The following is a 47,368-nucleotide window of genomic DNA, read 5'->3' on the forward strand; positions in this document are numbered from 1 at the left end:
TCTGTTGTAAACTGATTCATAGGGAAGACCTCTTTTCTAGGATTGGTTGTGGTGACTTAATTCTACCAAGAGAAGGTCTTCCTTTTTACATGGAAATTTTCATTTACACAAAATATTTTATACTCTCTTTTTAAGATATAGAAATCTGCTTTCATTTACTGATTAGGATTATAATTATTATTTGTGTTTTTATCTATATGGTTGCTCGAGAAAAATTAATTACAGAAAAGGAAGAGATTTGATAATGAAGATTACCTACAGTATTCTAAGAGAGCTTCACAAGGGTATCGATTTACCAAAACCAAAAGACTATTGTTTAAAACAGCGGGAATTTGAAAATTTTATCTTTTTTTTAGAAAAGGAAGGATATATTGAAAGAGTACTTAGAATCGATACCTTTTTCTCACTAAAGCCAGCTAGACTAACGAAAAAAGGATATAAATTTTTAGAAAGCCACCAATACTTAGAGGATTCTTATCCGGATAAACAAGATATGATGAAATGGCTCCAAGCGGAAAAGGAAATGTACTCTAATGGAGCTGATGAGGAGGATTAATAATTTAACAAAGGAGCTCCAAGACTTTATTGCAATCTAATTTCATCAAGGAGCTGGCAACTACATTTACTTTTTCCACTACCATTTTTTTCATATCGAATTAGTATTTACTTTACTATTAGTCATATTACCCTTAACCTGCTTCAAGGTTGCCACAATAAGAAAGCTAACAATCACCAATAACAGCCATGAGCTCACCTTTCCCAGATGAACGAGACTCCAGGCATCTCTTTGGTTTGGATATTCCCATGCACTGAAATATGTAGCAATGTTTTCTGCTATCCAAATAAAAAATCCAATCAATAAAAAGGAGAGGGCTAGTGGCATACGATATCTAATACCATTTACCTTGTATAATACCCAGGACTTCCAAAACACGATTAGTACCAATCCAGATAAATACCAACGAATGTCCAGCCAATAATGATGGGTAAAAAAGTTCAAATAAATGGCTGTACTAAGAGGAACAACAACTAAAAATGGTGGCCAATTTACTAGCTCTACCTCTAATCGCCTCCATGCCTGACAGAGAAAACTCGCTACACTTGCGTACATAAAGCCGCTATATAATGGGACGCCATATATTTTTGTATAGCCGTCTTCAGGATAAGACCAGGAATCCATATGTACTTTAAAAAGCTCCAGCGCAAGTCCGATTAAATGGAAAACGGTTATCACCTTTAACTCATCCATCGTTTCAAGACCGGTGCGTACCATTAGCCACTGCATCAAAAGGCAGATAAGTAGCAGCCAATCGTATCTTGGTATCAAGGGAAGTTCTATCATTTTAGTGAGTGCCAAAGAAACAAAAATAACGACAGGAAATATACAAGATAATGCTTGTTCCCAACCAAAATAGATAAGCTGCTTTAGACCTTTCATCATTAGATTTCTCCATCATTTCTATATTCCAAAATATCACCAGGTTGGCAATCCAACGCTTCACAAATTGCATCCAGTGTGGATATCCGGATTGCTTTTGCCTTGCCATTTTTCAAGATAGAAAGATTCGCCATTGTAATTCCAACCTTTTCCGATAGTTCAGTCACACTCATTTTCCTTTTTGCTAACATCACATCAATATTGATTATAATTGCCATTTATATCACCTCAAACGATTAAGTCATTTTCTGATTTTATATCAATTGCCTCTTTTAATAGCTTTTGAAGTACGGCAGCAAAAACGGCAATCACCATCGAAGCAAAAATCAGAATCAGTCCCATTAAAATGATCCCAGGGGCATCATCCACTTCTGCTATAAGGTAAAATAACGGCAAACCCAACACAAAAATAGCACTAATGGAGATGGCACAGTTTTTTATTTTCTTTAATGCATTTACCGATAAATCCGAGAATGCGTCATTCCTATCAATATAGTTTAACAGTTTAAATGCTTGATACAATGCAAAGTAGAAAGGAATAGCTGCAGCATAAAAATCAAGCATTATTAGATATTTTATATAAGCATTATTTGGATACAATTCAGCAGCAAATTTTCCGATTTCCGGTACTAAAAAAATGCATAATGCAAGAATGGGTACTCCAATAAGAATAACAGCAATCTTTAAAAAGAGCGTTGAAACCTGTTTCATCAAAAACACCTCACTTATTTATTTCTATTTGAATTTACCATATCATTTATCGTTTTACAATAAATTATTATCGTTTTATACACTTTTTTTATTGTTTTTTTTAAAAAGCAAAATAAAAAGCATTTCTTAGCAAGAGAAATACTTAAAAATTAGATTTATTATCTATATTATTTTTCAATGGGTAGCTATCCTGTTACAAACATAAAGTCTTGGACAAATACTGAAACGGCCTTTAAATCAACCCGGGTGACTTTTATACAATGCTTTTGCCTTCTTTAATTCTCTTTTCATTTGAGGTGAAATTTCTTCTGCTTCTTTTAACGAAAGATCCCCAATTAACAGATCAATCGCTATTTTTCTTATGTTTTCTTCACGAGACTGATGCAAAATGTAGGAAATACAACTAATTTGGTCCATCCATACACCTCTCTAAACATATTTTTATGTATTATTCTATGTTTAGACAGAATACTCCTTCTTTATATGCCATTCGTAAATCAGGGCAATTCAAATCTGTCTTTTACAAACAATTTGAATTAGGTTCCCATCGAATTCTTGCACCCACCTTGCGCGTAAATCTTTTAAAAAATCATGTGGGACAGATAACATGGTAGCGCCATTTTCTATTACATATTGAATAGCGATTTGTATCTTTTGTCCATAACACGATTTCTTATTAGGCATTTTATAGCTCTTTATTACGCTTTTTCTTTCAGTATAAAAAGGAGGTTGTACTTCTTTCGTGTGAAATCAGTACAATCCTCCCATTGAAGTCATTCATTTCTTGCCAACAAACTTATGCGAGCCATCACAATTGGGCATTTTTTGAGATAATCCACAAATACAGTCATTTAAACCCTTGCCATTTAGAATTCTTTCCATTGCTTTTTCAATCCTTGCAACTCTAGTTTTGGATTGCTTTGGTTGAGAAAAATGAAGAATGTATGCTCTTTGTCGTCCTGGCGTCAATGCTTCAAAGGCAGTTTTCAATTCTGGAATTTCTTCAAATTTCGTTTCAAGTTCTTCTGGAATGATGTATTCTTTGTGCTCTTTTATCGTTACTTCCAAACCGGATTTTTCCACTTCAATTGCTTCATGAATATATTCTTTTATGACAGATTCCAATTTCACTATATCCTGTAAGCTAGTAAATCGAATTTGCCTTGCTGCTTGTACATTCTCCGTTTGTTGGATTAGAATTCCTTGAGGATCTTTTAACAGAGCACCTTTATGAAATAAAAGGGCACAATATTCTTTGAATCCATGTATTAATACAATATTTTTATTCTTTATTGTGTAACAAGGATGCATCCATTTAAATTCTTCCACAAGCTCTTCACACTCAAGAACAATTTGTCTTAACTTCACATATTCTTCCTTCCACGGACTATCTTTACTTAAAAATTCCTCTACTTTAGGATTTAGTTTCCTATTTGCCATCCAATAAACCCCTTCTACATTTTACTCTTTTCTCCAAAATGTCATGCAATCTGCTTTATCAGTAATATTAAAATCGATCATTTTCTCAAGTAAGGAGAAATCAACCGGACTTTCCCACTTAATTCGTACCAACTGCTTGGTATGATCATAACCAGCTTGTACAATTGCATCAGAAAATTGGATGATTCCAGCTCTTTCAGGTGCGACTGCCAAATGATGTTTTGCAACGCTAAAGCCAATTATGTATGTATCATGATCTGTGAACATCGGCTGATTCCAGGCAATTCTCGTTACTAAACTAGGGAAATTATTTGTTACCCACTCCAAAACCTCTTTTGTTCTAGCACGATGCGCTGGATTAGCAATGCGTTCTAAATATTCTGCAAAAACTTCCATAATCAGCCTCCAAAAAATCAATCTTGCCTTTTTTGATTCTAGTCTACCATATCTTTCATTCATTTGGTATTCTGATTACAAAGAAGGTGAGAGTCGCGATTTAGTAAAATTTAAGTGAAAATACTAAATGCAGAGCATCCTAGCTTCTATCCCATAATATCAATAAACAATTATCTGGAGGTATGCATGGACGAGAAAAATTGTGACATAATACACCCTAATGGCGTAAAAGAAAAGAAACTGGATCTAATAGTTGAGGATACGATTAAGTATCATGCTAACGGAATAACAATTTGGTCAAAAGGAAAGATTATTGATGATACACCTGATGGCTATTGGGAATGGTATCGTATAGATGGGACAATAAAGCGTTCAGGCTACTTTAACATGGGCGATCCTGTTGGGGAGTGGATCACCTATGACGGCAAAGGCCAAAAATACAAAACCACCAACCGGGATAAAAAATAGGCTTAACAAGTGTTTAAGCCTATTTTACATAAAATGACTGCACTTTAATGTTTTTTATTTGTTAATGTAGTTATCGAATGCAAAGTATATCTTTCTAAATTCGTAGTTCATTTGTCGCATAATTGCTCTTAATACATCTTCATACCTTCTGACTCCCTATTTGCATTATGTAAGGTTATTCCTAAGAACATAGATATGGAGAGTAGATGTAGGAAACGAATTTCTGCAACAGTTAGAACAGCGAAAGCATTATTTAATTCCCAATATTATTTTATGAACTCCCTGATTGTAGTCATGCCTATTTCCTAGTTCAAATTTGGCACTTGCTGAATTCGGATACTTTATAACTATATCAAAAATATAATCTAAAAGTTCGATCTCGTTCTTTTTATATAACCAACCGTTTTCTACAAGCATATCAAAATCCCCACTCTTTTTTAAACATACTCTAAACGCTAAGCTGAGAAATATACTGCACTTATACCAACGTAAATTAATACTGAAACGATGATAAATGCTGAAAGAAGATCCACTTACTCAAGCTAGTCCAATTATTCATCCATCCCCACCTTTTTTTATTCACATCAAACCAGAAACAATCGATGAGAACAGTCAAATCGATAATGATAATCACGATAATCGGATTCATTCTTATCCCCTCCTTTATTATCAGTATATGAAAAGTCATTCCTTTTAATCTTATCTAAAAATTATTTGGCCATTTAGTTGAAATCGAATCTTTTTTCCTCCTAATTTTGTTATATTAAGTAATATAAATAAAATTCAGTATTATTATTATGCATAAGGAGAAACATTTCATATGAAGGAAATTATATTTGTCACAACCAACAAAGGGAAAATTGCATCGGCAGAAAAGGAATTGAAAAATATTAAAGTAACGCCGATACAGGAAGAGTTAAGCGAGCCACGAACAGATGATATTAAAGAAATCGCTAGACAAAAAGTATTGCAAGCATATGAAATCGTTAAGCAGCCTTGCATCGCTTTAGATTCCGGCTTTTTTATCGAAGAATTAAATGGTTTTCCAAGGGCTTATGTAAACCATATGCTAGATACGATAGGTATTACTGGCATATTGAAATTACTAAGAGAAGAAAATAATCGTGCTTGTGAATTTAGGTCTTGTTTAGCTTACTTTGATGGAGAACAAATAACATTCTTTGAGAGTAAATCACCAGGAACTATTTCTGAAGATATAAGAGGATTAGATAATGATAAGAAATGGTCTGATCTTTGGTATATATTTATTCCAAAGAATTTTGATAAAACACTTGCCGAATTTACAGAAGATGATTTTCATAGATATGAAGAAAAGAAAGAAGAATCTTGTATTAGTAAATTTGGTAAATGGTTTGAAGGATTATGATGAATATGGTCAGACCATTTTTTAAGGAACCCAATATTTTTTGGGTTCCTTTTCTCTTCTAAATAGTGTTTACATATAAGATTATTTTAACGGAACTTCAATTTCTAAATCTTTCAATATTTCAGGAGCTTCTTCCTGCATATATTCAATCGTTAGTTCTTTTTTAGAAATATTCATAAATGCTTCTTCGACAATATAATGATCCTTCTTTTTAAAGGTTATGGATGTTTTAGCACCATAATATACTTTTCCCAAATGATCCTTTAACGTAAAATAGTTTGAATGCAGAAATGGAAATTGGCTATTTAATTCATAGGTTAACGTCATTACATTGCCCGTATATTTAACCCCAATAATGTTGATTTTGCCCAATTCTCCCAAATCTAATTTAGTATCTTTTTCTCTAAATGGTTTTTCAATTGGATTATAAGTCCAAATATTTTGGACTATCATTGGTTGAATCGTCACCGAATCTGTATTTTTTTCATCCAACCCTTCAAATGATTCCTGAATAGAATCCATTACTTCCATATTATCCTTTATTGTGATTCCACCATAGCCATGTGTATTATAAATCCAACTCCTCTAGCTCTCTTAATAATAATGTTCTAGTCTTTTAGAAATCACGTCATCCCCCCTTACAGATTCGCTAGTTAGACGATATGGATTTACTATAGGATTCACTTTTTATCGTTAATAATTATCTTCCGTAATTATAGCACCCTTATTTCCCTCATCATGCGATAGTCGGAAAACAAATAAGCTGAATTCTTCCATGAATTCAGCAATTATTTGGAACTTTGAGATTAAATAGACAAAATTGTTCATGTTAGGAATGACCACTCTCTAAAACACTAATAATAGGTAAAATAAAAACTTCACAAATGTCGGAAGCGCTTCGAATATCATATACATTCTCCTAACCTATTCGATTATCTAATATATAATATATGAAGCGGCTATCGATATGTAAACGCCATCTTGTTACCTAATATTAAAATTCCCACAAAAAAACTCTCAAACAGAGAGTTTCCTTAACTTACTTTATAAAATTTATCGATTTTGCCAGCTAAAATTCTTAGAAAGTTATTAATTGTCATATTTTCTATTTTTTTAGAATACCATGACAATTTATTTCCCATATCTTCCCCATCATAATTAACATTTAATGGGACATATCCTTTTGATTTGGACGATAAAGTATGATCGAAGGCAATAATTAATACTTTCCCCTCAGGTGTTTCTAATTTGACCTTGTACCTTGGAAATTTGTATTCAGAACTATACTTAACACCTTTAATCTTAGCCTTAGTTTTCATACATTCTCCTTTTCAAGTGTGTCTATTTACTATTATAGCTTAAATAAATATAATTAGACATCTTTAACCTTTGAAAATCGAAATAATATAAATTTGTCTACACAATTATACAAATAATGTCTTGTTATATTTGGATTGATCTTTCTTTACCTATTATTCTGCATTTGCTATTACCTCAACAGTTCCGTCTTCTGCATAATGCATAATATTCACAATTTTATAATGAGCTTTTTCTATTACAATTGTTTCTCCAATGGAGGGAGCAATTTGATATATCACTTGTTTTGATTGCCAGCCCTTCACTTTATGCTGATATAAGGTATTTAGTCTCACCATGCACAATCTCCTCTTTCTATTGATATTCCAAAGGATTTTGCCCTATATGAATATGTATGCTATTCTACATTTGTCCTTTCCCTTTTAATAAATAAAACTTATTTCAGTTAATGACTTAAGTAAAGAATAGATGTAATCTGACAATCTGTTCAGAACATTTATGAAAGTATTTTCTCTATCCAATGACTTGGTTTTTCCAAATAGTTTGGTATCTTAGTATCAGCATCCCCATTAGCTGAATTAATTTGCGATTGTGTAAGAAATAGAGCACCACCCAAGTTTGCTCCTTTTAAGTTAGCGTCTCGTAGATCTGCTCCAATAAAATCAGCTCTTCTCAAATCACAATTGCTTAAATTCGCAGCAATCATTAATTTTCCTCGAAAATCTTCCCCTTGTAAATTTAATCCCTTTAAATTAGCACCGATATAATTTGATTTTTTCTTTCGTCCTTTTTTTCCTTTATTCGTACTATTCTCTCTATACTTTATGCTTGAAGCAATTAAAAGCTCATTAACTTTATTTCGGTGGGAAATAAGATCGAGTATTAAAATCTCTTTTGGTGTTCTTTCCGTTAGTTCTACTATTGCTTCGTAAATCCGTTGAAGTTTATTATGAAAAGAAGAAGTTTCCTCTAAAGTAAGAGCTTGCCTTAAATAAAAGAGCATTTCATGTAGTTGTTGAACAATTGGAAAGACACGGAACATTTCATCTGCATGTTCTCCCTTCCGCCAGTCCTTTCCATGGTAAATCTTTTGTGATACATGCTGTCCCGCCCCGAAACATTCATAGGATACACAACCGCGGAACCCTGTTTCCCACAATTTGTCATGGATCGAGCATGCGTTGTTTGAACATAAGTTTCTACATGATACCCCACTATCTTTATCAAAAGGAAAATCTGCAGATTCTCCATATGGCAATGCTACACAACATAACCCAAAACAATTATTGCAATCTGACTTTAATGCATTATCCATATTCAAAACTCCCAGTAATTATTCACAAGCTTCTCGGCGAATCAGGCATACTATTTACTAAAATAATGTAAATAAGAATAGAAACGGGCATAGTTAAAAGAAAAATCAATCGAATACCTAAAGGTGTAATACCAAAATATTCACCTATTCCCCCACAAACACCATAAATAGATTTATCATTCTTTGATTTCATCATTTTACGATTCATTCTGATTCTCCTCTTCATCTAACAAGCTATTTGAAATTCCAATGCTTAATAGACTATTGTTTATCTTTTAATTCCCTTCATTTCCGATACTCCATCAGCCAACAATCTTGATACTCCCCTTCATGTAGTTCTCGTTTGGCAAGAATTTTAACTTTTTTCAATCCACATTTTTCATAGCATTTAATCGCCCTTACATTCCTTGTTTGTGGATCCATCACTACTCGATCGGCTTTTTGATTCTCGATTAAGAAATGAATCATCGAACTTACAAGCATTTCCCCAATTCCTTTATTCCAATATGCCACTTCTCCAATAAATTGATCTGTTCCGTATATTAATTCCTTACTATATGTACTATATCCATATAACTTTTTCGCTTCACTATCTAGTGGATAAAATTGTATATACCCTATTGCTCTATTTGAATATTCGACAATGCCTTTTACTTCTTCCTTATCATTAGGCGGATAGAACACCCTATTCACTTTATCTAAATCAAAGGGATTATCTCTTCCTTCATAATACTCAAGGACAGATGGATCTGAAAGCCATTTTGCTAAATATTTATTATCTTTTTTTTCCAATTTACGAACTTTTAAAAGCCCGCTTTCAAATAGTTTCATCTACAAATCTCCATTTTCTATCATTTTCTTGCAATGATTGTAAATTCCCATGGGATATTTTCCATTTTCCAACCACGATGTTCTTCAAAACGCTCTAGTCTTAACCCAGCAGCTATCAATGAATTAATAATTTCGCTAAGTGTATAAAAGCGGATAGAAACATCTGGAAAATCATCCTGTTCTTCTTCAGGAAAAAACTGTTTATAGGCAATATCTCCTGTTTGTAATTCTGTATCAAAATAGGCTAGTTTCACATTAAAATCATCATTCAAGCATTTTAACAAAGGATGGAAGTCACTTAAAATCAATGTTCCATCATTCTTTAAAAGAGAAAACAGAAGTGACATGAAATGATCTATATCCTGAAAATAATGTAGAATCCCACCTTCGAGATAGAGAATATCAAATGCTTCTCCATAAGTCTGTAAATCGATTTCGTAAATATCTCCTACAATATAATTTATAGATGTATTAGCATGATAAGCTAATTCCCGAGCATATCGTTCATTCTCCTTGGATATATCAAAGATTGTTACTTCAGCTCCTAACAGTGCTAATGGAACTGCCTTTCTTCCATTTGATCACAAAGATTGGCAATCTTTTTTCCTTCTACATTCTCAAAAAACGTTTGATGCTTTTTTAAACTTGTTCGAGGATCTTTCAATATTTCTTTCGCCTTTTCCTTTGGGTGCCCATCACGCTTCATCCAAAATTCATAAGCACGGTATTCCCAAGCCACTTTATTAGTCGTACTTTGCTCATTCATAAGGAAATGCTCTCCTTTATAATTTTTCAACTCACTCCCACAGTCTTTTCACTTCTACTAATTCATTTCTCAAAAATTTCATTCGGTAAATATCCGGCTTTGTTGTATGGAGTAAATAATCTAAATCAAACCGCTTGTCATAATAGCCCATCATTAGCGTCATTACTGCACCATGGGTTCCAATTACTATCTTTTTTCCTGCATAGGTATTTAGTAACTGTTTTAATACCGTTATCGCTCGTTTTTGACATACATTGTTAGATTCAGCCCCTGTTAGAGCATAATCAGGATTCAAATATGACCTACTAAGACAAGATTGTAATTCATGATCAGAAAGAGGAGTATCTCCTTGACTAAACACTCTTTCTTTTAAATCCTCAAAAACGAACACCTCTTTGCCCAAATCTGTAGCTAAATCCTTTATTGTTAAAATGGCACGTTGATAAGGGCTCGAAACAAATAGATCTATTTCTTCCTTATGAAGAATTTTGCCGATACGTTCAGAATCTTGTTTCCCTTTTTCCGTTAGCCCTCTTGTTCTTTCTGTGCCTTCTGTTTTTGGCGATTCCCCGTGTCTTACCATGTATATATAGGTTATCACCTTACTCCCCTACTTTCATGCTTCCAATTTGGAGCCACTCTGTAATGGTATTTTTTATAAAATGCTTCTCTATAAAGGTAAGAACTTCCTCGTTTCCCGGTAATGTGACTAATTGCCTTGCTTCATCAAAAGACAGCCACTTGTACTCACTATGCTCCTCATTTAATTCTACAACTTGGTTTTCCTCTACAAAACCAACAAAAACTGGGGCAATATATATGTAATTTTCTAATGGTGAATATAATTGATCAAATGTATTCGAGCTATAGAGATTTACGTTTGTAATTCCTGTTTCTTCCCTTACTTCTCTTAAAGCGGCTTCCCAAGCTTTCTCCCCTTGTTCTAGGCTCCCACCTATATAACACCACATATCTTTCAATATCTGGGTCGCACGTTTCATTAACAAAACATGATATCTTCCCTTTATTTTTTTTAGCAAAACAACAGCAATCCCATTACTATGAATGGGAGTTTCTATTTTGATGTTCACCAATGAACTCTCCCTCCATTCCATCATTCTACCTAATAATTTTTAAAATTTAGATAATATTTATTATAAACTTTCAACCCTTAATATGGAAATATTTTTCCATTTTTACTTTAATGAAGTGAATTAGTGGACGATGCATAATTCCTATCATTATAAGAGTAAAATGAAACTATACTAACAATCCACAACAAAAAAAGCATTCATTTGCGAATGCTTTTTTGGCAATATTTCCTTTTATCTTACACCTTACATCATATTAGCCACTAATTGAAGCGCACTTAAGAACAGACCGATAATAAAACCACATACTGCACCGTTTACACGAATCCATTGCAGATCTTTACCGACGTTATTCTCAATCATATCGACTAGTGTTTCGTTATCTAGCTTATCAAGATTTTCTTTTACTAAATTGCCAATTTGATCATGGTTTTTCTCGATAAAATTAGAAATTTGCTGAATAATCCACGGATCCATCTTTTCGCCATTTTCTTCGATTTTTTCCATTAGTTGAAGAATAAATGGAATTGCTTTTGTTTCCATGAACTCCTCATTTTCAAGAAGCTCGATTGCTTTTTCTTGTGCTTGTTGAAGGCTAGCTAAAATCGTATGATTGGATTCTAGGGAGTCTAGTACCTTATCCTTCCATGTATTGATTCCTTCTAATACTTTATCATTTTCTGGAAGGCTTTCGATTTCCTTGCGAATATAGAGAATAAGCGCTTCACGGTTTTGCTCCCCTTCTCTTTGAAGACTTCGCATTCCACTCAAGCAAAGATTTTGGACAATTTGCCCTAACTTATCTTCCGTTAAAATATTCTGCAATGTTTTTAAAGCAAATTGAAGCATGCCATTTGCCTCTACATTATTTAATACATTCATGGAAACAGAGCCAAGTTTTCGAGCCGTCTCTTCTTTTCTGAGCCACGTTTCTGTTTTTACAAGAACATGATCTAATGCTTTCTTATCAACTTCTTCTGAAATTAATTGATTGGTAAGCAGCTTTAAAATATTACTAATTTGCACATCAGATAAAGCCGCTGACATTTGCTTACGCACAAATGGAGTGATTTTTTCTACATCAATATTGCTAATTGCTTGCTGTGTAGCTTTAATCATCGCTTTCTTTACTGGTTCTGTTTCTATTCTTGTTTTAATGGTTGCTGTGATTTTTTCGGTAAAAGGAATATTCTTCACTTTATCTTGAATACTTTCCTTTGATAACCAATCCTTTTTCAATACATTCACTAATCCATTTACCATTCTATCCCTATTTTTAGGTAATAAAGCGGTATGTGGTATCGGTAAGCCTAAAGGATGCCTAAATAGTGCTGTTACTGCAAACCAGTCTGCTAATCCCCCGACAAGTCCAGCTTCAAAGCCCCCATGAACTAAATGTATCCAAATATTATCTTGAAAAGGGAATGTTAGAATAAATCCCAATCCCATGATAAGAAGTGAATACCTTGCAAGTTTTCTTGATGATTTTTTTTCCACGCAATGTCCCTCATTTTACTTTTAAAATCGTTTTTACATCTTTTTAGGATGTAGAACCTCTATCCTGTAGTATACCAATAATCTCCTAAAAACAGAAAGATAAAGTAGATAATTACGGAATTTTTTCTTATTGCATAGCAAAAGCCAAAAGGTCTGTTCCTCCTTTCGGCTTTCTTTCATCTATATTACTTGTCTAATTGGGACAAGAATTCATTCATGACCTTTCTATATTGTTCTGGTTCTTCAATATAGGCCATATGGGCACTTTCTTCAAATACATGAAAAGCTGCATTTGGCGTTTTGCTACTAAAATATTCCGTTGATGCTGGTGTTGCTTCATCATATCGCCCACAAGTATACAATGTTGGTATAGATATTTCAGATAACCGATCCATACAATCAAATGATTTTAAGTTCCCTTGCACAGTAAATTCGGAAGGTCCCCACATTACTTGATATACATGTGGATTTCTAAAATGCTTCCCCTTTTTTAAATGTTCTGGGTAAGGCTTTAATCTACATACAAAATGGTCATTAAACACTTCAATTGCTTTTTGAAAGGCAGGTGTATCTGTCTTTCCGTTTTCTTCACAGTTTTTGATGGTTTCTTGAACCTCTAGTGGTAGTAAAGTTAAATTTTTCTTTTGATCTTTTTCCCATAATGGTGCGCTTAAACAAGGGCTTGAGAAAATAATACTGCTAATCCCTTCTGGTTCACCAAAATAATATGCAGCTGCAAGGGTTGTGCCCCAAGAATGGCCAAGTATATGTACTTTATTCAGCCCTAATCCTTTTTGAACTAGCCCAACTTCTTCCACAAACCTGTCTAAAGTCCAAAGGGAATCATCATCTGGCCGATCTGATTTGCCACAGCCTAGCTGATCATATAAAACGACCGGGCGATCAATTGCCAAATCTTTTAATCCTTGTAAAGAGTAGGAGCTAGAACCTGGTCCTCCATGTAAAACAAGCAGTGGGATTTTATTAGCTGTCTCATTATGTATAACATACGAAACTTTTCCACCTGTTACTTCTATAAATCCTTCTTTCATCCGTTTTCTCCTTTACGTATTTTACTTACTAGTTTAGCACACTAGCTAATTTCTCTCGTAAGTAATTAGGCTATTTTTGAATCTTTTTTTCGATAATCTCTATACGATTGCCGAATGGATCACGAAATTCAAATCGTTCATAGCCTTCAATCGGAATAAAATCTGCTATTTCTATTCCAAGGTTGTTAAGTTTGTTTTTCCATTTATTCATATTATCTACTTGATAAGCTACATGAGCTTTTGTTGAAAAACGATCAAAGCCATCCTCTGTGCCAACATGTACATCTATGTTTCCAAGTGATAGCCAAAATCCACCTCGCCCTTGTAAAGAAATCGGCTTCTTCATTTCGTTTAAACCTAATACTCCACAGTAAAAATCCTTTGCTTGTTGTTCCAAGCCTTTTGGAATCGTTATTTGAGCATGATGCACGCCAATAATAGTCATCTAATCTATTCCTCCTCAAAAATCATTCTATATTTAGAGTACATTATGGACGCCTAGAGAAACATAATAACATTCTAATCACTTATGATAAGAAAAAATAATGAAGGATAAATTGATGATAAGTCATTCGTTTCTTTGCAAATCAATCTACTTTTCGATATAATAAAATCAAGATACTGAATATTAAATCTTTTTCTCTAAGGAGGAAATCATGGAATTTCTATTTGGTTTATTAATTGCTTCTGCTCCAATAACTTTCCACCATATGGTTTTAATACATTTTCCGTAATTTCAATAATTTTTTCCTTTTCCCCAGTCCGATAAAAGGTATCAAACGCCTCAATAAATTCCTCCGTAAATTTGGGATCATATTGTCGTAAAGACCGAACCATCCATTTCGATGTGCCAACCCATTGTTTATTTACTCTTAAAACAAATTCATGGAGAAGAAAGCTTAGCGTGCTGGCGATGAAAATCACTTCTTGTTTGTTGTCTGATCCAATAAAATCGTCCAGTACGTCTGTTATAAAATAACGCTTTGTACGGATAGTTTCCTCCGACCATTCTTTCGGACCCTCTTTTAGCATTTTTTCTGCTTCTTGTTTGATAGCTTGCAAAACTCCGTCATCTTTTAAAACCATTCCTTCTGTAATCATTCGTTGCATAGAGGGTTTGGCTAAATTATAATCCATTAAGAAAAAATCTTTATATGTAGCTAAATTATGTACAAATATCTCGATTGGCCAACCAAATTCCATCATGGATTCTCTATAAGAAGAAACGACCTTTTCATCAAAAATGACAATATCAAGATCGGAAGTAGCTGTCGCTTGTCCTCTCACCACACTTCCTGCCAGAATAGCCGCATTACAACTAGTAAAATAGGTATCTATAAAAAGTCGAGCTGCTTCCATTGGCTCTAATCTTTCCATGTAATTTCCCTCCTTTTCTATTTTCTCCAATCATTCGATCATTACTTTTAATTCCTTTACAAATACAGCAGTACCATTTATTTGTATATCTAATTGACCTTTCCTTTCAGAAACGAGAACCGTTACTCTCCCATCACGACCTATCTCCTGTCCTTGTTCAATGATAATAGGCTCATTGTTCCATAATTCATTCACATAGGTAACATAATATGCTCCCATCACTCCAGAAGCTGTTCCAGTAACAGGATCTTCTATTGTACCTGAATAGGGGGAAGAAAAATGCCTTCCATGCATCGTTGCATTTACATCATATGTTTCAAGGCAAAATGGATGAATGGATGCATGTGGAAATTCCTTTAAAATAGATGGAAACAGTTCATTATTTACATTCATTTTCGAAAATGCGTGCAGTTCCTTAATAGGAACAAGTAATGTCCAAAGCCCTGTATTTCCATATAGAATCGGATGCTTTTCATCTATATCAGATTCTTTAATACCAATCGCATCTGCTAATTCATGGCGCGAACCTTTAAATTCTTTAAATTGTGGTGTTACTTGCTTCATAGTGATGGAAAAAGAAGACTGTTTATTTTGATTAATTCGTATAGGTAGCACACCTGCTTTGGTTTCAATTGAAAAAATCTCTTTTTCAGGTAGATGCCCTTTTGTTTTTAATGCAAATACAGTAGCAATGGTCGCATGTCCACACAGATTCACTTCATGACCTGGGGTAAAATAACGAATTTGTAGATCCGCACAATGAGATGGTAAAACAAATCCCGTTTCATTAAAGCCCACCTCTTTGGCTATTTTTTGCATTTCTTCCTCCGTGTATTTCTCCCCCTCTAATACGACTCCCGCGGGATTTCCCTTATTCGGTATTTCGGTAAAAGCATCATAATGCAAAACAGAAATTTTTTTCATCTCTATTCTCCTCCGATTTCTATATATCTATCATACTCCATCCGCCTGGCTGTTTCCCTTCCCACTTCTTTGCCACATAATTTCTCCACTATATGAAAGGACATATCGATTCCAGCAGATATTCCGCCTGAAGTAAGTATTTGTCCTTCCTCTACAAATTTTACATTTCTTATAAGCTGAACCTTTGGGAATTCTCTTTCCATCCGATCAATATCCATCCAATGCGTAGTTGCCCTCCGTTCATCCAACAAACCGGCTTTCGCAAGTAAAAATGCACCTGTACAGACAGAAGTCATATATTCTACTTGACTTGATTGCTCTTTAATCCAATTTATGACAACAGAATTATTCATTTCAATTTCTTCTGCTCCATAACCACCAGGAACTACAAGAATATCAAAATCAGGGTGTTTTTCAAATGAAAAATCCGCTTCTATTTTCAGCCCATTTCTTGCTAAAATAGTACCTCCTTTTTCTGAAATAGTGTGGACATGGAAAAATTTATTCTCCCCTCCAGCTAAAGAGAAAACTTCAAATGGACCAGCAATATCCAATACTTCTACTTCATTAAAAATGAATATGCCAACATGACGTACTTTCATATTGCCTCCTAAAATAGTAATTCGTGTTTAAAAGTTGAATGTAGAAATCCCAACTAACAACTCTAGTCTTTTACATCCTACCATGAGTTTTGAATTTTTAAATAATATTTTAACTAAAATTCTTAAAAATAAATGGTATAATATTTGTTCGAATGATTTAGCTGGGAGGAAGGTATGATACAAGCAATTGGCGTCGCTGATTTTCATTACAAACCAATGAGAACAACGAAATATAAAGAGAATGTAACAAAGAAAATAAATGCAAAAACAAATAAATTTGATGATTCCTTTGAAGTCATTACAATTTCAGAACCATATGATATGGATGGAGACATTTATGTCCGGGTATCCTGTTCGTTTACGATATATATGTATGAAAAAGCGTATATTCGTAATCCTGATGAATATGTTGGCTCCGTCTTTCCAACTTTAAAAGAAAGAATAACACCAAATATAATAGCAACAAAAGTTTATAGTTTAACAAAAAGAAGATAAATATTTTCCAAAGATAAAAGGATTGTGCACATTTTTAGCGAATAAAAGGAAAAACAGTCTTTTTAGGAGGAGAAAAATGCAGCATCAATTATCATTAAAACAGGAAAACCTGCATGGTTCCTTTAGCAATAGCTATAAACCAATATTAACAGTGACCTCAGGCGACTCGATTACACTGCAAACACTAGATATTGAATGGGGCTATTCAGCCTCTAAAGAGGAAGCTTATCGTAAATACTCCTCAAGAGAACAAGAAGATAAACCACAGCATCCGATGATTGGTCCGATTGCTATTAAAGGAGCTAAGCCTGGGATGGTGTTAGAAGTAAAATTAAATGATATTGTTCCAGGTTGGTATGGACGCAATTGGGCTGGTGGAATGGCAAATTGGCAAAATAGTGCGATTGGAATCTCTCAATCGGACAGAATTCAATTAGATTGGGAATTAGATACGGAGAAAATGATTGGCTCGACCTCCATACATTCTCGACCATTTCATGTAGCCTTGCAGCCGTTTATGGGCGTTCTTGGTGTTGCACCAAAAGAAGCAGGTGTCCATTCTACCTCTCCACCAAGATATTGTGGTGGTAATATTGATTGTAAGGAAATCGTAAAAGGCAGCAGTTTATTTTTACCAATCTCTGTTGAAGATGCTCTTTTCTCAATTGGAGACGGCCACGCACTCCAAGGAGACGGAGAAATCTCAGGAACAGCAATTGAATGTCCAATGGACCATGTAAACATTACATTAATTGTAAGAGAGGATATGGATTTAACTTATCCAAGAGCGAAAACGCCAAATGGCTGGATTACATTTGGATTCGATGAAGATTTAAATAAGGCCACAGAAATTGCCTTATCTGATATGATCTCTTTAATGGAGCAATTCTACTCTATCTCACGTACAGAAGCGACTGCATTAGCAAGTGTTTCTGTTGATTTACACATTACGCAAATTGTTAATGGTGTAAAAGGTGTTCATGCCATTTTGCCCCATGGTGTTATCCGCTAATTAGGAGGATTTCTTTTTTTAAAAAACATATGCTCGTTTTTTAAAATGTCATTAAATTTATGACAAGCAGAGAGAGGTGGGAGGATTAATCCCGCCTCTCTTTTTTTATTCCATATTGAGTGAATTGGCTTATCAATAAAATATTTATGTAACTTGTATCCTTTACCAGGTCAGAAATAATCAAATGCTTATTATAACTACTGTTTACTATTTCATAAACTTTTTTCACCAATCGATAAACTGTTTTAGAGGAAACATATAACTCTTCAGATAAGTGTTTAGCAGAAACAAAGTCTCAAAATTCAAAATATTTATTAAAATATAAATAAAATATCAAATTGATTTCTTATTAAAAAATCAATTTGATATTTTATTGACGGTTCCTAAGCACTGTTATACACTTAATATAACAGTTATGAAATAGGTTGAAAGGGGAAAATCGAATGAATTCTATCTATTTAGGAGTATCTCTACAATTATTCCTTGCTGTAATTGTGCCTGTTCTTTTAATGATATATTTACAAAGAAAAAAGATGATGTCATGGAGATCCTTGCTTGTTGGAGTACTTATCTTCATAGTTTTTTCACAAATTCTAGAAAAGATCGTTCATTTCCTCGCACTCGCTCCAAATGGAACTGAATTAAGATGGAGCACAAACCCATATATCTTTGCCTTGTATGGAGGGCTTGCGGCCGGAATATTTGAAGAAATGGGTCGATATTTTGCTTTTAAAGTATTCTTAAAAAATAATCATCATTTTAATGATGGGCTATCTTACGGTTTAGGTCATGGAGGAATAGAAGCAATACTTATAGGTGGAATGTCAGCACTAAATTCTCTCCTTATCTCCGCAATGATTAAAACTGGGAACTTAGAAACTATTCTTGGAGCTGCTGCTACACCTGAAGAAATTACGAGCATTAAGGAGCAATTTGAGGAAGCAAACACTTGGGTTTTTGCCACAGGCGGATTAGAAAGAATTTTTGCTCTTGCTTTACATCTCGCTCTTTCTATCCTTGTTCTGTATGCTATTAGACAAAACAAATTCACCTATGTTCTTTACGCTATTATCATCCATGCAGCAATTAATTTCTTGCCAGCTCTTTATCAAGCAGGCACTTTGACAAATCTTCTTGTCATCGAGATATTCTTAGGATTCATTGCTATTCTGTCATTCGTATTTATTGTAAAAATGAAACCAAAATTTGAGAGGTAGATTTTATCTCTCTCCTTTTTTATCGAAGAACATTTTATTTACCACTGTTCCCCATCCCATTCATCCAAAATAGATACATATTCCGTTTTCGCACCTGAACTTGTGGAACTGCTATTTTCGTAGTAGTTATATGGTTCTACATAATTATTTTCCCTATCATAACCTTTAACGCCAAAATGCAGCCCTTCTTCATTATTAAAAGTAAATAAATCTTCTTCCTGTTCCTCAACCTTTATCTGAGTAGCCTTCCATATCCTCTCCCATTCATCGGTGACTTTGTGTATCCCATATGGCTTATCGCCTAAAGAAACAACTTCCTCTATTTGGATTGCAGGTTCATAAAATTCAACACCCCATCCACTTCTAAAATTCCGATGCTTATTCATAAAAAAAGTAAGATGATCTATTTTATATTTTGTTTCAAGGTTCCATATAAAATATGATTCAGACTTATTTCCACCTGTAATTTTCCACAAAAGCGGTTGTCCTGATGATGTTACATAGGTTACTTCCCATTTATTCTTTTTCCATTCTAATAAACTATAGCCATATTGATTATCACTAGAAAGGTGGGGCATAAAAATATGATTATCGTCGATAGCCATTTGTTCGAAAATAGACTTAATGTTTACATCGCCTGTTTCCAAAATCATTTTCTTTAATTGATTTTCATTTGGAAGAGAAGAAGGAGTACGTTGCTCTTCATTTAAAGGAAGAAAAATAAGTAAACATATAGCAATTATTAATACGACCACTAAACTCCATATCCATTTATATCTCACTTATTCTTTCCTTCCTTCTATGATGGATTTAGACGATTGAAAATAGAACTGCTCTTTTTCTGTTGAAATAAGCATGCCTTTTCCATCTTTTTCAATATAAATAGTAGATTCATAGCCACTCCCCCACTTTGGACTTGCTCCTAAAAGAATATAGGGAAAGCGTTCCGTTGTCTGATATGGCGCCTGTTCATCCTCTTCCCATTCTTCCTCATCTATTTCTGGATATGATTCATCATACCAAAGCATCGAGTCCATTTTGCTTAACTCCCATGATGATAGACTTTCTATAAACACCTCATTATTAAGATCTGCTTGTTTACCAGAAGGATGGATTAATAGAATGCCAGGATCATCTAATTCAGCTAAAAAAGTTTCTACTTTTTCTATTGGATACAAAATATTCTGTAATGGAGAAATAAGTAAAGTAGTTATAAGAAAAATATAATTCCCAAAGAACCCAAACCAGGCATATGGTCGATATATCTTCCATCGTTCTTTCTTCTTTCCAAAAACCAATATTAGTATCCATACACCAAGTGGTAATATTGCTATTTTCACTGGTGTTTCACCAATGGCGAACTGAAAGTTAAAACAAAATAAACCTATGTAGACAACAATTACCATTTTCCATATAACAGGTTTTTCCGTTTGTCTTCTATATAAATAACAAACAGCACAAATAAGTATGCCCCAACCAAATATGTTCATCAAATTTGTGCTTAAATGATTTGCTTGCCAAAAATCAAGCATAGATAATCTCCAATCTATAATAGCTTTTATATTTATCCTTATTTTAGCATATTTCCCAAATTGCAACACTCTTTATTAAGAAAGCATGAATGTTATATAACTTGTAGAAATAGAATTATAATAGAAGAATCCTAAACCCTATGATAAGATACGGATAGGCAAAATAGAATATCTAAATGCATAATAGTGATAATCATTTAAGGAGTGCAGTAAATGGAAAATTGGATTATGGAAATAATGGAAAACTTCGGATATATCGGAATCCTTTTGTTAATTATGCTTGAAAATATCTTTCCCCCGATTCCATCGGAAGTGATATTAACATTCGGGGGGGCGATGACGGCAAAAACAGAGATGACTATAACAGGGGTTGTTCTCGTTTCTACGATTGGGTCGGTTCTAGGAGCAATCATTCTTTATTTTATTGGTTCCTTATTAGAAATCAAGAAGTTAGAAAAAATAGTAGATAAATGGGGTAGAATTCTCCGATTGAAAAGAGAAGATTTATATAAGGCAGATCGCTGGTTTGATAAATACGGTTATTGGACCGTCTTCTTCTGCCGCTTTATTCCGCTAATTCGAAGCTTAATTTCACTTCCCGCTGGTATGGCAAAAATGAATTTTGGTATCTTTTTATTTTTAACAACAATTGGTACGTTCGTGTGGAACTTTGTCCTTATTCGAATTGGAGCAGCAGTAGGCGACTCTTGGGAAGATATCGTCCACTATATGGACATGTACTCCAATGTTGCATATACGCTTATTGCTATCATAGGAATTGCTTTTATCGGAAGATATATTTATAAACGAATGATTAAACAAGATTAATTGATACTGCTCCTCATCTCATGGACTTTTTCCATGAGATGTTTTTCTTTAGCTTTTTTTCCGAATTTGATAAAAAGAATAAAATAATATTCCAATAATTATTATTACAAAAATAATGCTCATCCTCATTGGATAAATGACGATAATTCTTGCATGCTTTATAAAATCAATAAAAAAATAAGCAAAAATTCCGAGGAAAAAAATCTTCATTAATAAACCTTTATTCTTCATTTTTGCCCCCACATCTCTGTAAAGTTTTATCCATATACCATCTTATGAAGCATTAAGAATATTTAGTTATGAATTATTAAAAAGGATTTTAATTGTATAAAGAAAGAAACCATATTAAGAAACTGCATTTCCAATTTTACAAGTAAATAATTCATCTAATTTAATCTGCTTATTTAAAAAAGCACGGTAGAAAAAAGCCTGCCTTATCCTTTTTTTCAAGACAGACCGGAATAGTTAAACAATGAACATTTGTAGAATAACAGTCGCTCCACAAATAGGAACATCCTCTGTTTTTAGACAAATCATTCCCTTTTTCACTTCGTAATTTTCCTTTGGTTGCAAGACAGCATTAATAAATAAATTCATATAGGATACCTTCGATGGATCTAGAATTTTTTGATTTCCTAATTCCTTTACACCATCTTTCTCTGTAAAAATATTCGTTATTCCATCAGCGATAGCAAAATACTCTATAACCATCATTTTCTTAGGGATGTGCACATAAATCTCTGTAGAAGGAACGTCAGGAAGTATCAAATAAGGCTTAGGCAATCGTTGTTTTTTTTCCATTTCCCCCACCTTTTTTGCCATAATATTTATTTTATAAATAGAATGTCAGATGGTGCACATATTGTGATTAATTCCATTACGTCTAGTCGTTTTCGTTCTATTTTCATATCATAAAGTATAAATGGATTAAGGTGGTGATACTATGCCTTTGCAAATCATGAAGCTTGCCGTGAGTGCAGCGCTTGATATTGATACGGTTCCAACTGTTGATCGTTTTTTTAATATCGTTACCGAGCCAGTAACTGGAGCAGGAACACTTACAATTGCAGCAGATGATTTTATGACAGATACTGGTGCCGATGGCGCAACGTTACCAGAACTTACTGCTGATAACAGTTATTTAAATGTGTATGTAAATGGAGTACTCCAAATGGATGATCTTATTGCTTATACACCTGGAGGTACTGGTGTTGGACAATTAATTATTACCGTTCCTGCAGATTCTACCGTTATTGCTGATACTCCTGTTGTATTAGAAATTACCAACTTTGCACCAACCTCAGAAGCAACCATTACAACGTAAGAATACGACAGGCAGAAAAACTATCCATTTCTCTGCCTGTTTTTTTCTTGTACATAAAATATCTAACCTAATTTATAGCCACTACATACTTCTATCGAGCAATTTAATGAAGTTGTAGGTGCAAATGGTTAATAGAAAGCATATTACGATTCCATTAAAAAAAGGTAACCTATATTGAATTTCCTCTAATCATTTGGATTAATAATCGCCAAAATCTGATGATCTTTCCACTGTCCATTTATTTTCACATTACTTTTTGCTATTCCTTCTTTATGAAACCCCGCTTTCTCTAATACGCGAATCGATCCTATGTTATGTGGCATGACTCCTGCTTCTAGACGATGTAATTTCAGGGTGTTAAATGCATAATCAACTAACTGTTTCACTGCCATTGTCATATATCCTTGGCCATTTTGCTCTTTATCCAGTACATAGCCTACAATTGCGTTATGAGCAGGTTCTCTTCTTACCATATATAGATTGACACTTCCAATCAAAACATCCGTTTCCTTTAAAAATATCCCGAAATGATAATCAATATCCTTTTTCTCATTTTCTTTCCATGTTGTAATAAGCTCACGTTGGAATTCTAATGTATAAAATAGTTCTTTCCTTGCAATTGAATATTTTTCAAAAAACTTTCGATTCCTTACCTCTAATTGCCAAAGACTTTCTGCATCTTTTTCTTCAAATAACCTTATGTATATTTGTTCAGTCGTTTGTACCATTTAAACGCTCCTCTCTCTTCATAATTTTAACCCCCTTCCTTTATAAAAAACAACAGATTTTTCTGACAACAAGGGATATAAATTTTAGAAGCAAAACGGAGCTACAAGAAATTTTCTCATAGCTCCAACTTATCCTTATTTTGTAATATCAATGGTAAAGGCTTGATCAAAATAATACGTATTTGGACTAAAAATCGTATAGTCATCGTCCATAAGATTGCCATCCATCACTGCAATTGCATCAGAGTTTACAGTAGAAGGTACATTTTTTTCATAAATACGGTAGTAATCCTTCCCTTCTTTATCCCGAATAATAAATGGCATATACTCATACACTGGTACATCTGCATGATAAGAAAGATAGGTTTTACCATCTTTTTCTTCCACGTTTGTAATCGTAATATAATTCCCTTTACCAATTGGTAGATTTGTTTTGCCACTAGCATTAAATTTTGTAGAGTTCTCTGCAGTTATTTGTGGTTCTTTATGATATTCAAACGGTACAATGGTTAATGATTTCATTAATGGATTATTATTCTCATAATTACTTAATAATCTATCAGGACCATTATCATTCACATAAACAGATCCCCCTAAATTAGTTTTTGTTTCTCCACTATCATCTTTTATCACATAATCTAAGTTACTACTATTCTTTTCCTCTTGAAGTCCTTGTAAATATATTCGAATAGGTGTTATAACCAATTTTTCAACCTGCACATTATTTCCTAATTCCGGGATATTTTTGTTTAAGTCAATGACTTTACTGTTTTCCATTGCTTTTACCGTTTCTATTGGCAAGTCAAATTCCCAGTTCCCTTTTATTTTATTATTTTCACTTTCATTTTCTAAGCCTAAACCGAGCTCTTCCAGATTGAATTGTAAATGAAATGTTTTAGGTAAATTAAAAATATCTAGTTTATTTTCTTCAATAAACTTTTCTTCTGAATCTATTTCATGATTAAAATCAAACGAGCCATTATTTAATGGAAAAACCGTCACACCATTGTAAACTGTATTATTTTTATCTTCAAAATCACCATATTCATTTGATACCGATACAAAAGACTCTTTATCTCCTGCTACAATTTTTGCATTTTGCGGAAATAAGATTGGCTTATGTTTAAATGGGTCTTTCTGTTCTGCTTTATATGACACCAGTAGATAATACCCATCAAAAATGGTATTAGTAATCGTTAATTTAACTCCTTGACTTTCTTGTACTTCACTTGTTTGGAGAGACACTTTTTCATAGTCATTTCCTAATGAAAGAAATTTCTCTAAATAGGTAGGAATGCCAATATTTTGTGCTAATGATGGGTTCATTCGAAATGTTACCATGGATAAGACAAGAATTGCGGCCGCCGCTGTTGAAATAATCATTCGTTTTTTCTTACCATGCATTTTATGACTTGGTAAATTGGCTAGTGTTTCATTTATTTTGTTTTCTAGTTGCTCAGAAATCATATAATCATCTTTTACCATTTCTTTTACCTTTTTATCAAAGTGATCAGTCATTGTTATTCTCCTTCCTTCTCTTGTATATTAAGCTTTTTTTGAAGCTTTAATCTTGCTTTGGAAAGCCTTGAGCGAACGGTTCCTTCTGGAAGAGCCAGTACATTAGCAATTTCTTTTGTTGATAAATCTTCGTAGTAAAAAAGAATCGTAACAATTCTTAATTTTTCTCTTAAAGAATGAACTGCATGATACAAATCTACATTTGTATATGTATCTTCTGTAGTAGCTAGGTCATTAATGTTATTTTCCATTGGAACAACTTTTTTTTGACCTCTTAAAACTGTTGTACATTCATTAATTAGAATTCGTGTAATCCATGTTTTGAAATACTCTGACACCTTTAGTTTTCTAATATTCTCATATGCTTTTAAAATTGTAATTTGAATGACATCCTCTACGTCTGCTTCATTTTGCAATATTCCCTTGGCTACTCGATACAAACTTATTTTATTTTCTTGAATTAAATGCACAAATGCTTCTTTATCTCCTTGTTTTGCTAGTATTACTAAATTATTCATTTTCTCCACTTCAAAACTTTTCAATGCAATAATTTTCAACCTTTTCCCCTCCTTTCTAACTATTTGATAAGCTATCAGCTTAAAATGTTCCCTTTTTCGCAAAAAAATCTTACATTGCAATATGCAACATAAGATTTTTTGAAAGCTATGTACCTATTAGCAATTTTCCCATGATTATATGGAATGAAAGTTTTTTGCTTAATGCCTATTATTCCTGCTGAAAATTATTCCTTAATTACCGTTGAAATAGGAGTCTCTACAATTAATTCTTCATAATGCTCTGTATATTCGCCGCCGATGAGATGACGATGCCCGAACTATTGTGAAGTAGTTCGCTTGCCTCATCTGCCAAAACAGTTGGTTAAGGTTATATAGTGAAATTCTTTTATCCCCCGTTCTGTCAGTGCTAATGTATATCTAGGGCATATACATTTGCCAATTTGCTCTTTCTAAAATAAATAAAGATATTTTCCCACTGCGTGTAGAAACCAATTCTGCAAATTCCTTCACCAATCTACTCGTAAATGGAGGCCACCACCAAATAAGAAGAGATGTCTATCCATTATGATCTTCCCATATTCTTTGCACAGCCTGTAACTGTTGACCTTCAAAGGTTAGTTTATAAATATCAGGCATCTGTAAATTTCTCCAAAAATAAAAATCATATTCCTTAGAAAAGTATTTCATTATTAAGACCATGATATTTCCATGCGTACCAATAACAATGTTTTTATTTTCATATTGTTTTAGTAAATGAAAAAGTGCTCGTACTCCTCTTTTTTGGGCAATGATATTCGATTCCCCGCCGTCCCATGCAAAAGTTTCCTCTGTCCACACCTTTTCGATTGCCGTATTAAAATCACTCACTTCTCCTGATGCTAAGACACGTTCTTTTAATTCTTCGATGGCTTCAATCTCAACTTGAAAATATCCAGCAATACCCTCAACAGTCTGAATCGCTCTCTTATAAGGACTTGAGACAACAATATTGACTGACTCTTTTTCCATTCTCTTTGCTACTCTTTTAGCATCTGCAAGACCTTTCTTTGATAATGGCCTGCCTAATTCATCTGTGGAATACTCCGAGTGAGCATGTCTTACAAAATATACCGTTGTTAAAGAACCCACTTTTTTCCTTCTCTCTTTTACTAAATGTCTTTTATTATTGCATATACATTTGCATCATAAGTTCGACCATTTTGTACAAAATATGATTTGAGAATGCCCTCATGGTGAAATCCGAGCTTTTTAACAAGATTATTAGATGCAGCATTTTCTAAATAAACCAAAGCCCCTAAGCGGTTTAAATGAAGCTCTTCTAATGCATAGGAGACAACTCTTTCTACCGCTTCTGACGTGTATCCATTTCTCCAATAATCGGGATGTATTTCATATCCGATTTCAGCTCGTTTATGTGTGAGGACAAAATTATTTAAACCAAGCGTGCCAATTAGGCGCTTGCTTCCTTTCCTTTGAATTCCCCAACGAATTCCCTTATTATTTCGATAGCTATCTGAAAAGTGGCGGATTAATGTTACCGCTTGATCCATGTTTGAAAAAGCTTCTTGGCCATAATAGCGCATTACTTCTGGTTTAGAAAAGGAAGAAAATAAGTCTGCTGCATCTTCTTTTACTAGTTCTCTTAATATTAATCTTTCAGTCTCTAATGTTGGAAACATTTTAATCCCCTTTTCTCTGTTTATCCATCTAAAAAATTACCATTTTTTCCTATTATAATCAATTTCCGCTTATTATCCTAGGGTAATTAAAAGCTGTGTACTAATTTCCTACTATATCTAGAAAAAGGAAATGGCTAACAAAACGAAAGGCTGTGTTCGGAAAGCTTTTTGCTATGACCTCCGTTATCTTTAGTCTATAATTTACATATTGTAAAATACAAAGAGCTTTCATTATTAGTTAATTTTGCATAATAAACGGTAGAAATGCCCGTAAAGAAAATGATCTCATTCCTTATTATAATTCTTTAAAATAGATGCTCCATGGTATAATAATAGTCATATAGTGTCAAAAGGAGGAGTTACTTTGACAACGATCTTTTATAGCTTCCTGTCTGCCATTATCTTATTAGTAGTTCTTTCCCTATTATACTTTTGGTGGCGGACAGATAAATATGTAGAAAATCTCCAAGCAATTCGCAAGTCGTATTATGTGTTATTCTTTCTTCTTATCTGCTTGGTTTTTTTTTCTAATCAGCTGCAAATAGTCGACTGGAAAACAATATTGTCTTTTGTTTGTGCTGCCGTCTTTCTTGATATTGCCGTTTTCCAAACTCCTGATATTCTGAAGATTTGGAACACTGAATTTCAGCACAGCAATTATATCCGAAAAACAATCCGCAAAAATGAGGAAGTTTTAGGGTATAATGCAAAAAAAGTTCAAAACTTTACAGAAGTTATTTCCAAAACAGCTGAACATTTTATAGATCGTAATCCTCCTCAGCATTGGAGGCAATATCGAGAAGAATTACGTACATATTTAAATCTTTATGCCGACACATTTCAATTTCATATCGCCATTTTTCCATTTGCGATTAGCACAAATGGAGAAGAATTAAAAGAAAATGTGAATATAGCTTTTAATAGTGTAGAAATTTGTTATAATATTAGCTTTCTAGATAACGAAAGTAGAACCAGCATTATTCAAGAGCTTCTCGAAGGAAAGAGTATTCCATTAAAGGGTCCAGGTACTGATTCAACAGTAGAGGAATTAACGAAAAATGTTTTTATCGTTGCATATTATGGGGAAAGTTACAATATGCTGATTGGTATCAGCTCTCATTTCGTAGAAGTTGACGGAATCGACGCTTCCCATATACTGAACCTCGCACAAATTTTCGATTGGTACATGGTTTAAGGCTCCATTTTACATATTCTGTAGTATAATAATATATAGATAAAGCATGAGCATTTCTAACAAACGAAAGTTTGCTAGTTTCCTTGCTTAATAGCTTGTGTCTTGTTCATTCAAACACTTTTCTTTAAGGAGGAATTGATATGGCAAGCAAAAAGAAAACGACAGCTGCTTCAAATCCTACTCCATTCAACAAACCAAATAAACAGTCGAAAAAGTCAATGAATCCGAATAGGAGAAAAATGACAGTAGCAGTATCAGAAACATTTGAAGATATTCATGACATGAATAAAAAAGCATTAAACTTACTAGCAAAACGTGCTTAATTAGTTATAGTCTCAAAAAAGGAGAAGAATTCTTTCCATCAAGAATTCTAACTCTTTTTCCGAGACTCTTTTTTTACGTTTTAAAGGCTTGTATAAGAATATTGAAAAGATGGAAAACCTATAGATAAAAAGTTATCAAGAGGCTTATTTCTATGACAATAAAAAGAAAACAAAATCGCAATCCTAATCGTCGACATATGTGTGTACCATCTATGCATTTTTCTGCTTCTATTTACAATAAGAATGCAATAGAATTATTAGAATCCCTAGAAAAAAGAACGAAATTCAGTAACTGGTTTTGATCTCAAAATAACTCGTTAACCGTTGATTCTCTATTTTATTTTAGGTTCCTTGTCGTTATGATGGGAATCCTGTTCTAAATACTTATCAATATAGGAATAAAACTTTTCCATCGTATCCTGTTCTTTTAGAATTTTTTGGAGTTTTAAAGGATCTTTAATAACCACTTTATGCTTTTTTAAAAGCTGAATTAGCTCAGGGAAGAGACTTATATCTTCACTTTCCAAATATAAACTGGAATGGTCTTTTAAGTGGAGAATAATATTCAAATGCAAAGAGGATCCTAAAAGGTATAAGTAAACAGTTGGTACTCGTTGGACGTTAAACTCCACTGACATAATTTCTTTATATCGAACCGTTCGAATACTTTGTTTCTTCTTTTTTCTAAATAAACCACAGGGTGTAAAAAGAATTCCCAAATCACTAAAGCTTGTATAACATATTGGATAAAGCTTACTTGCATAATGTGGATATTTTTTGCCCAATACCTCTATAATGACTGGTAAGACTCTGTTCTTTCCATGGGATACAAACTCACTCCACTTCATTTTTAGCTCCCTCCTTACTTATTAACTGCTTTATTCAACTCCTTTTGCCATATACTCTCTGATAATCCGCTCTTTGTTTATTACCTTATGTCTATTCCATAGTAATGGAAAAATTGCCAAGTGATTTTTCTTACGGTCCAAGTATTGTATTTAATCTAGTATATTCATCGTACATGAAATGGTCATAAATGATAATAATAATACCTATCAATTCGATATATGAACGCAATTTTCCTGTATTTTCTCTGAAAAAAATCAATTTTCTACAATCAATTTCGGTCTTTTAAGAAAAGTCATTCTTACTGCCAAATGGTGACATACAAGATGAATGCTTATGTCGTTGTATTATCAGAGGGAGCGGAAGGAAGACGGTAAAGTAATTGGCTCTCGGAGGAATTCATCTAAAACCTTCTGATGAATAATAATTTCTTACCTATTCAAAAGGTTCCTTCCCATAGTAATAAAAACTAACCATTAACCGGGGGGTTCTGTCCTCTTCCACTGATGGTTAGTTGAAGCAATCGGATTAATACAGACAGATATCTCCTAGTACTACTGAAGTTTAAAAGTGAGATACTAGTGAAAAAAAGCTACGCGAACTGTCAGAAGGCTAGCCGTTTATCACTCCATCTTGTAGTATTTTTAACTCTTCTTCGATTAATCCTAAATCCAATCTTTCAAATAAAGGGGTGACATACAATATTTCGGATGGAAGTGTGTGTTGTAGCTTCCATTCTATTTTGTTAATACCAAGCATGTCTCTAATTCTCTGTGTAGAAAAAGGAACAAATGGTTCGAGAAGTTGGGCTAAATTTATAATAATATATGTACAATTAGCTAAAGTAATTTCTGCATCTTCCACCTTTCCCTTTATCTGTTCCCATGGTTTTTGCTTGTCAAAATAACGATTTCCATAACGAATGTAAGAAAAAATTTCTTCTAACGCTTTTTTTCCACTTCCCTTTTCAACCCATTCTCCTGACTTTTTATACACCTCTTCTGTAAACGCTATAATCCTTTTTGAAATCTGCTTTTCTGGAATCTTGCTATTCATCGCTTTCTGAATGAATTTTAATGTTCTATTTACAAAATTACCGTATGCTCCTAATAGTTCACTATTATGACTATAGATAAATTCCCGCCATGAGAAGTCTGTGTCTCTTGCTTCAGGAGCATTCATTGTTAAGAAATAACGAATGGAATCAGGATTATATTTTTGTAAAATATATGGAACCCATACAGCCCAATTTTGGCTGGTGGATAATTTCTTCTTTTCTAATGTTAAATACTCACTAGAAATGATATGTGTCGGTAAGGATTTTTTGCCCAGCCCAAGCAATATACTCGGCCAAATAACGGAGTGGAAGGGAATATTATCTTTTCCATGCACGTAATAAGAAATCGTCTCTTCCTTCCAATAATCTTCCACATTCATGCCTTCCTTTTTACATACTTCTATAGTAGCCGTTAAGTAGCCTGACACAGCTTCAATCCAAACATAAATTTTCTTCCCATCATAGCCTTCTAATGGAACATCAATTCCATTTGGTAAATCTCTTGTAACTGCTCTGTCAGGAAGTCCTTCCTCTAAGTAACGTTTTGTCAAAGAAAGAGCATTTTCACGCCAAAGCTGGTTTTCTTCAGCATGTTTTAAGTATGTCTCCATCTCTTGCTGAAACTTGCTAAAAGCAAAATAGAAATGCTCTGTTTTTTGAATGACTGGTGTTTCACCACAAATTTTACAGCGTTTGTCTTCTAACTCTAATGGATCTAATATACTAGAGCAGTAATCACATTGATCCCCTCTAGCTTTTTGTTTGCAGTGAGGACAAATGCCTTCTACTAAACGATCAGGTAAAAACTGGTTGTCTTTTTGACAATATGCCTGCTCAACTGTTTTTTTATATAAAAAATTATTCTTTAATAAAGTAAGAAATATCTCTTGAACTGATATGTGATGATGCCGTGCATCTGTTCTTGTATAAAAATCGAAAGTAAATCCTAACTGGGTAAAGCATTGATAAAATTCATTGTGGTAGCGATCGGCAATTTTCTCAACAGTTGTTTGCTCCTGTTGTGCTCGTATCGAGATTGGCGTTCCATTACAATCACTTCCTGAAACGTAAAGAACATTCTCTCCCTTTTGGCGAAAATATCGTGCCAATATATCTCCTGGCAATAATGCCGCCACATGTCCTAAATGCAAGGATCCATTTGCATATGGCCAAGCTCCCCCGATAAATATTGTCATCATTTATTCCTCCTTCATTCTCTGTCCATTTTGTTTTGTTTATCTGAATTTCGATAACGCACACTCTTACTGCCTATAAAATCCTCCTATCATTTTAAAAACCATAAAAAAAACGCCCTAATCTAAAAAGATTAGGACGAGTTTACCCGTGGTACCACCTAGCTTTACAAATAATTTGCACTATTTGCCTCTAATCAGTACGTCTTTTTGAAAGAGATACTGCCGCTGTTGTAACAAGTGCCTGTCTCGTCGTAGTCTACTCACACATAGTTTTCGGTACGAAGCTCAAAGGTCATTTTCAATAAGGTTCATTTACTTCCTTTCCACCCTCGGAAGCTCTCTAAAAAAATTTCCTTATTTACTTTTCCTTATCTACGCCATCATTTTTATTAAGATTTATTGTAGATTTTTCTTCATCAATTGTCAATATCTTTCGAAAAGTCCTTCAACTACAAAAGAAAACTTCCATTATCATAGGGGCCTTTATCCCCTCAGAAAAGCTTAGTGAACATTCGGAATCTGATCTTGCTCCCATATTCCTAAATAAGGGGTGAGAGTCGTATAAAAGTTTCTTAAAGGAAATACTAGTATTCTTCGAAACACTCAAATGATAGCGCCTACATAAACATGCAGGTCATTCGGAACTAGGATTGTTTCGTCCTTACTGTACTTTTCAAAAAGAAATTCTAGTTCACCAACAAATTCCTCGTAAAAAAAGTCATCTTCTTTTGGTGCATAGGAAGCAGACAGATTTCTGCCTATAAAATGTTCTTTATCCATTTTTAATGGATTGGAGACAGCATAATGCTCATAGCCATGCGTGAAAAATTGCTGTAAATCCAGGCGCTCAATATTAATTCCACCACTAAACCCCTGAAAATCAGGACAATATTTTTTCGATATTTTTGCCGTTTCCATATTTAAGCTACTCGTATGATCACGACTATTCCATATAAGCATGACAAGACCATTGTTCTTCAGAATTCGTTCGCACTCTTTTTTAAAGGCAATTGCATCAAACCAATGATATGCTTGAGCAACCGTAATTAAATCCACACTCTTATCAGCAAGCGCTGTTTTTTCAGCTGAACCGTTTACACATGTCACCTGTGTGAAATTTTCCATTCTTTCTTTTAGAATAGATCTCATATCGTCATTTGGCTCTATCGCTATAATATCTGTTCCAAAAGTAGCAACTAATTCTGTAAAAATCCCCGTACCAGCACCGATGTCAGCAATGACGAAATTATCTTTGGCACCAATATACTCTGTAAAAAGCTCAATAAAGAAACGTTTTGGATAACCTGGACGATAACGATCATATAATGTAGACTTCCCTGTAAATTTCGCTTCTGAATGCATATTATTCCCCCTATTCCACCCAATCTTTCCTTCTCCACCTATCTTTATCCTATAAGCACCATACTAAATAAATATTCCACAAAGAACATTACATTCCTTCTATATTTTTTTAAGAGAATGTCCCATAACTGTCTTTAAACAGTCAGGGACTAATTTCCAATTATCTTAAGCCTTTGCCACATAACTTGCAAGTGCTTTTTGCACGTCATATATGCTACTATCTTTTTTGAATTGTTTGGATATAGCTGGCAATTCTGCACCAGAAATCCAAATTTTTAATTCAGCATCTAAATCAAAGTGACCAGCAGTTTCGATACTAAACCGAGAGATGCTTTTATAAGGCACTGACAAATACTCGACTTTTTTACCAGTTAAACCTTGTTTATCAACGAGAATTAATCGTAAATCAGTAAATACAATTAAGTCTCGAATTAATTTATATGCAAGCTCTATCTGTTCATTTGATCCGATAATCTTATCTAATTCCTTTTCTAATTCTTTCACATCTGTTGAACTTGCATTTCCCATTAAACCATTTAAAAAACCCATAAAAATCTACCTCCATTTTTTAATGTATATACGAATTAACAGCTATAAAAGTTTCCTAATTTAACACTTTTCCATAAGATTGTAGTATTTATTGCGAAAAATACGAAACAACTTTATGTGATAAGCCATTGCTTTTTATTCTATTCTTATTTCCCTCCTTTTTTAATATACTTTGCAAAAAAAGTTCAAAATTGTTCTTGCATAACATTTACACCTGTAATAAAATTATTACATATGAAAAGTATAAATAACGGTGATCAATTACTCCTAGTACTTGAAGCATTGTCTAATCCGTATCGATTAAAAATTATTGCAATATTGCAAAAAGAACGAAAATACGTAAGTCTGTTAGCTCGAGAGCTTGGAATTAGTAGACCATTGTTATATTTACATCTTCAAAAATTAGAAAACGCAGAAATTGTTAAGGGACACCATGAAATTTCGAAAGATGGAAAAGCAATGAAATACTATGAATTGATTCCTTTTCATGTTCCTTTATCAGAAAAATTCATTACAGACTTGGCTAAAACCGTGTCGATAAAAAAAAGAAAGGAGTAGCATATTACATTTTAGGAGGTAACAAATGCAATTATTTAGTATGATCAATTTACTCATTTTTATTCTGCCTATAGTCTTGATCCTTGGGTTTCTATTCTATTTAGCTAGATATATGAAAAGAGCGGAAGCACGAGCAGATGAAAAGATTATTATAGAAAAAGAAAATATTGAAAATCAAAAAGAACAAATAAATGCTCTTAACAAAATCAAAGAAAGAATTGTCCACATTGAAAAAATCTTAGATGAGACAAATTAAAAGGAGAAATAATATGACTATAGCCATTATGGTTTTGCCAACTTTATTCCTTTATATTTTCATTCCTGTTTTACTTATATTTATCGTTGTTCGCTTTCTTAAACGGAAAGAGGCTAGAGCCATCGAAAGATTAAAGTTGGAAAGAAGCAGCCTATCTATTCATAAGCAGCAAATGACCATGATAAATGACCTAAATAACCATCTTAAATCCATTGAAAAAAAGCTAAAGGAAGTCGATTAATCAACTCCCTTTAGCTTTTTCCAATTATCACCATACATATCCATTCTCTTTCGTAAAAAAATAGTAATACTATCTGAAAGGAATGGAGATTTTTATGAAAAAACAAACGAATTTATTTATTCTTACGTTATCTGTCTTACATATACTTATTTTTACTATTCAACCAATACCTGCATCTGCGATTAAAACACCTAATGTGGTTATGACAAAACAATATAAAAATATCGAAAATCTCAAATATCCTACGCTAATAAGCGCACCAAATAACAAAGCTCAAAATCAAGTAAACAAAATTCTTTTACAGCATATCAAACATTCTTATAAGAGATATTTTAAATGGATGAAAGAAATGGAAAAAATGAAAACAGATCCAATTTGCAAAGAGTCACCATCTGTTTGTAAATTCGAATACATTACCAATTACAAGGTGAAATTCAACAGTAATAATAAACTTAGCATCATATTTAATGATTATCAATTTACTGGTGGTGCACATGGAAACACGGTTATTTCGTCATATAATTTTGATTTGAAATCAGGAAATCAATTGACATTAGATGACTTTCTCACATCAGAGCGAGAATATGAAAAGGTAACAAATTATGCATTAGCATATATGAAAAAACATCCTGAAATATTTTATTCAGATTCTACTGAATTTGCAGACTTTAAAGTAACAAATGAAACGAATTTCTTTTTATCTGACAAAGGAATAGTCCTAATATTCCAGCAATATGAAGTAGGTCCATACGTTTCTGGCAATCCATCCATATTGATTCCTACTTCCGTATTTCAATAATTTGAGTAGTAAAAATGGGAAGAACTTTGGTGGCCATTATTACTTTTACAGTATTGACCAACTCTCAGTTCCTCCCATTATTTCTATTTATTTTTTCTTTGTTTTTCTATTTCCGCTTTTAATCTGCCTTCTGGTGCAAAATCTGCCTCCCAATTCGGTGGCTTAATAATCTTGCCATCCCCTTCTCTGAAGCGTGGTTTGCCATCTTCAAATAATTTTCCCATATTCGCTTCTTGCACTATCTGAAAGAGAGGAAATGGCTCAACACCAGCAATGACAAAACTTCCTTGATTGAAATATTCAACATCTGTTAGTGCATCCATCTGTGCTACTAATTTATCATCGACTGGTTTCTTTTGGGTAAGTATTTTATCAGCAGCTTTATCTAATCCTTGTAAAAACTGTTTATATAATACTTGGAATTTCTGTTCATTTCCTTCAGCCGTAGCATATAGAAATTCAACTAATTCTTCTCCTGTCCAAACCGCTCGATTAACAGCTGTTTTTTCATCAATAGCAGTAGGTTCTTTTGCCACTTCATGTCCAAATGCTTCATGAAAATTTTTCACCATATGATACATCTTATTATTATCCATTACTACTCCTTTTCGAAATAAACGTAAATGTAATTAGAAAACTTCCATTAAATATGAATTTTCCCTTTAGTCCTCTCGCTGAAATTTATTATACTTCTCCTATTCTAATATGGAAGAGTTTAAAACACCTATCTTCCTCCATTTATGTAGTTATAGGCTTTTCCCGTTCGGTATGGACTAAAGACTATTGTAACATTTTGACTTTCTTTTTGTAGTACTTTCCTTTATTTTAGGAATAACGATGGAGTTAAAATAGGAAAAAAAGCCTTCCTAATCTTTCTTCTAATCTTTTATATAACACCACTGAAAGACTATTAAATCAAGCTTTTTCAAATAGTGTAAAATCATCAATTTACTACTGTTTAATAGCCTGTTATAATACTAGAGGGAAAGAGGTGTATAATCAATGGAGATATTCAGTATTCAAGAATTAGAAAAAGTAATACGTCATGTCGAAATTGAAGGACAAGGAGGAATTTTTCAAGAGGAAACTGGTAAGCAGCCAAAAGATTACCCGAAGGAATTCCTTGATCGTATCGTTAATTACATTACTGATATTCAACTAATAAAGAAAATCCAGAAATTAACGGATGATGAAGCATTACACTTATTTGTAAAATCTGTTTACGTAGTCTGTATTAAGGATTTACATAATTCGGACGATATTCAAGAAGAAGTTCTTGTACAAAAGGTTTTTTCTGATTATTTAAAAGAAACATCCATGGCATAATAGAAAATATAGCTAAATGATTTTGAAACATAACAAAGACTAGGATGCGTCTCACCCTAGTCTATTATTTTTGTTCATTTTGTTTTTTTGATTTTAAACGGTACATATTAAGATATATCATTTCTGTCGCATTTTTTTTGTATAAATTTTCATATTTTTTGTGTGCAGTTAAATTATCCTTCCAATTATGCATAAAGATTATCTTGTCTTTTAACTGGTGAAAAATGCTCATGATGTTCACACCTTTCTTAAGTTGATAATCTACTTATACCACATCCATTTCCCATTTAAACTTAAAATTACTCCGTATTTATATATAAATGTGTCTCTAATTATTTTCATCAATTCCATCAGTTCCTACAAGCTGTTAGAAAGAAGTAGCACTTTAAAAATGAAGTTGTAAAATAAATCATTTCTTAATGCGAATAAATTTTTTCTTCTAACCGAATGAAATGATCCGAGTCTTTCGTGTAATTTCCTTTCAGGCTTGATAAAATCGCCGATTAAATTCAGCCCTTTTTACCAGTATTGTGTTAGGAGCTGAACGAATACACCACAATTTTCGACAAACTACTAGCCAATAGTTGTGCTTCGCTTCTAATTTGCGTAAAATAGGTAATTATTAATACATTTTATTTAAAGGACAGGAAGTTTATTATGACTAAATTTGGTTGGTTTTTATCGCTAATTGGTTTTTTCGCAATCTTAGGCAGTGTACTGTATCCACTTGATGTTATTAGCAAGCAAACAGTATTAATACTTCTTTTTGGAGGAGCTGGCACGATGTTTGTCGGTTCGATGATTAGAAATTTATCCTTGCTAAAAAAAATACCGAAATAAACACTATTCGGCAATTATAAGGAGTTTATTACAACATAATGAATTATGGTCAAAAAGGCTGTCTCCTTGATTAGAGGCAGCCATTTTCCGTAATGAAAGGAGGAAGAAAGATGGAAATAAGACAATTACATTACTTTGTAGAAGTAGTTAAGCAAAAAAATATGACAAAGGCATCAGAGAATCTTCATATATCACAGCCTGCACTTAGTAAAGCAATCAAAAGCCTAGAAGCAGAGATTGGCTTAACATTAATTCATCGGTCAAATAAAACACATGAGCTAACAGATGCGGGATCAGTCGTTTTTGAATATGGACAAAAAATCCTTGCACAAGTGGAAGAAATGTCATCCACACTCCATGATATGACCAATTTAACAAGAGGAAATATTAATATTGGGCTCCCGCCAATTATCGGAAGTTTATTTTTCCCGAAAATAATTGCCGCTTTTCATAAAGCATATCCTAACATCCAAATTAATATAAAGGAATACGGCGCTGCCAAAGTAGTTAAAAGTGTCGAAGAAGGCGAATTTGAAATGGGGGTTGCTGTGCTTCCTTTAGCGGATGAAGATTACCATGTGTTTCCACTTGTTAAGGAAGAATTAAAATTAATTGTCCCAGAATCGCACCGGTTTGCTAGTAGAAATAAAGTTCATATGAAGGAATTAAAAGAAGAAGAATTTATTTTCTACAGCGAAGAATTTGCTCTATATGAAATAATGAGGAAAAAATTCATTCAAGAAGGATTTGAACCAAATATTATTTTCAAAAGCTCCCAATGGGACTTTATGGTGGAAATTGTCGCTGCAAATCTAGGAATTTCCATACTACCGGAATCGATATGCAATCGAGCAAATAATAATCAAGTTCGGTTCATTGATTTAGAGCCTGTTACAAATTGGGAGCTCGTTATCATAACGAAAAAGGATCGCTATCTATCCGTTGCCAGCAGAAGATTTATCGACTTTGTCCTTGATAATGAATAATTATCCTTATATTCTTCAACTCTCTCGCTTTCGCTTTTCAATAACTTTTAGTTATATTAACTATAATAACTATGTATTTTACGAATAACGATTAGAAGCGTATGATATTCATATACCAAGGAGATGGAAGATATTATTCCATCAAATGAATAACAGAAGGTGAGCCCATTGAAGAATATATTGATAATCGCTGGTCAAATTTTATTCCTCCATGTTTTTCTTTTTATCGGCATGGGAATTAAATTGATCGTTTCTATACCAATTCCAGCTTCAATGATTGGATTAATTGTCCTTTTTATTGCATTAAAGCTTAAATTAGTGAAAATTGAATGGGTCGAAAAAGGCGCTGCTTGGCTGCTTGCAGAATTGTTGTTATTTTTTATTCCATCAGCTGTCGGCATTGTAAATTACAACGAAATTCTAAATGTTAAAGGAGTTGAAACAGTACTACTAATCGCGATAAGTACTTTTATCGTAATGGGGGCTACAGGTTTTACTGCTGAAAAAATTTATAATAGAAAGAGACGTTTTAGTAAATGAAAATTATCATAATCACCATTATAACCTATGTTCTTTATCGGATAGCTAAAGCCTGCTATAAAAAATGGAATATCCCATTATTTCATCCGTTGTTAATTACCCCCATATTGCTAATTGCGTTTATTAGTATCTTTCGTATTCCAGCAACGACTTATATGGAATCAGCACAACCATTAACACATTTATTAGGACCAGCAACAATTGCTTTCGCCGTTCCAATTTATAAAAACTTACATTTGTTAAAGAAATATTTTACGATTATTATGATTAGCGTTACAACAGGTACTTTGGTCGCGATTTTTTCTTCTTATTTATTATCCATTTTGATTCATTTAAACAATGACTTTATAATGAGTATCTTGCCGCGTTCCATCACTACACCTATTGCAATAGTCGTATCAGAGGAAATTGGTGGCCTGCCAACACTAACAACAATATTTGTGATTATCACAGGGGTTCTAGGAGGAATCATTGGGCCGTATACAATAAAATGGTTATCCCTTCACTCCCCGATAGCAAAAGGCTTAGCGCTTGGAATGGGAGCACATGGAGTCGGCACATCAAAAGCGATGGAATTTGGAGAACAAGAGGCAACCTTTTCTACACTTGCAATGATTTTAGCAGCGTGGATTACTGTTTTATGGGGAACTTCTTTGATCCCGTTAATGCTTAACTTTACTGCTTAAGAGTTCGCATGCACCAGTAACAGAATAAATAATGGCAGAAGAAATGTCTCTTTATTGGCATTTCTTCTTTTTTTTGCATTAAAAAATAGACAAAAAAAATAGGACTTCTCCAGATAAGATTAGACCATACAAGATTTCTCAATCGATTACTATCAATCGAATGAACAAATCTTGTGAGGTCAATCCTTTTGGAAAATTCCTCTTCTTTTTATTTCGAATAGATGCTATTATTATTAACTACTTGAAGTTCTCTAGTTGTTTTAACCATTTCACTTCCGCATATTGGGCACTTTGGTGTCTCACTGCTTTTAAAATTATCACGAATCCAGCACTTACAAGTTTCTGATGTACAATCCCAAACCATCACTTCTTCTTTAACAATTTCTTCATTATTTCTTCTTCCAAATCCCATTGCCAAATGAAGCACCTCCAGGAAGCTAATTTTTTGTTAAATGAACTATGTGATAAAGGTAGTTTGCGCATTCTATTTCATGCTTCTACCCACATCTCTTATTACTATATTCTTCACTTCACATAGAAAATTTAACGCCATAAAATAAAAAACACTTGTAAACAAGAGAAAACACAAGAAATAATCCCTAAACAAGTGCGTGAGAAATATAAATCTAAACTAAAAACTAATATTAAATATAACATAAATACTTATGAAAGTCAAACTTTTCATTATGCCATACTTCCTACCATTAATGCAAACATTATTTTAATAAAATGTCGAGTTATCTTTCTTTCCCAAATTCTGAAAGGATTTTGGATATTAAAAATTCTTTCAATTAGCTATTCCCTACTTAATATGATATTATTTTTGAGGTGACCAAATTATCAATTGTTTTATCGAAGAATTATTGGAGGTTTATTAAGTGAACATAAAAGAATATACCATTGAGGAAATAAAAGACCCAACTGGCATTCTTATCGGAAAACGTTACGAATTTTTCCTAACTGTTGAGTTCGATGAAGACGATGAATTAGCAGAAGAAGACCATCTGCAAATAAAAGTTCTTTTCTCAGTAGATGAGGGTGTCTCTCGCATTCTTAATTATCATTTTTATAATAGCTTAGAAAATAAATACTTAGATTATGGCTTAGAAGACGATGAACTGGAAGAAATAAAAACCTTTTGCAACATGCATTATTTGGAGGAAGAAATTTAAGGCAGAAAAGAGAAAAGAACGGAAGGAATGCACTCCTTCCGTTCTTTTCTCTTTTAGCTTAAACTTCAACAGTTTTTCCATCTTCTACAATATGATGCATTAAATGCGCCAGATAGTGGATAGGACCAAACTCTTCTTCATCCTCTTCCTCATCTTCTTCATATTGCAAATCATTTAAGTGCAATGCTACAAATTGATAGAAATCTTTTAGCTGAAAACTATAGCAAGCAGATGGATCCTCATTTTCTTCTTCATACTGAAGAACTAAATAAGATTCTTTTCCTGCCTCATCCACTGCATCAAAATAAATAAAAAAACCAATATTTGTATCTAATTCAAATAATTGTCTAGTACCTCCACTCGTAGCACGATTAAAATCGTCCTCACTTAGTTTTTGTACAACCATTTGATCGACTCCATCTTCTGCATGGAAACTCACCTTAAATTCTTTCATATTATGCACCTCTTTCTTTACTTTATTATTTTATACAATTACAGTGAAATTAGCAAAGAGTTGTCCTTTCTTATTACATAAGCTCTTTCCTTAAGTGAAACAAACGACCAGTGGGGTTCGTTTCACCCATCATTTCTTTCGAATAGTTGATTTCCCAGTGTTTCTTCTAAGACATTATCACAAAGCTTGCAGATGCGTGTCTTGCTCTCCATTACTCACTTTTATTGAACTTTTCTTTTCACAAGCAACCAGTAAAAAACTTGAAAAATAAGGACCACCCGTGAGAACGGGTGGTTTTCTCTGCGGCTGAAAGCCTTTGTTACTGACCAAACCCTAAAGGGCTACTGAAAGGTTCGCCATTTGTACTACTTCTACTGGCCAGACCTCAAAGGCCTTCTCTCCTAATTATTTCGTTTCTTTTTCTTCACTTCTTCCCCTGTAAATGGATCAATATATTCCATTATCGTTAATTGTTCTGCGACTATATCATCTTGTATTTGATTACGTATATATTCTTCTATTACCTTTTTGTTTCTTCCTACCGTATCTACATAATATCCTGTACACCAAAATTTTCGATTTCCATATTTATATTTCAGTTGTGCATGTCGATCAAATATCATCAAGCTACTTTTTCCTTTTAGATATCCTACAAATGCTGATACACTTAATTTTGGCGGAATACTCACTAACATATGTACGTGATCCTTACACGCTGTTGCTTCTATTATCTCCACGCCTTTCCTCTCACACAAGGTACGTAAGATTTGTCCAATATCTTTCTTTATTTTCCCGTAAATTATTTGTCTTCTATATTTTGGTGCAAATACTATGTGATACTTACAATTCCAAGTTGTGTGTGCTAAACTATTATTGTCTTTTGACATAAGGACTTCCTCCTGGCTATTTATTTTCGGTTGGCGAACCAAAAATATTTTAGCACCTTGAGGAAGCTTTTTTAATACCACGCTGTAAGCTTTTTGGAACCCTAGGCATAGCCCAGGGTTTTCTTTTCTATAAAAAATAAAAAGAGTCCCTTAAAAGGACTCTTTATTACGATTATAGTTTTGTTACATTTACAGCCTGTGGTCCTCGGCTACCTTCTTCTATATCAAAATTAACTTCTTGACCTTCATCTAAAGTTTTGAACCCTTCTGTTTGGATAGCAGAAAAATGTACAAATACATCCTCTCCACCTTCCACTTCGATAAATCCAAATCCCTTTTCAGAATTAAACCATTTTACTTTACCTGTTGCCATTTCTTATTGCCTCCTAGATTTAAATAACATGGATATTTATGAAATACCCTTCATTTAACTAGTATACCCAATTTTCCATATTTAAAACGCTGAAATTTAAACGTCCATCTATTGTCGGAAAAATAATGTATTCTAGATAAAAGAATAGGATTTATTTGCTTCTGTTACGGCTTCTAGGTCTTCTGCTATCACCTGAAGAGTTTGGGCGTTTTCTATCATATCCGCCACGTTCTCCGCCACGATCATTGCGACGTCTACGGTTACCGCCACCGCCACCAGAACGATTATCTTTCTTTCTTGAACGCAATGGCTCAACAGCTGTTAATTTAACTGGTGTAGCATCTGGTTCTTTTGTAAGTAGCTTCAATGCAGCAGCAAGTAATGTTACTGAATCTGTTTCTTCTAATAAACCTTCTGCAACACGCTTATATTCAGAATACTCATTTTCTTCCACAGTTTTAGTAATTTTATTAATGGTAGCTTGTTGGTTACCAGCTAACACATCTGTAAGGGAAGGGATTGGTTTTTTAGACATTGATTTCTTCGTTACATTTTCAATAATACGTAAATGATCAAGCTCTCTAGGAGTAACAAACGTTATAGCAAGACCTTTTTTACCAGCACGTCCTGTTCTACCAATACGGTGAACATAGCTTTCTGGATCTTGTGGAATATCAAAGTTATAAACATGAGATACACCGCTAATGTCTAATCCTCTTGCTGCAACATCTGTTGCAACCATTATATCAATGCTTTGTTCCTTAAAGCGACGGATCACTTGGTCACGTTTCCCTTGTGGAATATCGCCGTGAATACCTTCTGCAGAATAACCACGTTTGATTAATCCTTCCACTACTTCATCAACACGTCTTTTTGTACGACCAAAAACAATTGCAAGCTCAGGTGATTGAATATCAAGTAAGCTACATAGAACATCAAATTTTTGACGCTCTTGCACTTCCATATAATGTTGTTCGATGTTTGTTACTGTCATTTCTTTTGCTTTCACTCTTACGATTTCAGGCTCTACCATGAATCTTTCTGCAAGGCTTTGAATTCTTTTTGGCATTGTCGCAGAAAACAATAGTGTTTGACGAGAATCTGGAGTTTCACTTAAGATTCTTTCGATATCTTCAATAAATCCCATATTTAACATTTCATCTGCTTCGTCTAGTACAATCATTTTTAAATCTTGTAAACGAATTGTTTTACGCTCTATATGATCAATTAATCGACCAGGTGTAGCTGCAATAATTTCTGGTTTCTTTTTTAATCCGCGAATTTGGCGATTTATATCTTGGCCACCGTAAATTGGTAATGTGCGGATTCCTTTTACAGAACCGATACGATTTAATTCTTCTGCTACTTGGACTGCTAATTCTCTTGTTGGAGCAATAACTAACCCTTGAACTGCCTTGCCAACTTCAATTTTTTCAAGTAAAGGCACACCAAATGCTGTTGTTTTACCTGTACCTGTTTGAGCTTGTCCAATCATATCTTTACCAGATAATGCAATTGGAATAGCCTGTGCCTGAATAGGTGTTGGCTCTTCGAATCCCATGTTTGATAATGCTTTTTCTAAACTGCTGCTTAATTTAAAATCTGAAAAAGTTGTCAATACTTTTTCCTCCTTGTAATTGTACTCCGTTGATTGATATTCCTTAGAATATAGGGCCATAAATGTCGTAGGATAGGATCTTTATCATTTTAAATGAATGGATTCCACTAATTTTAGCGCATGATTACTCTTTAATATAAACCTTAAAACACCGCCCTATTATAAGGGACATTATTGTTTAGAAAATACCAACCTAGAGTGTATTGTTTTATTTTGTTATAAATATATACTCTCCATTTTATTTCACTTTTTTTCATTTTCCAAAACATTAAGGTAAATAGGATCAATTAAAAGCCTTTATACCATACTTTAGTGGGAAATTATGTGGTTTTTTAACGGATGAATATAATGAAGTTGATGGAGATTTTTATATAAATGCTAAGTTAATGTAATAAGACAGTGAGTAAATCACATTATGCTTTCATTCTAAAATGATTTTTTCAAAGCGTTTATATGAAATAATCTTTGTTATAGAAGTTCTTGTAAACATCATTAAAAAAGGTGATGCATTTTGAAAGGCATCACCTTTTTTTAATTTTTTATTAAGCTTTAGTTACGTTAGAAGCTTGAGGTCCACGGTTACCTTCAACGATTTCGAAAGTTACGTCTTGGCCTTCTTCTAAAGTTTTGAAACCTTCTGTTTGAATAGCAGAGAAGTGAACAAATACGTCTTGCCCTTCAGAAGACTCGATGAAACCAAAACCTTTTTCTGCGTTAAACCATTTTACTTTACCTGTGTTCATTGTAAAACCTCCAAAAATGTGTTACACACTAAGCACCTAATATAACTTTTAGGAATCGATACCTCATTCAACATGAAAAAGCCGTAGCTGGAATGATGTAGAAGAAAATCGCCTACATACATTGCAGCTACGACCACCTTATCCATAAAACATATACCGAACTTAATTGCGTTACACTTATAATATAATCTTATTGGCTTTTTGTCAATAACGTTTTCAAAACTATTCTCGGAAATACAACAGGAAAAGCTTCTTTTTAACGAGATGCTATTTCCGCTGAGTCAACCGTGTGTTTTAAAAGCATGCTTATTGTAACAGGACCAACGCCTCCTGGTACAGGTGTAATCGCAGAAGCCTTCTCTATACAAGCTTCATAATCCACATCACCAATATTGCCTTTATTATAGCCTGCGTCTAAAATAACTGCTCCTGGTTTAATCCAGTCTCCTTGAATAAAGTTTGGTTTTCCTACTGCAGCAATAACTATATCTGCTTGTCTTACATAGCTTTCTACATTTACCGTACGAGAATGGCATGTTGTTACTGTTGCATCTTCATTTAGGAGCAATGCAGATACAGGCTTTCCTAAAATTGGACTACGACCTACGACAACCGCATGTTTCCCACTAACTTCTACTTCGTAATGTTCCATTATTTTCATAATAGCAGCTGGAGTACAAGAAGGATATTTCCCAAAACCAAGGGCCGTTTGTCCATAACCGAAACTTGTAACACCGTCGACATCTTTTTCGATATCAATTGCTTCAAATGCTTGTCGTTCATCTATTTGACTTGGGACAGGATGCTGTAGCAAGATACCATGGACATCTTTATCTTTATTTAATCTGTTAATCGTTTCTAACAATTCTTCTGTTGTTGTTTCTTTTTTCAGGTGGATTTTCCTAGATTCTATCCCAAGTTTAGCACATGCATTACCTTTCATTCTAACATATGTAGCAGATGATGGATCATCTCCAACTAATATTGTTGCTAAGCAAGGAGTTACCCCTTTTTCTTTTAGAGCGCTTATTCTTCCTTTTAAGTCATCCTTTACTGCATTTGCTACTACATTTCCGTCTAAAATCAGTTTTTTCGACATGTATATACCTCCTGGTAAATTATAGAAAGAAGTGCGTTTTGCTGCTCTTCTGCCCAGACGACCGGCTATACATATACACAGCTCCCATATGGTTATTTCCATCTATGTCGTCAGTCACTATGTATTGATAAGTACTTATGTATCATATCATAGCTCTATTTTAAATGAAATAAATTTTCCGATCATTTCTGCTTTTTAAAGCAAATGAAAAAAGGATCTTCTAAACTGATTTTAAAGTCAGTTTTAGAAGATCCTTTGACTACTGTATCCATCATGATGAATACACATTAGCTATGCATATATTTAAGGGAAATACACGAATACTAGTTAATTGGTGTAAATGCCTAAAACAACGAAAGCCCTACCTCTCTTTCATCCTTACGGCTCCTAGGCCGTGCCAGTGTGAATTTAGGGTGAATTGTGCAGAACACAAAAATACATTTCTGAAAAAAATAATGGAAGGATTAATCCGCAATAGGAAGGATTTTAAATGTGTTTTTGAAGATAATTGGAGTGTAATTGTCATGAATGTTCTTATATAGCTGTTCCGTTTACTTATAAATATCTTAGTTACCTTACACATAATTCTACAAAATTCTTTTTAAACCTCAAATACATACAAGAAACATCATATCTTAGAAATGGATATAAGTCAACTTCAACCTTCCCTATGATTGAGTCAAGTTTTTGTGGGAGTTTTTTTAGCTCCCTTTTTATAAAATAAAACTTTTAATTTTGTATCCGCTTTCTAAACATTTTCTTTCATCAAAATTTCGTTTTTTTCTTTTTTTAAAAACCT

General features: G+C 33.5%; 66 protein-coding genes, 1 riboswitch and 1 other annotated feature. Of the genes, 21 read left to right on the forward strand and 45 right to left on the reverse strand.

The features are described 5' to 3' along the window. Positions 1 to 244 precede the first annotated feature (244 nt). Positions 245 to 556, forward strand: coding sequence for a hypothetical protein (locus QQZ16_RS11750; RefSeq protein ID WP_235252059.1), 312 nt, complete (start codon positions 245 to 247; stop codon positions 554 to 556). 90 nt (positions 557 to 646) lie between these two features. On the opposite strand, the gene QQZ16_RS11755 is transcribed toward QQZ16_RS11750, so the two are convergent. The 7 genes from QQZ16_RS11755 to QQZ16_RS11785 form a co-directional block, all read right to left on the reverse strand. Further along, complete coding sequence (locus tag QQZ16_RS11755; RefSeq protein ID WP_235252073.1) at positions 647 to 1,438, reverse strand: DUF817 domain-containing protein; 792 nt, start codon at positions 1,436 to 1,438, stop codon at positions 647 to 649. A gap of 2 nt (positions 1,439 to 1,440) precedes the next feature. Next, positions 1,441 to 1,656 (reverse strand): helix-turn-helix domain-containing protein, encoded by a 216-nt coding sequence (locus QQZ16_RS11760; RefSeq protein ID WP_031540115.1) that lies wholly within the window; start codon positions 1,654 to 1,656, stop codon positions 1,441 to 1,443. Between the two features lie 10 nt (positions 1,657 to 1,666). Beyond that, on the reverse strand, positions 1,667 to 2,149 hold the full coding sequence (locus QQZ16_RS11765) for a DUF2975 domain-containing protein (RefSeq protein WP_031540116.1): 483 nt from the start codon (positions 2,147 to 2,149) through the stop codon (positions 1,667 to 1,669). A 237-nt stretch (positions 2,150 to 2,386) separates the two neighbouring features. Further along, complete coding sequence (locus QQZ16_RS11770; protein WP_235252060.1) at positions 2,387 to 2,566, reverse strand: hypothetical protein; 180 nt, start codon at positions 2,564 to 2,566, stop codon at positions 2,387 to 2,389. Between the two features lie 90 nt (positions 2,567 to 2,656). Next, positions 2,657 to 2,833, reverse strand: coding sequence for a hypothetical protein (locus QQZ16_RS11775; RefSeq protein ID WP_235252061.1), 177 nt, complete (start codon positions 2,831 to 2,833; stop codon positions 2,657 to 2,659). A 93-nt stretch (positions 2,834 to 2,926) separates the two neighbouring features. After that, a complete protein-coding gene (locus QQZ16_RS11780; protein WP_235252062.1) occupies positions 2,927 to 3,589 on the reverse strand; it encodes a DUF1801 domain-containing protein in 663 nt (220 codons plus the stop codon). Between the two features lie 21 nt (positions 3,590 to 3,610). Next, on the reverse strand, positions 3,611 to 3,985 hold the full coding sequence (locus QQZ16_RS11785) for an iron chaperone (protein WP_235252063.1): 375 nt from the start codon (positions 3,983 to 3,985) through the stop codon (positions 3,611 to 3,613). Positions 3,986 to 4,171: 186 nt separating this feature from the next. Between QQZ16_RS11785 and QQZ16_RS11790 the strand changes: the two genes are divergently transcribed. Continuing rightward, the gene (locus QQZ16_RS11790; RefSeq protein WP_031540120.1) at positions 4,172 to 4,453 is read left to right on the forward strand and encodes a hypothetical protein; all 282 of its coding nucleotides are present in this window, start codon (positions 4,172 to 4,174) and stop codon (positions 4,451 to 4,453) included. Between the two features lie 493 nt (positions 4,454 to 4,946). On the opposite strand, the gene QQZ16_RS11795 is transcribed toward QQZ16_RS11790, so the two are convergent. Next, the gene (locus tag QQZ16_RS11795; RefSeq protein ID WP_155986793.1) at positions 4,947 to 5,102 is read right to left on the reverse strand and encodes a hypothetical protein; all 156 of its coding nucleotides are present in this window, start codon (positions 5,100 to 5,102) and stop codon (positions 4,947 to 4,949) included. Positions 5,103 to 5,273: 171 nt separating this feature from the next. Between QQZ16_RS11795 and QQZ16_RS11800 the strand changes: the two genes are divergently transcribed. After that, positions 5,274 to 5,840: a non-canonical purine NTP pyrophosphatase gene (locus QQZ16_RS11800; protein ID WP_031535834.1), complete on the forward strand. Its 567-nt coding sequence runs from the start codon at positions 5,274 to 5,276 to the stop codon at positions 5,838 to 5,840. 81 nt (positions 5,841 to 5,921) lie between these two features. On the opposite strand, the gene QQZ16_RS11805 is transcribed toward QQZ16_RS11800, so the two are convergent. The 16 genes from QQZ16_RS11805 to QQZ16_RS11880 form a co-directional block, all read right to left on the reverse strand. Next, positions 5,922 to 6,371 carry a hypothetical protein gene (locus QQZ16_RS11805; RefSeq protein ID WP_235252064.1) on the reverse strand — a complete coding sequence of 150 codons (450 nt, stop codon included), beginning with the start codon at positions 6,369 to 6,371 and terminating at the stop codon, positions 5,922 to 5,924. A 503-nt stretch (positions 6,372 to 6,874) separates the two neighbouring features. Next, positions 6,875 to 7,159, reverse strand: a complete 285-nt coding sequence (locus QQZ16_RS11810) for a hypothetical protein (protein ID WP_031535839.1) — start codon at positions 7,157 to 7,159, stop codon at positions 6,875 to 6,877. 153 nt (positions 7,160 to 7,312) lie between these two features. Next, a complete protein-coding gene (locus QQZ16_RS11815; RefSeq protein WP_031535841.1) occupies positions 7,313 to 7,495 on the reverse strand; it encodes a hypothetical protein in 183 nt (60 codons plus the stop codon). Between the two features lie 158 nt (positions 7,496 to 7,653). Beyond that, positions 7,654 to 8,472, reverse strand: coding sequence for a pentapeptide repeat-containing protein (locus QQZ16_RS11820; protein ID WP_235252065.1), 819 nt, complete (start codon positions 8,470 to 8,472; stop codon positions 7,654 to 7,656). A gap of 22 nt (positions 8,473 to 8,494) precedes the next feature. Then, positions 8,495 to 8,680, reverse strand: coding sequence for a PspC domain-containing protein (locus tag QQZ16_RS11825; RefSeq protein WP_031535842.1), 186 nt, complete (start codon positions 8,678 to 8,680; stop codon positions 8,495 to 8,497). Positions 8,681 to 8,757: 77 nt separating this feature from the next. Continuing rightward, complete coding sequence (locus QQZ16_RS11830) at positions 8,758 to 9,303, reverse strand: GNAT family N-acetyltransferase (protein WP_031535846.1); 546 nt, start codon at positions 9,301 to 9,303, stop codon at positions 8,758 to 8,760. A 20-nt stretch (positions 9,304 to 9,323) separates the two neighbouring features. Then, entirely contained in the window at positions 9,324 to 9,854 is a 531-nt protein-coding gene (locus QQZ16_RS11835; protein WP_048717395.1) for a class I SAM-dependent methyltransferase, read from the reverse strand. 2 nt (positions 9,855 to 9,856) lie between these two features. Further along, positions 9,857 to 10,069, reverse strand: a complete 213-nt coding sequence (locus QQZ16_RS11840) for a hypothetical protein (RefSeq protein WP_048717393.1) — start codon at positions 10,067 to 10,069, stop codon at positions 9,857 to 9,859. Positions 10,070 to 10,100: 31 nt separating this feature from the next. Beyond that, positions 10,101 to 10,670: a histidine phosphatase family protein gene (locus tag QQZ16_RS11845; protein WP_031535848.1), complete on the reverse strand. Its 570-nt coding sequence runs from the start codon at positions 10,668 to 10,670 to the stop codon at positions 10,101 to 10,103. Between the two features lies 1 nt (position 10,671). After that, a complete protein-coding gene (locus QQZ16_RS11850) occupies positions 10,672 to 11,160 on the reverse strand; it encodes an NUDIX hydrolase (RefSeq protein ID WP_231512509.1) in 489 nt (162 codons plus the stop codon). Positions 11,161 to 11,406: 246 nt separating this feature from the next. Then, complete coding sequence (locus tag QQZ16_RS11855) at positions 11,407 to 12,657, reverse strand: DUF445 domain-containing protein (protein WP_031535851.1); 1,251 nt, start codon at positions 12,655 to 12,657, stop codon at positions 11,407 to 11,409. A 185-nt stretch (positions 12,658 to 12,842) separates the two neighbouring features. Then, entirely contained in the window at positions 12,843 to 13,709 is an 867-nt protein-coding gene (locus QQZ16_RS11860) for a proline iminopeptidase-family hydrolase (RefSeq protein ID WP_031535854.1), read from the reverse strand. Positions 13,710 to 13,779: 70 nt separating this feature from the next. After that, complete coding sequence (locus QQZ16_RS11865; RefSeq protein ID WP_031535857.1) at positions 13,780 to 14,154, reverse strand: VOC family protein; 375 nt, start codon at positions 14,152 to 14,154, stop codon at positions 13,780 to 13,782. Positions 14,155 to 14,363: 209 nt separating this feature from the next. Next, complete coding sequence (locus tag QQZ16_RS11870) at positions 14,364 to 15,086, reverse strand: nucleotidyltransferase domain-containing protein (protein ID WP_235252066.1); 723 nt, start codon at positions 15,084 to 15,086, stop codon at positions 14,364 to 14,366. Between the two features lie 30 nt (positions 15,087 to 15,116). Further along, entirely contained in the window at positions 15,117 to 16,010 is an 894-nt protein-coding gene (locus tag QQZ16_RS11875; protein ID WP_235252067.1) for a PhzF family phenazine biosynthesis isomerase, read from the reverse strand. A 2-nt stretch (positions 16,011 to 16,012) separates the two neighbouring features. Beyond that, positions 16,013 to 16,612: a DJ-1/PfpI family protein gene (locus tag QQZ16_RS11880; RefSeq protein WP_235252068.1), complete on the reverse strand. Its 600-nt coding sequence runs from the start codon at positions 16,610 to 16,612 to the stop codon at positions 16,013 to 16,015. A gap of 174 nt (positions 16,613 to 16,786) precedes the next feature. Here QQZ16_RS11880 and QQZ16_RS11885 point away from each other — a divergent pair, with 174 nt between their 5' ends. The 3 genes from QQZ16_RS11885 (at position 16,787) to QQZ16_RS11895 (ending at position 19,336) form a co-directional block, all read left to right on the forward strand. Beyond that, positions 16,787 to 17,107, forward strand: coding sequence for a hypothetical protein (locus QQZ16_RS11885; protein ID WP_235252069.1), 321 nt, complete (start codon positions 16,787 to 16,789; stop codon positions 17,105 to 17,107). A gap of 76 nt (positions 17,108 to 17,183) precedes the next feature. Continuing rightward, a complete protein-coding gene (locus QQZ16_RS11890) occupies positions 17,184 to 18,119 on the forward strand; it encodes an acetamidase/formamidase family protein (RefSeq protein WP_235252070.1) in 936 nt (311 codons plus the stop codon). 443 nt (positions 18,120 to 18,562) lie between these two features. Then, complete coding sequence (locus QQZ16_RS11895) at positions 18,563 to 19,336, forward strand: YhfC family intramembrane metalloprotease (RefSeq protein WP_035416067.1); 774 nt, start codon at positions 18,563 to 18,565, stop codon at positions 19,334 to 19,336. 38 nt (positions 19,337 to 19,374) lie between these two features. On the opposite strand, the gene QQZ16_RS11900 is transcribed toward QQZ16_RS11895, so the two are convergent. Both QQZ16_RS11900 and QQZ16_RS11905 read right to left on the reverse strand, forming a co-directional pair. Then, positions 19,375 to 20,118 (reverse strand): hypothetical protein, encoded by a 744-nt coding sequence (locus QQZ16_RS11900; RefSeq protein WP_031535875.1) that lies wholly within the window; start codon positions 20,116 to 20,118, stop codon positions 19,375 to 19,377. Continuing rightward, positions 20,119 to 20,868, reverse strand: a complete 750-nt coding sequence (locus QQZ16_RS11905; RefSeq protein ID WP_048717390.1) for a hypothetical protein — start codon at positions 20,866 to 20,868, stop codon at positions 20,119 to 20,121. It lies immediately after the preceding gene. Between the two features lie 213 nt (positions 20,869 to 21,081). Here QQZ16_RS11905 and QQZ16_RS11910 point away from each other — a divergent pair, with 213 nt between their 5' ends. After that, positions 21,082 to 21,696, forward strand: coding sequence for a DedA family protein (locus QQZ16_RS11910; RefSeq protein WP_031535880.1), 615 nt, complete (start codon positions 21,082 to 21,084; stop codon positions 21,694 to 21,696). Between the two features lie 48 nt (positions 21,697 to 21,744). Here QQZ16_RS11910 and QQZ16_RS11915 read toward each other — a convergent pair whose 3' ends face one another. Both QQZ16_RS11915 and QQZ16_RS11920 read right to left on the reverse strand, forming a co-directional pair. Further along, positions 21,745 to 21,927: a hypothetical protein gene (locus QQZ16_RS11915; RefSeq protein ID WP_284561364.1), complete on the reverse strand. Its 183-nt coding sequence runs from the start codon at positions 21,925 to 21,927 to the stop codon at positions 21,745 to 21,747. Positions 21,928 to 22,161: 234 nt separating this feature from the next. Continuing rightward, positions 22,162 to 22,497: a DUF4183 domain-containing protein gene (locus QQZ16_RS11920; protein ID WP_031535885.1), complete on the reverse strand. Its 336-nt coding sequence runs from the start codon at positions 22,495 to 22,497 to the stop codon at positions 22,162 to 22,164. Between the two features lie 142 nt (positions 22,498 to 22,639). On the opposite strand from QQZ16_RS11920, the gene QQZ16_RS11925 reads away from it, so the two are divergent. Beyond that, the gene (locus QQZ16_RS11925; RefSeq protein WP_031535887.1) at positions 22,640 to 23,020 is read left to right on the forward strand and encodes a DUF4183 domain-containing protein; all 381 of its coding nucleotides are present in this window, start codon (positions 22,640 to 22,642) and stop codon (positions 23,018 to 23,020) included. 185 nt (positions 23,021 to 23,205) lie between these two features. Here the strand turns inward: QQZ16_RS11925 and QQZ16_RS11930 are convergent, their stop codons facing one another. From QQZ16_RS11930 to QQZ16_RS11950, 5 genes are all read right to left on the reverse strand, one after another. Then, complete coding sequence (locus QQZ16_RS11930) at positions 23,206 to 23,748, reverse strand: GNAT family N-acetyltransferase (RefSeq protein WP_031535889.1); 543 nt, start codon at positions 23,746 to 23,748, stop codon at positions 23,206 to 23,208. Between the two features lie 135 nt (positions 23,749 to 23,883). After that, positions 23,884 to 25,266, reverse strand: a complete 1,383-nt coding sequence (locus tag QQZ16_RS11935; RefSeq protein WP_031535891.1) for a DUF4179 domain-containing protein — start codon at positions 25,264 to 25,266, stop codon at positions 23,884 to 23,886. 2 nt (positions 25,267 to 25,268) lie between these two features. Next, positions 25,269 to 25,823, reverse strand: coding sequence for a sigma-70 family RNA polymerase sigma factor (locus tag QQZ16_RS11940; RefSeq protein ID WP_031535892.1), 555 nt, complete (start codon positions 25,821 to 25,823; stop codon positions 25,269 to 25,271). Positions 25,824 to 26,339: 516 nt separating this feature from the next. Next, the gene (locus QQZ16_RS11945) at positions 26,340 to 26,912 is read right to left on the reverse strand and encodes a histidine phosphatase family protein (RefSeq protein ID WP_031535895.1); all 573 of its coding nucleotides are present in this window, start codon (positions 26,910 to 26,912) and stop codon (positions 26,340 to 26,342) included. A 20-nt stretch (positions 26,913 to 26,932) separates the two neighbouring features. Beyond that, entirely contained in the window at positions 26,933 to 27,463 is a 531-nt protein-coding gene (locus tag QQZ16_RS11950) for a GNAT family N-acetyltransferase (RefSeq protein ID WP_031535896.1), read from the reverse strand. 364 nt (positions 27,464 to 27,827) lie between these two features. On the opposite strand from QQZ16_RS11950, the gene QQZ16_RS11955 reads away from it, so the two are divergent. The 3 genes from QQZ16_RS11955 to QQZ16_RS11965 all read left to right on the forward strand — a co-directional run bounded on the left by QQZ16_RS11955 (position 27,828) and on the right by QQZ16_RS11965 (position 29,283). Then, positions 27,828 to 28,658 (forward strand): type II toxin-antitoxin system SpoIISA family toxin, encoded by an 831-nt coding sequence (locus QQZ16_RS11955; protein WP_031535898.1) that lies wholly within the window; start codon positions 27,828 to 27,830, stop codon positions 28,656 to 28,658. A gap of 140 nt (positions 28,659 to 28,798) precedes the next feature. Further along, positions 28,799 to 28,981, forward strand: a complete 183-nt coding sequence (locus QQZ16_RS11960) for a hypothetical protein (protein WP_031535900.1) — start codon at positions 28,799 to 28,801, stop codon at positions 28,979 to 28,981. 152 nt (positions 28,982 to 29,133) lie between these two features. After that, positions 29,134 to 29,283 (forward strand): hypothetical protein, encoded by a 150-nt coding sequence (locus tag QQZ16_RS11965; protein WP_284561365.1) that lies wholly within the window; start codon positions 29,134 to 29,136, stop codon positions 29,281 to 29,283. Between the two features lie 30 nt (positions 29,284 to 29,313). Here QQZ16_RS11965 and QQZ16_RS11970 read toward each other — a convergent pair whose 3' ends face one another. The 4 genes from QQZ16_RS11970 to QQZ16_RS11985 form a co-directional block, all read right to left on the reverse strand. Then, entirely contained in the window at positions 29,314 to 29,829 is a 516-nt protein-coding gene (locus tag QQZ16_RS11970) for a hypothetical protein (protein WP_235252071.1), read from the reverse strand. Between the two features lie 610 nt (positions 29,830 to 30,439). After that, complete coding sequence (gene metG, locus QQZ16_RS11975; protein WP_031535904.1) at positions 30,440 to 32,080, reverse strand: methionine--tRNA ligase; 1,641 nt, start codon at positions 32,078 to 32,080, stop codon at positions 30,440 to 30,442. A gap of 129 nt (positions 32,081 to 32,209) precedes the next feature. Continuing rightward, positions 32,210 to 32,464: a binding site (T-box leader), on the reverse strand. Positions 32,465 to 32,683: 219 nt separating this feature from the next. Next, entirely contained in the window at positions 32,684 to 33,442 is a 759-nt protein-coding gene (locus QQZ16_RS11980) for a class I SAM-dependent methyltransferase (protein ID WP_031535907.1), read from the reverse strand. 165 nt (positions 33,443 to 33,607) lie between these two features. Then, positions 33,608 to 33,991, reverse strand: coding sequence for a PH domain-containing protein (locus QQZ16_RS11985; RefSeq protein ID WP_031535909.1), 384 nt, complete (start codon positions 33,989 to 33,991; stop codon positions 33,608 to 33,610). 234 nt (positions 33,992 to 34,225) lie between these two features. On the opposite strand from QQZ16_RS11985, the gene QQZ16_RS11990 reads away from it, so the two are divergent. The 4 genes from QQZ16_RS11990 to QQZ16_RS12005 all read left to right on the forward strand — a co-directional run bounded on the left by QQZ16_RS11990 (position 34,226) and on the right by QQZ16_RS12005 (position 35,845). Continuing rightward, complete coding sequence (locus tag QQZ16_RS11990; RefSeq protein WP_031535911.1) at positions 34,226 to 34,549, forward strand: ArsR/SmtB family transcription factor; 324 nt, start codon at positions 34,226 to 34,228, stop codon at positions 34,547 to 34,549. 25 nt (positions 34,550 to 34,574) lie between these two features. Next, positions 34,575 to 34,805, forward strand: coding sequence for a hypothetical protein (locus tag QQZ16_RS11995; RefSeq protein WP_031535913.1), 231 nt, complete (start codon positions 34,575 to 34,577; stop codon positions 34,803 to 34,805). Between the two features lie 13 nt (positions 34,806 to 34,818). Next, the gene (locus tag QQZ16_RS12000) at positions 34,819 to 35,046 is read left to right on the forward strand and encodes a hypothetical protein (RefSeq protein ID WP_031535915.1); all 228 of its coding nucleotides are present in this window, start codon (positions 34,819 to 34,821) and stop codon (positions 35,044 to 35,046) included. A 94-nt stretch (positions 35,047 to 35,140) separates the two neighbouring features. Then, complete coding sequence (locus QQZ16_RS12005; RefSeq protein ID WP_031535917.1) at positions 35,141 to 35,845, forward strand: DUF3298 and DUF4163 domain-containing protein; 705 nt, start codon at positions 35,141 to 35,143, stop codon at positions 35,843 to 35,845. Between the two features lie 83 nt (positions 35,846 to 35,928). Here the strand turns inward: QQZ16_RS12005 and QQZ16_RS12010 are convergent, their stop codons facing one another. Continuing rightward, positions 35,929 to 36,441: a haloacid dehalogenase gene (locus QQZ16_RS12010; protein WP_031535919.1), complete on the reverse strand. Its 513-nt coding sequence runs from the start codon at positions 36,439 to 36,441 to the stop codon at positions 35,929 to 35,931. Between the two features lie 406 nt (positions 36,442 to 36,847). On the opposite strand from QQZ16_RS12010, the gene QQZ16_RS12015 reads away from it, so the two are divergent. The 5 genes from QQZ16_RS12015 (at position 36,848) to QQZ16_RS12035 (ending at position 40,223) form a co-directional block, all read left to right on the forward strand. Further along, positions 36,848 to 37,171, forward strand: a complete 324-nt coding sequence (locus QQZ16_RS12015; RefSeq protein WP_031535921.1) for a hypothetical protein — start codon at positions 36,848 to 36,850, stop codon at positions 37,169 to 37,171. A 657-nt stretch (positions 37,172 to 37,828) separates the two neighbouring features. Next, on the forward strand, positions 37,829 to 38,011 hold the full coding sequence (locus QQZ16_RS12020; protein ID WP_031535923.1) for a hypothetical protein: 183 nt from the start codon (positions 37,829 to 37,831) through the stop codon (positions 38,009 to 38,011). Between the two features lie 110 nt (positions 38,012 to 38,121). Continuing rightward, a complete protein-coding gene (locus tag QQZ16_RS12025) occupies positions 38,122 to 38,997 on the forward strand; it encodes a LysR family transcriptional regulator (RefSeq protein ID WP_031535924.1) in 876 nt (291 codons plus the stop codon). A 168-nt stretch (positions 38,998 to 39,165) separates the two neighbouring features. Further along, complete coding sequence (locus tag QQZ16_RS12030; RefSeq protein WP_031535925.1) at positions 39,166 to 39,537, forward strand: CidA/LrgA family protein; 372 nt, start codon at positions 39,166 to 39,168, stop codon at positions 39,535 to 39,537. After that, complete coding sequence (locus QQZ16_RS12035) at positions 39,534 to 40,223, forward strand: LrgB family protein (protein ID WP_031535926.1); 690 nt, start codon at positions 39,534 to 39,536, stop codon at positions 40,221 to 40,223. The genes QQZ16_RS12030 and QQZ16_RS12035 overlap by 4 nt, the downstream gene beginning before the upstream one ends. 208 nt (positions 40,224 to 40,431) lie before the next feature. On the opposite strand, the gene QQZ16_RS12040 is transcribed toward QQZ16_RS12035, so the two are convergent. Beyond that, positions 40,432 to 40,635 (reverse strand): cold-shock protein, encoded by a 204-nt coding sequence (locus tag QQZ16_RS12040; protein ID WP_031535927.1) that lies wholly within the window; start codon positions 40,633 to 40,635, stop codon positions 40,432 to 40,434. A 466-nt stretch (positions 40,636 to 41,101) separates the two neighbouring features. Between QQZ16_RS12040 and QQZ16_RS12045 the strand changes: the two genes are divergently transcribed. Continuing rightward, entirely contained in the window at positions 41,102 to 41,395 is a 294-nt protein-coding gene (locus QQZ16_RS12045; protein ID WP_031535928.1) for a DUF6509 family protein, read from the forward strand. 58 nt (positions 41,396 to 41,453) lie between these two features. On the opposite strand, the gene QQZ16_RS12050 is transcribed toward QQZ16_RS12045, so the two are convergent. From QQZ16_RS12050 to QQZ16_RS12075, 6 genes are all read right to left on the reverse strand, one after another. Continuing rightward, positions 41,454 to 41,849, reverse strand: coding sequence for a hypothetical protein (locus tag QQZ16_RS12050; protein ID WP_031535930.1), 396 nt, complete (start codon positions 41,847 to 41,849; stop codon positions 41,454 to 41,456). A gap of 401 nt (positions 41,850 to 42,250) precedes the next feature. Further along, positions 42,251 to 42,736, reverse strand: coding sequence for an IS200/IS605 family transposase (tnpA, locus tag QQZ16_RS12055; RefSeq protein ID WP_235252072.1), 486 nt, complete (start codon positions 42,734 to 42,736; stop codon positions 42,251 to 42,253). A gap of 172 nt (positions 42,737 to 42,908) precedes the next feature. Continuing rightward, positions 42,909 to 43,109 (reverse strand): cold-shock protein, encoded by a 201-nt coding sequence (locus tag QQZ16_RS12060; RefSeq protein ID WP_031535932.1) that lies wholly within the window; start codon positions 43,107 to 43,109, stop codon positions 42,909 to 42,911. A gap of 151 nt (positions 43,110 to 43,260) precedes the next feature. Beyond that, positions 43,261 to 44,727 carry a DEAD/DEAH box helicase gene (locus tag QQZ16_RS12065; RefSeq protein ID WP_031535934.1) on the reverse strand — a complete coding sequence of 489 codons (1,467 nt, stop codon included), beginning with the start codon at positions 44,725 to 44,727 and terminating at the stop codon, positions 43,261 to 43,263. Positions 44,728 to 45,269: 542 nt separating this feature from the next. Further along, on the reverse strand, positions 45,270 to 45,470 hold the full coding sequence (locus QQZ16_RS12070) for a cold-shock protein (RefSeq protein WP_016203922.1): 201 nt from the start codon (positions 45,468 to 45,470) through the stop codon (positions 45,270 to 45,272). 256 nt (positions 45,471 to 45,726) lie between these two features. Beyond that, positions 45,727 to 46,569, reverse strand: coding sequence for a bifunctional 5,10-methylenetetrahydrofolate dehydrogenase/5,10-methenyltetrahydrofolate cyclohydrolase (locus QQZ16_RS12075; RefSeq protein ID WP_235252796.1), 843 nt, complete (start codon positions 46,567 to 46,569; stop codon positions 45,727 to 45,729). 44 nt (positions 46,570 to 46,613) lie between these two features. After that, positions 46,614 to 46,697, reverse strand: a riboswitch (ZMP/ZTP riboswitch). Between the last annotated feature and the right edge of the window lie 671 nt (positions 46,698 to 47,368).

The sequence above is a fragment of the Bacillus sp. T2.9-1 genome, assembly GCF_950097965.1.
GTDB lineage: Bacteria > Bacillota > Bacilli > Bacillales > Cytobacillaceae > Niallia > Niallia hominis.

Bases quoted from the DNA above. Each gene is read 5' to 3' on its own strand.
- metG (WP_031535904.1), bottom strand. From the start codon at position 32,080: ATGACAATATTTATCGGGGGAGCTTGGCCATATGCAAATGGATCCTTG.
- QQZ16_RS12010 (WP_031535919.1), bottom strand. From the start codon at position 36,441: ATGGATAATAATAAGATGTATCATATGGTGAAAAATTTTCATGAAGCA.
- QQZ16_RS11770 (WP_235252060.1), bottom strand. From the start codon at position 2,566: ATGGACCAAATTAGTTGTATTTCCTACATTTTGCATCAGTCTCGTGAA.
- QQZ16_RS11820 (WP_235252065.1), bottom strand. From the start codon at position 8,472: ATGGATAATGCATTAAAGTCAGATTGCAATAATTGTTTTGGGTTATGT.
- QQZ16_RS11780 (WP_235252062.1), bottom strand. From the start codon at position 3,589: ATGGCAAATAGGAAACTAAATCCTAAAGTAGAGGAATTTTTAAGTAAA.
- QQZ16_RS12040 (WP_031535927.1), bottom strand. From the start codon at position 40,635: ATGGGATTTGGAAGAAGAAATAATGAAGAAATTGTTAAAGAAGAAGTG.
- QQZ16_RS11810 (WP_031535839.1), bottom strand. From the start codon at position 7,159: ATGAAAACTAAGGCTAAGATTAAAGGTGTTAAGTATAGTTCTGAATAC.
- QQZ16_RS11995 (WP_031535913.1), top strand. From the start codon at position 34,575: ATGCAATTATTTAGTATGATCAATTTACTCATTTTTATTCTGCCTATA.
- QQZ16_RS11920 (WP_031535885.1), bottom strand. From the start codon at position 22,497: ATGGAAAAAAAACAACGATTGCCTAAGCCTTATTTGATACTTCCTGAC.
- QQZ16_RS11965 (WP_284561365.1), top strand. From the start codon at position 29,134: ATGACAATAAAAAGAAAACAAAATCGCAATCCTAATCGTCGACATATG.
- QQZ16_RS11805 (WP_235252064.1), bottom strand. From the start codon at position 6,371: ATGGAAGTAATGGATTCTATTCAGGAATCATTTGAAGGGTTGGATGAA.
- QQZ16_RS11800 (WP_031535834.1), top strand. From the start codon at position 5,274: ATGAAGGAAATTATATTTGTCACAACCAACAAAGGGAAAATTGCATCG.
- QQZ16_RS11950 (WP_031535896.1), bottom strand. From the start codon at position 27,463: ATGTTTCCAACATTAGAGACTGAAAGATTAATATTAAGAGAACTAGTA.
- QQZ16_RS11765 (WP_031540116.1), bottom strand. From the start codon at position 2,149: ATGAAACAGGTTTCAACGCTCTTTTTAAAGATTGCTGTTATTCTTATT.
- QQZ16_RS12025 (WP_031535924.1), top strand. From the start codon at position 38,122: ATGGAAATAAGACAATTACATTACTTTGTAGAAGTAGTTAAGCAAAAA.
- QQZ16_RS11895 (WP_035416067.1), top strand. From the start codon at position 18,563: ATGAATTCTATCTATTTAGGAGTATCTCTACAATTATTCCTTGCTGTA.
- QQZ16_RS11825 (WP_031535842.1), bottom strand. From the start codon at position 8,680: ATGAATCGTAAAATGATGAAATCAAAGAATGATAAATCTATTTATGGT.
- QQZ16_RS11985 (WP_031535909.1), bottom strand. From the start codon at position 33,991: ATGGGTTTTTTAAATGGTTTAATGGGAAATGCAAGTTCAACAGATGTG.
- QQZ16_RS11775 (WP_235252061.1), bottom strand. From the start codon at position 2,833: ATGCCTAATAAGAAATCGTGTTATGGACAAAAGATACAAATCGCTATT.
- QQZ16_RS11925 (WP_031535887.1), top strand. From the start codon at position 22,640: ATGCCTTTGCAAATCATGAAGCTTGCCGTGAGTGCAGCGCTTGATATT.
- QQZ16_RS11790 (WP_031540120.1), top strand. From the start codon at position 4,172: ATGGACGAGAAAAATTGTGACATAATACACCCTAATGGCGTAAAAGAA.
- QQZ16_RS11755 (WP_235252073.1), bottom strand. From the start codon at position 1,438: ATGAAAGGTCTAAAGCAGCTTATCTATTTTGGTTGGGAACAAGCATTA.
- QQZ16_RS11990 (WP_031535911.1), top strand. From the start codon at position 34,226: ATGAAAAGTATAAATAACGGTGATCAATTACTCCTAGTACTTGAAGCA.
- QQZ16_RS11930 (WP_031535889.1), bottom strand. From the start codon at position 23,748: ATGGTACAAACGACTGAACAAATATACATAAGGTTATTTGAAGAAAAA.
- QQZ16_RS12015 (WP_031535921.1), top strand. From the start codon at position 36,848: ATGGAGATATTCAGTATTCAAGAATTAGAAAAAGTAATACGTCATGTC.
- QQZ16_RS12000 (WP_031535915.1), top strand. From the start codon at position 34,819: ATGACTATAGCCATTATGGTTTTGCCAACTTTATTCCTTTATATTTTC.
- QQZ16_RS11795 (WP_155986793.1), bottom strand. From the start codon at position 5,102: ATGAATCCGATTATCGTGATTATCATTATCGATTTGACTGTTCTCATC.
- QQZ16_RS11935 (WP_031535891.1), bottom strand. From the start codon at position 25,266: ATGACTGATCACTTTGATAAAAAGGTAAAAGAAATGGTAAAAGATGAT.
- QQZ16_RS11865 (WP_031535857.1), bottom strand. From the start codon at position 14,154: ATGACTATTATTGGCGTGCATCATGCTCAAATAACGATTCCAAAAGGC.
- QQZ16_RS11875 (WP_235252067.1), bottom strand. From the start codon at position 16,010: ATGAAAAAAATTTCTGTTTTGCATTATGATGCTTTTACCGAAATACCG.
- QQZ16_RS11910 (WP_031535880.1), top strand. From the start codon at position 21,082: ATGGAAAATTGGATTATGGAAATAATGGAAAACTTCGGATATATCGGA.
- tnpA (WP_235252072.1), bottom strand. From the start codon at position 42,736: ATGTCAAAAGACAATAATAGTTTAGCACACACAACTTGGAATTGTAAG.
- QQZ16_RS11960 (WP_031535900.1), top strand. From the start codon at position 28,799: ATGGCAAGCAAAAAGAAAACGACAGCTGCTTCAAATCCTACTCCATTC.
- QQZ16_RS11915 (WP_284561364.1), bottom strand. From the start codon at position 21,927: ATGAAGAATAAAGGTTTATTAATGAAGATTTTTTTCCTCGGAATTTTT.
- QQZ16_RS11880 (WP_235252068.1), bottom strand. From the start codon at position 16,612: ATGAAAGTACGTCATGTTGGCATATTCATTTTTAATGAAGTAGAAGTA.
- QQZ16_RS12070 (WP_016203922.1), bottom strand. From the start codon at position 45,470: ATGAACACAGGTAAAGTAAAATGGTTTAACGCAGAAAAAGGTTTTGGT.
- QQZ16_RS12035 (WP_031535926.1), top strand. From the start codon at position 39,534: ATGAAAATTATCATAATCACCATTATAACCTATGTTCTTTATCGGATA.
- QQZ16_RS12005 (WP_031535917.1), top strand. From the start codon at position 35,141: ATGAAAAAACAAACGAATTTATTTATTCTTACGTTATCTGTCTTACAT.
- QQZ16_RS11830 (WP_031535846.1), bottom strand. From the start codon at position 9,303: ATGAAACTATTTGAAAGCGGGCTTTTAAAAGTTCGTAAATTGGAAAAA.
- QQZ16_RS11885 (WP_235252069.1), top strand. From the start codon at position 16,787: ATGATACAAGCAATTGGCGTCGCTGATTTTCATTACAAACCAATGAGA.
- QQZ16_RS12050 (WP_031535930.1), bottom strand. From the start codon at position 41,849: ATGAAAGAATTTAAGGTGAGTTTCCATGCAGAAGATGGAGTCGATCAA.
- QQZ16_RS12075 (WP_235252796.1), bottom strand. From the start codon at position 46,569: ATGTCGAAAAAACTGATTTTAGACGGAAATGTAGTAGCAAATGCAGTA.
- QQZ16_RS11815 (WP_031535841.1), bottom strand. From the start codon at position 7,495: ATGGTGAGACTAAATACCTTATATCAGCATAAAGTGAAGGGCTGGCAA.
- QQZ16_RS11860 (WP_031535854.1), bottom strand. From the start codon at position 13,709: ATGAAAGAAGGATTTATAGAAGTAACAGGTGGAAAAGTTTCGTATGTT.
- QQZ16_RS11870 (WP_235252066.1), bottom strand. From the start codon at position 15,086: ATGGAAAGATTAGAGCCAATGGAAGCAGCTCGACTTTTTATAGATACC.
- QQZ16_RS11980 (WP_031535907.1), bottom strand. From the start codon at position 33,442: ATGCATTCAGAAGCGAAATTTACAGGGAAGTCTACATTATATGATCGT.
- QQZ16_RS11905 (WP_048717390.1), bottom strand. From the start codon at position 20,868: ATGCTTGATTTTTGGCAAGCAAATCATTTAAGCACAAATTTGATGAAC.
- QQZ16_RS11760 (WP_031540115.1), bottom strand. From the start codon at position 1,656: ATGGCAATTATAATCAATATTGATGTGATGTTAGCAAAAAGGAAAATG.
- QQZ16_RS12060 (WP_031535932.1), bottom strand. From the start codon at position 43,109: ATGGCAACAGGTAAAGTAAAATGGTTTAATTCTGAAAAGGGATTTGGA.
- QQZ16_RS11840 (WP_048717393.1), bottom strand. From the start codon at position 10,069: ATGAATGAGCAAAGTACGACTAATAAAGTGGCTTGGGAATACCGTGCT.
- QQZ16_RS11970 (WP_235252071.1), bottom strand. From the start codon at position 29,829: ATGAAGTGGAGTGAGTTTGTATCCCATGGAAAGAACAGAGTCTTACCA.
- QQZ16_RS12020 (WP_031535923.1), top strand. From the start codon at position 37,829: ATGACTAAATTTGGTTGGTTTTTATCGCTAATTGGTTTTTTCGCAATC.
- QQZ16_RS11890 (WP_235252070.1), top strand. From the start codon at position 17,184: ATGCAGCATCAATTATCATTAAAACAGGAAAACCTGCATGGTTCCTTT.
- QQZ16_RS11750 (WP_235252059.1), top strand. From the start codon at position 245: ATGAAGATTACCTACAGTATTCTAAGAGAGCTTCACAAGGGTATCGAT.
- QQZ16_RS11785 (WP_235252063.1), bottom strand. From the start codon at position 3,985: ATGGAAGTTTTTGCAGAATATTTAGAACGCATTGCTAATCCAGCGCAT.